The sequence below is a fragment of the Robertmurraya kyonggiensis genome, from assembly GCF_005116465.1.
In the GTDB taxonomy this organism is placed as follows: domain Bacteria; phylum Bacillota; class Bacilli; order Bacillales; family Cytobacillaceae; genus Robertmurraya; species Robertmurraya kyonggiensis.
The window spans coordinates 403,700-444,980 of sequence record NZ_SWBM01000003.1 but is presented as its reverse complement, the minus strand read 5'-3'; the positions used below and the strand labels follow the sequence as shown (position 1 = coordinate 444,980).

General features: G+C 38.3%; 38 protein-coding genes (1 of these 38 only partly in view). 34 read left to right on the top strand and 4 right to left on the bottom strand.

Annotated elements, in window-relative coordinates:
• Positions 1-463 precede the first annotated feature (463 nt).
• The 14 genes from FA727_RS15920 (at position 464) to FA727_RS24090 (ending at position 17,245) form a co-directional block, all read left to right on the top strand.
• The gene (locus tag FA727_RS15920; protein WP_136832476.1) at positions 464-1,468 is read left to right on the top strand and encodes an ABC transporter substrate-binding protein; all 1,005 of its coding nucleotides are present in this window, start codon (positions 464-466) and stop codon (positions 1,466-1,468) included.
• Between the two features lie 61 nt (positions 1,469-1,529).
• Positions 1,530-2,882 carry an MFS transporter gene (locus tag FA727_RS15915; protein WP_136832474.1) on the top strand — a complete coding sequence of 451 codons (1,353 nt, stop codon included), beginning with the start codon at positions 1,530-1,532 and terminating at the stop codon, positions 2,880-2,882.
• A gap of 193 nt (positions 2,883-3,075) precedes the next feature.
• The gene (locus tag FA727_RS15910; protein WP_306461676.1) at positions 3,076-4,014 is read left to right on the top strand and encodes an ArsR/SmtB family transcription factor; all 939 of its coding nucleotides are present in this window, start codon (positions 3,076-3,078) and stop codon (positions 4,012-4,014) included.
• 267 nt (positions 4,015-4,281) lie between these two features.
• The gene (locus FA727_RS15905; RefSeq protein WP_136832470.1) at positions 4,282-6,045 is read left to right on the top strand and encodes a glycoside hydrolase family 2 protein; all 1,764 of its coding nucleotides are present in this window, start codon (positions 4,282-4,284) and stop codon (positions 6,043-6,045) included.
• Between the two features lie 192 nt (positions 6,046-6,237).
• Positions 6,238-7,500, top strand: coding sequence for an ABC transporter substrate-binding protein (locus tag FA727_RS15900; RefSeq protein WP_136832468.1), 1,263 nt, complete (start codon positions 6,238-6,240; stop codon positions 7,498-7,500).
• Between the two features lie 113 nt (positions 7,501-7,613).
• On the top strand, positions 7,614-8,546 hold the full coding sequence (locus FA727_RS15895; RefSeq protein WP_246041921.1) for a carbohydrate ABC transporter permease: 933 nt from the start codon (positions 7,614-7,616) through the stop codon (positions 8,544-8,546).
• A gap of 12 nt (positions 8,547-8,558) precedes the next feature.
• On the top strand, positions 8,559-9,395 hold the full coding sequence (locus FA727_RS15890) for a carbohydrate ABC transporter permease (RefSeq protein ID WP_136832466.1): 837 nt from the start codon (positions 8,559-8,561) through the stop codon (positions 9,393-9,395).
• 35 nt (positions 9,396-9,430) lie between these two features.
• Entirely contained in the window at positions 9,431-9,850 is a 420-nt protein-coding gene (locus FA727_RS15885) for a hypothetical protein (RefSeq protein ID WP_136832464.1), read from the top strand.
• A 129-nt stretch (positions 9,851-9,979) separates the two neighbouring features.
• Positions 9,980-10,930 carry a glycoside hydrolase family 43 protein gene (locus FA727_RS15880; RefSeq protein WP_136832462.1) on the top strand — a complete coding sequence of 317 codons (951 nt, stop codon included), beginning with the start codon at positions 9,980-9,982 and terminating at the stop codon, positions 10,928-10,930.
• Positions 10,931-11,100: 170 nt separating this feature from the next.
• A complete protein-coding gene (locus tag FA727_RS15875; RefSeq protein WP_136832460.1) occupies positions 11,101-11,718 on the top strand; it encodes a YesL family protein in 618 nt (205 codons plus the stop codon).
• A gap of 33 nt (positions 11,719-11,751) precedes the next feature.
• The gene (locus FA727_RS15870; RefSeq protein WP_136832458.1) at positions 11,752-13,548 is read left to right on the top strand and encodes a glycoside hydrolase family 2 protein; all 1,797 of its coding nucleotides are present in this window, start codon (positions 11,752-11,754) and stop codon (positions 13,546-13,548) included.
• 682 nt (positions 13,549-14,230) lie between these two features.
• Positions 14,231-15,238, top strand: a complete 1,008-nt coding sequence (locus FA727_RS15865) for a LacI family DNA-binding transcriptional regulator (RefSeq protein WP_136832456.1) — start codon at positions 14,231-14,233, stop codon at positions 15,236-15,238.
• A gap of 90 nt (positions 15,239-15,328) precedes the next feature.
• Positions 15,329-17,014 (top strand): glycoside hydrolase family 13 protein, encoded by a 1,686-nt coding sequence (locus FA727_RS15860; RefSeq protein WP_136832454.1) that lies wholly within the window; start codon positions 15,329-15,331, stop codon positions 17,012-17,014.
• 54 nt (positions 17,015-17,068) lie between these two features.
• Positions 17,069-17,245: a glycosyl hydrolase family 65 domain-containing protein gene (locus FA727_RS24090; RefSeq protein ID WP_281280904.1), complete on the top strand. Its 177-nt coding sequence runs from the start codon at positions 17,069-17,071 to the stop codon at positions 17,243-17,245.
• A 410-nt stretch (positions 17,246-17,655) separates the two neighbouring features.
• Here FA727_RS24090 and FA727_RS15850 read toward each other — a convergent pair whose 3' ends face one another.
• Complete coding sequence (locus FA727_RS15850; RefSeq protein WP_136832450.1) at positions 17,656-18,984, bottom strand: radical SAM/SPASM domain-containing protein; 1,329 nt, start codon at positions 18,982-18,984, stop codon at positions 17,656-17,658.
• A 196-nt stretch (positions 18,985-19,180) separates the two neighbouring features.
• Between FA727_RS15850 and FA727_RS15845 the strand changes: the two genes are divergently transcribed.
• The 13 genes from FA727_RS15845 to FA727_RS15790 all read left to right on the top strand — a co-directional run bounded on the left by FA727_RS15845 (position 19,181) and on the right by FA727_RS15790 (position 30,554).
• On the top strand, positions 19,181-20,443 hold the full coding sequence (locus FA727_RS15845) for a hypothetical protein (RefSeq protein WP_136832448.1): 1,263 nt from the start codon (positions 19,181-19,183) through the stop codon (positions 20,441-20,443).
• Positions 20,444-20,465: 22 nt separating this feature from the next.
• Positions 20,466-20,747, top strand: a complete 282-nt coding sequence (locus FA727_RS15840) for a YciI family protein (RefSeq protein ID WP_136832446.1) — start codon at positions 20,466-20,468, stop codon at positions 20,745-20,747.
• A gap of 156 nt (positions 20,748-20,903) precedes the next feature.
• Entirely contained in the window at positions 20,904-21,335 is a 432-nt protein-coding gene (locus tag FA727_RS24505) for a helix-turn-helix domain-containing protein (protein WP_194138540.1), read from the top strand.
• Positions 21,336-22,070, top strand: a complete 735-nt coding sequence (locus FA727_RS24500) for an ABC transporter ATP-binding protein (protein WP_194138539.1) — start codon at positions 21,336-21,338, stop codon at positions 22,068-22,070.
• Positions 22,067-22,798 (top strand): ABC transporter permease, encoded by a 732-nt coding sequence (locus FA727_RS15830; RefSeq protein WP_136832444.1) that lies wholly within the window; start codon positions 22,067-22,069, stop codon positions 22,796-22,798. Before FA727_RS24500 ends, FA727_RS15830 begins: the two co-directional genes overlap by 4 nt.
• 160 nt (positions 22,799-22,958) lie before the next feature.
• The gene (locus FA727_RS15825; RefSeq protein ID WP_438646630.1) at positions 22,959-24,128 is read left to right on the top strand and encodes an amino acid deaminase/aldolase; all 1,170 of its coding nucleotides are present in this window, start codon (positions 22,959-22,961) and stop codon (positions 24,126-24,128) included.
• Positions 24,128-25,435 carry a D-arabinono-1,4-lactone oxidase gene (locus tag FA727_RS15820; protein ID WP_194138544.1) on the top strand — a complete coding sequence of 436 codons (1,308 nt, stop codon included), beginning with the start codon at positions 24,128-24,130 and terminating at the stop codon, positions 25,433-25,435. Before FA727_RS15825 ends, FA727_RS15820 begins: the two co-directional genes overlap by 1 nt.
• A 189-nt stretch (positions 25,436-25,624) precedes the next feature.
• Positions 25,625-26,116, top strand: a complete 492-nt coding sequence (locus FA727_RS15815) for a YehS family protein (protein WP_136832438.1) — start codon at positions 25,625-25,627, stop codon at positions 26,114-26,116.
• A gap of 18 nt (positions 26,117-26,134) precedes the next feature.
• Positions 26,135-26,848, top strand: a complete 714-nt coding sequence (locus tag FA727_RS15810) for a M48 family metallopeptidase (RefSeq protein ID WP_136832436.1) — start codon at positions 26,135-26,137, stop codon at positions 26,846-26,848.
• 78 nt (positions 26,849-26,926) lie between these two features.
• The gene (locus FA727_RS15805) at positions 26,927-27,769 is read left to right on the top strand and encodes an aldo/keto reductase (protein WP_136832434.1); all 843 of its coding nucleotides are present in this window, start codon (positions 26,927-26,929) and stop codon (positions 27,767-27,769) included.
• A gap of 413 nt (positions 27,770-28,182) precedes the next feature.
• Complete coding sequence (locus FA727_RS15800; protein WP_136832432.1) at positions 28,183-28,950, top strand: alpha/beta hydrolase; 768 nt, start codon at positions 28,183-28,185, stop codon at positions 28,948-28,950.
• 149 nt (positions 28,951-29,099) lie between these two features.
• On the top strand, positions 29,100-29,747 hold the full coding sequence (locus FA727_RS15795; RefSeq protein ID WP_136832430.1) for an alpha/beta hydrolase: 648 nt from the start codon (positions 29,100-29,102) through the stop codon (positions 29,745-29,747).
• Positions 29,748-29,783: 36 nt separating this feature from the next.
• Positions 29,784-30,554 (top strand): citryl-CoA lyase, encoded by a 771-nt coding sequence (locus FA727_RS15790; protein WP_136832428.1) that lies wholly within the window; start codon positions 29,784-29,786, stop codon positions 30,552-30,554.
• Between the two features lie 43 nt (positions 30,555-30,597).
• On the opposite strand, the gene FA727_RS15785 is transcribed toward FA727_RS15790, so the two are convergent.
• The 3 genes from FA727_RS15785 to FA727_RS15775 form a co-directional block, all read right to left on the bottom strand.
• Positions 30,598-31,263 carry a 3-oxoacid CoA-transferase subunit B gene (locus tag FA727_RS15785; protein WP_136832426.1) on the bottom strand — a complete coding sequence of 222 codons (666 nt, stop codon included), beginning with the start codon at positions 31,261-31,263 and terminating at the stop codon, positions 30,598-30,600.
• Positions 31,263-31,931 (bottom strand): 3-oxoacid CoA-transferase subunit A, encoded by a 669-nt coding sequence (locus tag FA727_RS15780; RefSeq protein WP_136832424.1) that lies wholly within the window; start codon positions 31,929-31,931, stop codon positions 31,263-31,265. The genes FA727_RS15785 and FA727_RS15780 overlap by 1 nt, the downstream gene beginning before the upstream one ends.
• A 116-nt stretch (positions 31,932-32,047) precedes the next feature.
• Entirely contained in the window at positions 32,048-34,873 is a 2,826-nt protein-coding gene (locus FA727_RS15775) for a tetratricopeptide repeat protein (protein ID WP_158318888.1), read from the bottom strand.
• Positions 34,874-35,393: 520 nt separating this feature from the next.
• On the opposite strand from FA727_RS15775, the gene FA727_RS15770 reads away from it, so the two are divergent.
• The 7 genes from FA727_RS15770 to FA727_RS15740 all read left to right on the top strand — a co-directional run.
• Positions 35,394-36,377, top strand: a complete 984-nt coding sequence (locus FA727_RS15770) for a VOC family protein (RefSeq protein WP_136832420.1) — start codon at positions 35,394-35,396, stop codon at positions 36,375-36,377.
• A gap of 117 nt (positions 36,378-36,494) precedes the next feature.
• Positions 36,495-37,736, top strand: coding sequence for an LLM class flavin-dependent oxidoreductase (locus tag FA727_RS15765; protein WP_136832418.1), 1,242 nt, complete (start codon positions 36,495-36,497; stop codon positions 37,734-37,736).
• A gap of 31 nt (positions 37,737-37,767) precedes the next feature.
• Positions 37,768-38,577, top strand: coding sequence for an alpha/beta fold hydrolase (locus tag FA727_RS15760; RefSeq protein WP_136832416.1), 810 nt, complete (start codon positions 37,768-37,770; stop codon positions 38,575-38,577).
• Positions 38,578-38,733: 156 nt separating this feature from the next.
• Positions 38,734-39,984 carry an MFS transporter gene (locus FA727_RS15755; protein ID WP_136832414.1) on the top strand — a complete coding sequence of 417 codons (1,251 nt, stop codon included), beginning with the start codon at positions 38,734-38,736 and terminating at the stop codon, positions 39,982-39,984.
• Between the two features lie 201 nt (positions 39,985-40,185).
• Positions 40,186-40,737 (top strand): NADPH-dependent FMN reductase, encoded by a 552-nt coding sequence (locus FA727_RS15750; protein WP_136832412.1) that lies wholly within the window; start codon positions 40,186-40,188, stop codon positions 40,735-40,737.
• 67 nt (positions 40,738-40,804) lie between these two features.
• Complete coding sequence (locus tag FA727_RS15745; RefSeq protein ID WP_194138538.1) at positions 40,805-41,116, top strand: hypothetical protein; 312 nt, start codon at positions 40,805-40,807, stop codon at positions 41,114-41,116.
• 87 nt (positions 41,117-41,203) lie between these two features.
• On the top strand, positions 41,204-41,281 hold the 5' portion of the coding sequence (locus FA727_RS15740; protein WP_136832410.1) for a DoxX family protein. The gene runs 327 nt beyond the window's last position; 78 of the gene's 405 nt are visible here — the first part of the coding sequence; the start codon lies at positions 41,204-41,206; its stop codon lies off the right edge, out of view.

Sequence of the window (41,281 nt, the reverse complement as noted above, 5' to 3'; positions counted from 1 at the left end):
TTGAGAATTTCTAATGAATAGTGACCGCATGGGAGCTTCATGAAGACACTATTTGAGAATTTCTGGTGAAAAATGTCCGCATGGGAGCTCCATGAAGACACTATTTGAGAGTTTCTAATGAATAGTGACCGCATGGGAGCTTCATGAAGACACTATTTGAGAATTTCTGGTGAAAAATGTCCGCATGGGAGCTCCATGAAGACACTATTTGAGAGTTTCTAATGAAGAATGTCCGCAGGAGAGCTTCATGAAGACACTGTATGAATTTCTAATGAATAGTGTCCGCATGGGCGTTCTATAAAGACACTATTTCAAGATTTCTGGAGAATTATGTCTTCATGCCGAGCCCGCGCTTTAACCACCAGGCACCGATCAAAATAACAAAGACAAGACCTCCCAAACAGGTATCTAAATGCATTTGGGATTAACCATGATCTCACATAGTCGAGAGGAGAAAAAATACATGCGTCATGCTTTCATAAAAAAAATCTCAGGTATTGGAATCATCGTTTTCCTTATTCTTATCATTTTTCTTCAAGGGTGTTCCAAGGGGAATGACACTTCGGTAAAAACGACATCGGGTGAAAACAAAGTACCAGAGGTGTTGAACCTTGGATATATCGGCATCAACAAATTGAATCTTCCAAGTGGGGCAGAAGGCTGGGGCCTACATAAGGGAATTATCCAAGAAAAACTGAAGAAACATGGAATTAAGGAAATTAATCTAACGGCCTTCCCGAATGGACCTGATTTAAACGAATCTCTAATTAGTGGACGATTGAATGTGGGGAATCTGGGAGACACACCTGCGATTCTAGCAAAATCAACAGGAGCGGATACTCGATTAGTATCACAGCCTCACAAGAATCTAATTGGTTATATTATTGGGAAGAAGGATGGTCCAAAAACGATTAAAGATTTAGAAGGAAAGACGATTGCCATTCAAAAAGGTTCTTTTATGCACCGTTACATTGTTGGATTGCTAAAAAGTGAAGGAGTCAAGAACTATAACTTAGTGCATATGCTCCGTCCAGATGGGGAAGCTGCACTTGCACGAGGAGAAGTCGATGCGATGACCAACAATGGGGAATTCGCGCTTAAGTTAATTGAACAAGGATTTCCACATATCGATGATGCGAGCCAAAGTCCTGAACTACTAGGTTCTAGAGTAACAGTTGTATCGGGAGAATACCTGAAACAATTCCCAGACTTCCCGAAAGTCTGGAATGAAGCCGTAAAAAAATCGTTAGAAGACTTAAAACAGCATGAAGATGAATATTATGAATTAATCGCTGAAATTGGTGAAACAACACCTGACATCATCAAGATTACCGATCCGATCGAATGGCAGGAAGAGGAGCCGTTTACGGATGAAGGATTAGAGCTATTGAATGGGACGAAGGATTTTCTTGTAGAAGAAAAATTGGCTCAAAAAGATTTTGATATCAATGAGTGGATTGTAAAGTAAGGAGATAGGAGTGTAACGGCATTTCATAGCTGTTGCACTTCTTCATTTTAAAGATAGGGATGTGGCGGAGATCAAGATAAAACTTATGATTGCTGTTGCCTTCGGGGTGATGCTAAATCCTTTAAATACGACGATGATTTCAGTGGCTCTATCACGTATGCAGGACGATCTTCAGCTTTCTTTTACGGACGTTTCCTGGTTAATAGCAACCTACTATATCGGAAGTGCCATCGGCCAGCCGATTATGGGAAGTCTCAGTGATCGATTTGGTAGAAAGAGATTTTTCTTGATGGGGTTATTCTTGGTGGCTCTTGCCTCTTTTTTAGCACCGTTATCCCCTAATCTAGGTTGTTTAATTGTCTTTCGATTAATCCAGGCAATTGGTAGTTCGATGTTGTATCCGGCAGGAATGGCGACGCTTCGACACGTCATTACGGAAAGGCAAGCGAAGTATTTCGGCATCTTAAGTATTTTCTCCTCTACTTCAGCAGCTTTGGGACCATCGATCGGGGGTCTCTTAATTAGTGTTTGGGATTGGGAAGCACTCTTTTTCATCAACTTCCCGTTTGTGATTACGTCTTTCATTCTCACATTCAAGTATTTTCCGAAGGATAGCAAAAACACTGATAGGGGTTATAAATTTGATGTCGGGGGAATCATCCTTTTTATTCTTGCGATTACGAGTCTATTAATTGTTCTTTCGTTGAAAGAGAATTTCCATTTGGTATGGTTGCTCGTACCAGTCGTACTTATTTTTGCCTTTTATTCTTATGAAAAAAAGCAGCCGAATGCGATTATTGATGTTCGTTCTCTTGTAGAAAAAACTGAGGTAACTGTCGTCTATATTCAATATATGCTGGTGAATATGTTGTTCTATTCCTTGCTATTTGGCATCCCGACCTATTTGCAAAATGTTCATCACTTTCAAGCGGGGGTAACGGGTTTAGTAATGTTGTCGATATCTGGGTTTGGCATTATTATTTCGCCATTAGCGGGTATGTGGATTGACCGAGCGGATTCTTCTAAACCCGTGGTTCTGGTTGGAGCTATCTTTGCGATCGCCGGTTCTGCCTTACTCTTCACGATTGGAAACGTGACTTCTCCCATTGTGATATTCCTCATCCTATCCATATTGGGATGTAGCAATGGATTGAATAATATTGGACTGCAAACGGCATTATATGCTGTTGTCGAGCCTGCTGAGACAGGTGCCGCATCGGGGTTGTTCATGACCTCAAGGTTCCTAGGAACAATTTTTTCCTCGAGTATTTTAGGAAATGTCTTTGCAAAGCAAGTCACAACAGCTAATTTTCATTACATTGCTCTGGCAGGTGGGATAATTGGAATACTTTGTCTATTACTAGCTTTCCGTATGAAACCCATACAAAAATATCAATATAATTTAAAAGCTTGAATAATATAAGGTGATGAGTCTATGGCCAATTTATGATTTGGAATAGATTCGTCACATTTTTGTTGAAAAGGCATTCATTTCATACAAATATTTAGTATTTAAAATATGGATATTTACAGCTTTTTTGTTTATATTAGAAGAAAGGTATGTAAATATTGAAATAGATTGCTGGGGAACATGTTAATTTGGAGGAATGAACTTGCTTGAACTATCATTGGAAAAGCCAGAAACCTTGCAACGGATCGCTCACGCGCTATCATCAGAAGTGCGATTACAGATAATTAATCTACTAAATAAAGATAATATGAACGTCAATCAATTGGCGGAAAGCTTAGGAATCCCAGTTTCAACTACAGCGTCTCATGTTAAAATCCTTGAAAAGTCAGGATTAATTAATACAGAACTTCGTCCAGGTAGTAGAGGTGCGATGAAGGTTTGTAAACGAAATTTTGATGATATTCATATCCAATTAAATAATGAAGAGAACTTTATGAAAAAGTCTCAGAATCATAGATATTTTGAATTTGAAATGCCGATTGGCCAGTATGTTAATTTTGAAGTGGCTCCTACTTGTGGGATGGCGAATCATGATGGAATGCTGATACCAGCAGATGATCCGGTGCATTTTTATAGTCCGGATCGTTCGAAAGCTCAAATAATCTGGACACGAAAGGGATATTTTGAGTACAAATTTCCATTGCTGATTCCAGTAGGAAAAAACATATCTTCTGTTCAGTTTTCTTTGGAGCTTTGTTCAGAAGCTCCGAACTATGACCATAATTGGCCATCGGATATTACCGTATGGATTAACGAAGTGGAAATCGGAACATGGACAAGTCCTGGGGACTATGGGGACCGTCCGGGAAAATTGAATCCGAAATACTGGAGTGAATTAACAAGCACACAGTATGGTACTTTAAATACGTGGAAAGTAACAGATAAAAATACAACGATTAATGATATATATCTTTCAGAAGTGAAGCTTGATGATATCGGGATCTTTAATCATATGTTTATATCCTTTAAGATTGGTGTTAAGGATAATGCTATTCATAAAGGTGGAATCAACTTATTCGGCCGTGAATTTGGTGACTATCCACAGGATATTAAATTATCAATTGAATACTCATGAGTGAATCTTAAAAATAGGCAAGTGGAGAGATGTATTTTCTCCACTTGTTTTTGTGTTCTCTGAGGAACAATTTATCGAATACAAACAAAAAATATGAATTAAAACAAAAATATATTAAAAATTATAAAAAATACCAGTAATTTTATTGACAAAAGAAAAATGAAAGCGTTTAATTATTGATAAGTGGTATTAATACATATTTTTTGTACGAATTGGATTGATTTTTTCCAAAGACGAAAAACAAACAACAGAGGGAGAGTATTTAAGATGACGACGACTGTAACGACATATCAAAGAACTGAATATCCGAGACCACAATTTCAGCGTCAATCCTGGATCAACTTAAATGGGAGTTGGAAATTCGCATTCGATGACCAAAATATTGGTGAAAAAGGATTGTGGTTTGAGAAGTCTTCTTTTACAACAGAGATACAAGTGCCTTTTACATATGAAACAAAAGCTAGCGGGATTGGGGAACAGAAGTTTCATCCATATATTTGGTATCAAAGAACGTTTGAAATTCCAAAAGATGAAATAGGTAAAAAAACCATACTTAGATTTCAAGCCTCTGACTACATCACAAAGGTATGGGTGAATGGAATCTATATTGGCGATCATACTGGAGGCTATGCAGCATTTTCTTTTGATATTAGCCATGCTATCGATCACACAAAAGAAAATGAAATCGTTGTAAAAGTAGAGGATAGCCAAAGTTGTTATCAGCCAAGAGGAAAGCAGCGTTGGAGAGAAGAGAATTTTGGTTGCTGGTATGTGCAAAATACAGGAATCTGGCAAACTGTTTGGCTGGAATTTTTAAATCAAGAAAGCATTGAAAAGATAAAAATCAGCCCAAATATCGATACGAATTCTGTTGTCTTTGATTATAAATTGAATGGAGATATGCCCAAAGATTCGAAACTAGAAACTACGATTCTATTTGCAGGTAAAAAAATAAAGCAATTTTCTATTATGCCGGATCGTCTAAATTTTAGTTTTGAAGTTAATATTGCGTCCGATTTGTTTGAATGGAAGATAATGCACTGGGCTCCGCAACATCCGAATTTGTACGATGTTCAATTCCGATTATATGTAGGAAGCGAACTTGTGGATGAAGTAGATTCGTATTTTGGGATGAGAAAAATTTCGATCAAGGACGGACAGGTGCTTTTAAACAATGTTCCGATATATCAAAGGCTTCTTTTAGACCAAGGATATTGGACTGATACAATGCTAACTCCTCCATCCGATGGGGCGATGATTGAAGACATCGAGAAAACAATTGAGATGGGCTTTAATGGGGTACGAAAACATCAAAAGATTGAAGATGAACGATTTTTATATTGGTGTGATAAGAAGGGGTTACTAGTTTGGTCCGAAATGGCAGCGACGTACGAGTTCTCAGATGAGGCAGTCAAGAACTTTACGAAGGAATGGTTGGAAATTATGCAACAACATTATAATCATCCTTCTATTATTACTTGGGTTCCATTTAATGAATCTTGGGGTATCCCGAATGTTCTTGTTGATAAGAAGCAGCAGAAATTCACCGAGGCAATCTATCATTTATCAAAAACAATCGACACAGAACGACCAGTAATCGTCAATGATGGTTGGGAGCACACTGTCTCGGATATTATTGCGTTACATGATTATGAAGAATTAGGTGAAGTGTTCTATGAGCGCTATAAAGACAAGGATCGCATTCTGAACAATGAGATTACCCATAACCATCACAAGTATGCATTTGCAAAAGGCTATGCTTATCAAGGACAGCCGGTCATGCTAACTGAATATGGTGGCATTGCTTTTAATGAAGGGAAAGGCTGGGGCTATGGTAATCAAGTAAAGAGTGAAGATGAATTTCTGCATCGATATGAATCTATTACGCAGGCTATCAAAAATACGCCATATATTTGTGGATTTTGTTATACGCAAATTACCGATGTGCAGCAAGAGGTAAACGGTTTGTTAACTGAAAATCGAGTACCAAAGGTAGCGTTAGAGAAAATTAAGGAAATTAACCTTAAATAATTTCTAGATGGAAAAGAAGTTAGTATAAACTCCTCTTGCTGAGTTATATAAAATTCAGCAAAAGGAATTTATATATAGTAAAATATTTTTTATTATTTATTCCTGAAATTTCTAAAAATGAATTTAATTAGGAGGAGGCGAGTTTTTAGCTTTAGGGTATCTGTTAGATAAAACAAATCAGGGGGAAAACCAATGAGGAAAATATCTTTATTAATATTCTCTATGCTTTTTGTAGTTACGCTAGTTTTGTCAGGTTGCAGTTCATCTAGTTCAGGCTCTCAATCTTCATCTAAAAACGAAATCGTCTTTTGGAATCCGTTCACAGGTCCAGATGGTGAAAATATGAAACAAATTGTAGAGGCTTATAACAAGACAAATCCAGAATTTAAAGTCAAAAATGTGTCAATGGTTGAAGCTGATATGTATACAAAGATTCCAACTGTAGTGAACTCAGGAAAAGGAATTCCGAATCTAACGATTGTACATGCTGAGAGAATTAAACAGTTTGTTGACAATGGAATGCTAACAAAGTTTGATGATCTGTTGGCTGATTATCCAGAACTTAAGGCTGAAAACTATGTACCGGCAGGATGGAATATTGGAGAAATTGATGGTAGTAGATATAGCCTGCCGTTAGATGTACATAGCTTTGTTATGTACTACAATAAAGATTTATTAGAAAAATATGCACCAAATGCACTCGATGATAATGTTATAACTTTTGATGAAATAAGAGAAGCTGGAGAAAAATCCAAAAAGGACAAGATTGCGGGTATTGGTATAACTTGGACTCGACCAATCTTCCTATCAATCTACAATCAACTTGGTGGAGATATTACTAGTGATGGTGAAACTCCAACACTTGAAACTCCAGAAGCCAAGGAAGCGCTTCAATTATTAAAAGGATTAGTAGATGATAAGATTACGAACAAGGATGGAGAAGACCCAGGTCAATTATTCAAATCAGGTAAAGCTATTTTTTATCCAGAAGGTATTTGGATGCAAAATAGCGTAAAAGAAGCAAAAAATTTAAACTGGGGTCTAACAAGCTTCCCTCAGGTTTCACCTGATAAAATTGTAAACTGGACGTCCTCTCATCAATTCGTTATGTTTAACGACGAAAATCGCTCAGAAGAGAATACTAAGGGGATCATGGCTTTCCTTGATTTTGTTAGAGAAAATTCACTTCCATGGGCTAAAGCTGGTCAGAATCCAGCAGCATTAGAAACTTTAGAAAATCCTGAATATAAAGAACTGCCACAGGCTTTCTTAATTGAAAATCCTGAAATGCAGCAAACTCTTAAAATCTTTGATTATAAGTACAATGGCTTTGTGGTGGAAGAGGTTGATAAATTAGTCGGTGATGCTATATTTGGAAAATTAGATATCGACAAAGGGCTTAAGGCCGCTCAAAAAGCAGTTGAGGATAAAATTAAAACCAATAATAAGAAATAAGATTGCTAGATATTAGTTTGTTAATTGGTGTTAGCAGAATTATAGAGAAATCCTTATAAGTTCATAAGGATTTCTCTCTCTATTCGATTACTTAAGAATAGGAGCTAAAATTTATGATCAATACTGGAGTGAACAAAGAATTTAATATGTCTGCTGGTATAGAAAAGAATCCTAGTAAAAAAAGTTTTAAACTTTCCCCATATCTATACATTGGACCACATCTAATATTATTTACGATCTTTTTTCTTTTTCCCACTTTATATGGTATATATATTTCATTTACCAACTGGGATCTAATAGGGGCTCCTGAATTTGTAGGTTTCGCTAATTATCAGGAAATATTGTTTAATCAAGATTCTACATTTTATGATCAATTACGTACTGGATTGGGTAATACCTTCAAATTTGTGTTGTTTACGGTTCCGGCTTGTATTATTGTTCCTTTGCTGTTAGCTGCAGGTCTTAACGCGAAACCGAAGGGATTGAAATTTTTTCAGGCACTATTTTATATGCCGACGTTATTTTCAGTTTCTGCCGTCATGATTATTTTTTCAATGCTTTTTAGTGTTTCTTTTGGCCCTATCAATCATTATCTAAGTGTTGATACGAACTGGTTAGCGACACAACCATACTCTTGGATTGCATTAGTTACTGTTACTGTCTGGTGGACAATCGGTGCAAATATGATTATTTATCAGGCTGCACTAAACGGAATTTCAAAAGATTTATATGAGGCAGCTTCAATAGATGGAGCAAATAGTTTTCAAAGATTTTTTAGAATTACTCTACCTAGTATTAGAGCGCAAATATTATATACTGTCGTCATTACAACTATTTCGCAATTTAATGTATATGGGCAGCCGCTCATGTTAACAAAAGGTGGGCCGACAAGCTCGACTACCGTTTTATTAATGTACATTCAAGAGAACGCATTTGGTACTGGAATTTCAATAGCTGGTATTGGAGCGGCTATGGCTGTTATTCTGGGTCTGTGTATTATGGTTGTTTCTGCGATCCAATTTATCTTTTTAAGACAACGGGATTAGGAGGTGCTTACCATGAAGAAAACAGGGATTTCAAAAATTGTTGCTTTCATCTTTTTGTTATTAATGGCTTTTATATGGATTGTCCCGGTCCTGTATACAAGTATCACCTCCTTTAAAAGTGAGGCGGATATTCAAACCAATGCTTTTACGATTTTACCGATCAATTGGGTTATTGGTAATTACCAGGATGTCCTTTTTGATAACACAAGTGCTCCAGTAGCGAAATGGTTTATGAACTCGCTCATTATATCGGTATCACAAACGATATTAGTACTAGTAATCGTTTCTTTAGCCGCTTATGCATATTCCAGAATGAAATTTAAGGGACGAGATGCTATCTTTGTCTTTTTGATGGCAACGATGATGTTTCCGGCAGTCGTAAATCTTATCCCGCTCTATAATATTGTTGATAAGTTGGGGTGGGTAAATAATTATTTAGCTGCGATTGTTCCGGGGGCAGCGGGAGTGTTTAATATCTTTCTAGTAAGACAGTTTATGAAAGGGATTCCAATGGATTTTGATGAATCAGCGAGAGTGGATGGTGCTTCTGATTTTCAGATATTCCTTAAACTGATTTTGCCACTAATAAAACCTGTACTGACAGTTGTAGCATTGTTCACATTTACAGCCTCTTGGAATGACTTCTTATGGCCATCGATTGTGTTTAATGATGTTGAAAAAATGCCAATTACACCAGGATTACAATTACTTCAAGGAATGTACGCGCTCGATGTGGCGCATGCTTTAACTGGGGCACTGGTAGCGATCGTTCCAACCTTTATCCTTTACTTATTCACACAAAAATACTTCATGGAATCACTCTCTTTATCATCTGGTGTGAAAGGATAATAAAAACATAATCTGCCTGTTAAGGAGGTTTCAGGGTGAATAGAAAGCTAGAGAGAAGACTAGTTATGGTTGGTTCTGTATGGCAGATCGTCTCAGGTCTCCTTACCATTTTTGTTTTTGCCTCTTATATAAAAAATGAAGGTTTGAATTCTAATTATAATACCTTTGCAAAATTGGAGGCTGCGCAATCCATTTTTGGAAGTATGTATATGTTCTCGGTTAGCTTTGGGATGCTATTTGTTATATTGGGGATCGTAAACATTGTTATGGCGAAATCACTGAAGGATGATCAAACAGAAGTTAAAAAACCTATCTGGTTTATCCTAGTGGGGATTGCCTCCTATCTATTAATGGATCTATTAGGCTCTTTGCTGTTTTTATCGGCAGGAGTTTTAGCATTAGCAAAAAATAAACCTATATCAAAGCTAGTAAACTATGAAATTCAAAATCAATAGCTTTGAGGTATTCTTCAAAAGGGATTTTATTGATGCCGATTCTAGTAAACTTTACGTTAACCATTTCCATTTCTTTTTACATTGAAGGAATTACCTTAACGGGAATGAAGGGATAAGAGGTGATTGCACATGCTAAAGGCGAAAACATTTGCGAATCCGATTGTCAGAAATGCAGCTGATCCGTGGGTACTAAAACACAATCACCTATATTATTTTATGGCGACAAAACGTGACCATATAGAGCTGATTCAATCGACAAGTCTGTCAGGTATCGATTCCGGCCATAAGAAAACAATCTGGATTCCCGAACCATCTGGTCAGTATAGCTACAACTTATGGGCTCCGGAAATTCATCGTCTAGATGATAAGTGGTACATCTACTATACCGCGAATGATGGAGGCGGAGATGAATCTAGAAGAGTATGTGTGTTAGAAAATGTTGCGGATGACCCGATGACAGGTGAGTGGGTTTGGAAGGGTGCGCTACCAACTCCGAGCCCGGGGTTGGATGGTACGGTTTTCGAATGGCAAGACCAATATTATTTCTTATACGCAGGGTATGGTCACTTCCCTGACTATGGGTCAGCGATTTATATTATGAAAATGCTAAATCCTTGGACACTAGCTGGAGAACAGGTTATGCTGACGGCTCCAACATTGGATTGGGAGAAGCAAGGTGGCATGGCGATAAATGAGGGGCCAGTTATCTTAAGACGTAATGGATTTGTTTTTCTAGTTTACTCTGCAAGTACCACGTGGTCCGAAGATTATGCTCTGGGGATGCTAACGATGAAGGAAGCATCCGATCCAATGAATCCTTCATCCTGGACGAAGTGCCAACAACCTGTATTTCGTAAGAGTGTTGAGAACAAGGTGTTTGCGACAGGACACAATAGTTTTACAAAGTCACAAGATGATCAGGAAGATTGGATTGTTTATCATGCCCTTTCAGCACCTGGAGAGGACACGATTTTCCGTTCTACTCGTATCCAAAAGTTTGATTGGAATGAAGACGGTACGCCTAACTTCGGAGTTCCTCTTGCTGATGATGCGGAAGTGGAATTGCCGTCGGGGGAATAAATATTCTCAAATAAAAAGCTGTCTACATGTTCTACTTATACGAAATGACCTGACATCCAAATGTATAGGTCATTTTTCCATCTTTCTATATCGGATTTTTCCTAATTTTAATATAATTGTTTTGAGCGATAATTTTTATTTTTCGCACCTACATCTAAGGACTGGTGAAAATGAATAATATCCTGAATAACAAGTTTTATTTACTTTGGGAAAAAGCAGCTAACTTTTTTCTTCTGAATCTATTGTGGGTGATTGCATGTATCCCAATTGTCACCATTTTTCCCGCCACAGCAGCCATGTATGGCGTTATTCGAGAATGGAAGATGGATGGAGAGACAAGTGTTTTTAGGCCTTTTTGGAACAACTTTAAGCTTCATTTTAAAAAGAGCTTACTATTCGAAATCATTTGGGTGGTAATCGCTAGTCTTCTATTCTATGATTTTCAAATTGTATTCCAAATGACTTCGGCAGGGTTCATCCCGGTTAAAATCCTTTTAGTCTTAATCACAGCAACCTTTTTATGTATGAGTACGCTTTTATTCCCACTGATTGTTCAATACGATTCGAAACTAAAAGATAGCATCAAAAACATGTTTATTATCTCGTTTGCCTACTTTCCAACAACTTTGTTGATTGTGATTAGCGGAGTGATACTATTCTTAGTTGTGTATATTCTACCAATTACTCTCTTTATTTTGGTCAGCCTTTATGGGTATCTAAATTTCCATTTAAGTCATCAAGTGTTTACAAAAATCGAAAAGTACCGATTATCAGTATCTAACAAGTAAACGTTTACACATATCTTTAGGGGAGGATTCATAATGACATTTCGTACAGAGTACCCGAGACCACAATTTGTGCGTCAGAAATGGTTAAATTTGAATGGGGTTTGGGATTTTACTTTTGATGATGAAAAAAAGGGAACGGAAGAAAAATGGTTTAAAGAGCAGAGTGTGGCCTTTAATCAACAAATTAACGTACCGTTTGCTTATCAAACGAAATTAAGTGGTATTGAAGATTCTACTTTCCATGATGTTGTCTGGTATCGTCGTCAATTTGAAGTTCCTACGAACTGGCAAGGTCAACGTGTTGTACTACACTTTGGAGCGGTGGATTATCGTGCCTGGGTGTATGTGAATGAGCAGTTGGTTGGATTCCATGAAGGTGGGCATGTCGGTTTTCAATTTGATATTACCGACTACTTACAGGGTGGAAAAGAAATGCTTGTTGTTCGAGTCGAGGATCCTTCCACCGATGAAACGATTCCTCGTGGGAAACAATTTTGGGTGGAAAAATCCGATGCGATTTGGTACACACGAACGACTGGAATCTGGCAAACGGTCTGGCTCGAGCCCGTGAGCCAGACTCATATTAAGAAGCTTAAATTCACTCCGAATGTGGATGAAGGGGAAGTCATCGTAGAATGTGAAGTCGATGGAGATTATGACCAGGCTAGGGTAGAGATGGAGATCCTTTTTAAAGGAGAAAAGATCGCAAAAGAACTACTTGAACTGCAAGAGCCATACCACCGTCATTCAATTAATCTTTTTAATCGGAAAATCTTTCGAACAAGCTTCCATAATGATGGATGGGCATGGACTCCGGAGAATCCGAACATTTTCGATGTAAAAGTTTCGCTTCTTCAAGGGGAGTCAGTAGTAGATGAGCTTCAATCATATTTTGGGATGAGAAAGGTTCATTCTGAACACGGAATGGTCTATCTTAATAATCGACCTTATTATCAAAAGCTTGTTCTCGACCAAGGCTATTGGCCAGAGGGTTTGTTAACGGCGCCAACCGATGAAGACTTGAAGAAGGATATTGAGCTCGCGAAGGAAATGGGCTTTAACGGTTGTCGGAAGCATCAAAAAGTAGAAGACCCGCGTTTCCTTTATTGGGCAGATCAGCTAGGATTCTTGGTATGGGGTGAATGTGCGGCTTCACCTTCTTATAGTGAGGACGCTGTGGCACGTCTGACGAAGGAGTGGATTGAAATTGTTGAGCGCGATTATAGCCATCCATCGATTGTGGCATGGGTCCCGATTAATGAAAGTTGGGGCGTACCGCATATTCGTTCGAACCGTCAGCAACAGCACCACTCATTGGCGATGTATCATCTGATTCATTCCCTTGACCCAACTCGTCTCGTCATCTCAAATGATGGCTGGGAGTTAACAAAATCAGATATTTGCGCAGTTCATAATTATAATCACGGGAATAAAGATGAAATTGCAAAATATGAGAAATTTAAAGAAGATCTCGCAACAAAAGATGGAATTCTTCATTCTCAGCCAGCGAGACGTGGCATTTATGCCAATGGATTTGAACATGAAGGGGAGCCGATTTTACTTACGGAATTTGGAGGAATCGGCTTTAAAGTCGATGATGCGAATGGATGGGGATATACTTCAGTTGCGAATGTGGAAGATTATCTAGCTGATTACAAACGAATTATGGAGGCTATCTATAGTTCGAAGATTTTATTTGGCTACTGTTACACTCAATTAACTGACGTTGAACAAGAAATTAACGGAATCCTAACCTATGACCGCAAGCCAAAATGCGACCTGAAAGAGATTAAGCGCATTAATGACATGTGGCATCCGGATACAATCTAACCCGAGGGTGGCGAATAGTGATGGCGCGGAAAAAATGTTGATGTTTCTTTTAGAATATCAATTTTATAAAAAGCTAGAGTTATCAATTGTCTCGAAGTATTCATGCGGACACTATTTGCATGCTTACTTCGAATAGTGTCTTCATGTGAGCTCTTCATGCGGACACTATTTGCATGCTTACTTCGAATAGTGTCTTCATGAGCTCTTCATGCGGACACTATTTGCATGCTTACTTCGAATAGTGTCTTCATGAGCTCTTCATGCGGACACTATTTGCATGCTTACTTCGAATAGTGTCTTCATGAACTCTTCATGCGGACACTATTTGCATGCTTACTTCGAATAGTGTCTCCATGCACTCTTCATGCGGACACTATTTATATGCTTACTTCGAATAGTGTCTTCATGCACTCTTCATGCGGACACTATTTGCATGCTTACTTCGAATAGTGTCTTCATGAGCTCTTCATGCGGACACTATTTATATGCTTACTTCGAATAGTGTCTTCATGAGCTCTTCATGCGGACACTATTTGCATCTTTCTTTCAATAGTTGTCCTCATGATGAACGAATTTAGGAAAAATTCCCTCTAAAAAAATAGATTGAAAGGGTTTTCACTATGTGATATTTTAATTACGTAAACGTTTTCTCTAATATTCAAAAATGCTGAGAAGGTGAGAGATGGCTTATACAATTAAGGATGTTGCCAAGGCGGCGAATGTATCAATAGCAACCGTCTCACGAATTTTAAATGGTCAGACAGGATATTCACTAAAGACGAAAAAGAAGGTCCTGGAGATTATTGAGGAGATGGGTTACCAACCCAATGCTATTGCGAGGGGCTTAATTAATAAAAAGACTCATACCATTGGCGTTTTGTTCCCGTTTTTGTCCGGAGCGCTCGTAACAGAGCTATTAAGGGGGATTGAAAAAGCGGCGAGTGCACATGGCTCAAGTGTCATCGTTTCTCACACCGAATCAGACGAGGAGAAAACGATGAAATATCTTCAACTGTTGAGTGAAAAACGTGTTGATGGAATCATCTTCACCAGTGAAGTAATGACAAAGCAATATTATGAGTTTATCAAGATAATGAATGTTCCCATTGTTTTATTATCAACCAAATCTGAAGTATTCCCGATTCCATACGTGAAGGTAGACGACTTTGAGGCTGCATATTCTGCTACAGAATATCTAATTAAAAAGGGTCATACCGAAATAGGGATGATTAGTGGACCTGATACGGATATGATTGCTGGAAAGCCAAGAATAGAAGGTTTTAAGAAAGCATTGCAGGACCATCAAATCTCATTTGATGATAAGAATATCGTCATAAGGGAAGGATTTATGTTCACTGAAGGTAAATTTGGGATGCTAAGCATGCTCGACCAAAAGCCTGATGTAACCGCTATCTTTGCAGCTAGTGATGAAATGGCAATTGGCGCGATGTTCACAGCTTATCAGTTTGGGATTAATGTACCCGATGATATCTCAATTATCGGCTACGATAATATTAATATAGCAAGCATGTCAATCCCACCATTAACGACTGTTCAACAGCCTTTTATGGAAATGGGTGAGAGTGCTGGCCATATGCTTCTGGAAATGATGGAAACAGACCAACTTTCCGAAAGCCGTATTTTAAAACACAGTATTGTGGAACGAAAGAGTGTAAAGGAAAAGATATAAAACTTTTCTTTTACATAGGCAATAACGTAAACGTTTAACCTACACAAACAATAGTAAAACTGAGTAAATTGCTCAATGGAGGGACTTACTATGGAGAAAACATGGTGGAAAGAAAGTGTTATTTATCAAATTTATCCCCGCAGCTTCAATGATTCGAATGGGGATGGAATCGGTGATCTAAAAGGGATCACGGAAAAACTTCCATATTTAAGTAAATTGGGGATTGATGTTATCTGGTTGTCGCCAGTGTATAAATCTCCAAATGATGATAATGGCTACGATATCTCTGATTACCGCAACATTATGGATGATTTCGGAACGATGGAAGATTTCGATGAAATGCTTGAAGAGGCTCATAAGCACGGCTTGAAAATTATGATGGACCTTGTGGTGAATCATTCGAGTGACGAGCATGAATGGTTCCAGCAATCTAAATCTTCTAAGGATAATCCATACCGTGATTATTATATTTGGAAAAAAGGTGAAAACGGCCAGCCTCCGACTAACTGGGGAGCTGCTTTTGGCGGAAGTGTCTGGGAATATGACGAGACAACCGGCGAATATTTCCTGCATCTTTTTAGTAAAAAACAGCCTGATTTGAACTGGGAAAATCCTGTTCTTAGACAAGAAGTATATGAAATGATGCGTTATTGGCTTGATAAGGGAATCGATGGGTTTCGTATGGACGTTGTCAATTTCATCTCCAAGGATACAAGTTATCCAGAGGGAGAAAAAGCAGAAGGTGCACTTTATGGAAATGGAGGACCACATTTTATGAATGGTCCTAGAATCCATGAATTCCTCCAAGAGATGAATCGTGAGGCATTAAGCAACTACGATACGATCACGGTTGGTGAAATGCCGGGCGTTAATGTGGAACAAGGGAAGCTGTATACAGGGGAAACGAGAAACGAACTGAATATGGTATTCCATTTTGAACATGTTGGTCTTGGTGATGGCAAACATGGGAAGTGGGATCCACAGGAGTGGAAACTAACTGATTTGAAAGAGATTTTTACCAAGTGGCAAAAAGGTCTTGAGAACGAAGGATGGAACAGCTTGTATTGGAGTAACCATGACCAGCCACGCGGGATTTCTCGCTGGGGCAATGACTCGGATGAGTACAGAGTCATTTCTGGAAAAATGATTGCAACTTGCCTTCATATGATGCAGGGAACGCCTTACATCTATCAAGGTGAAGAAATTGGCATGACGAATGTGAAGTTTGAAAGCATTGAGGATTATCGAGACATTGAAACCTTAAATGCTTACCGCGATTTGACGCCAAATTTCCTTTCCTATGATGAAATTTTTAAAGGGATTTATGAGCGCAGTCGTGATAACGCAAGAACGCCAATCCAGTGGGATGCAAGCGAGAATGCAGGCTTTACCGATGGAACGCCTTGGATTAATGTCAACTCGAATTATAAAGAAATCAATGCAGAAGCCGTTCTGGCGGATAAAGATTCGATTTTCTATTACTATCAAAAATTAATCCAGCTGCGTAAGAAAAATGAAGTGATTGTCTATGGTACCTACGATATTCTTCATGAAGATGATGAACAGATTTATGCTTTCACAAGAACGCTTGGGGAAGACAAACTTCTTGTCATCTGCAATTTCAGTGAGGATACGCCTGAATTTGTTTTACCAAAGAACATTGAGTTTTCAGCAAATGAAGTGCTGATATCCAACTATCATGTGGACGAAGCGCAAGCAATCGACAGATTCACCCTGAAGCCTTATGAAGCAAGGGTATATCGTTTAACAAAATAAAGTACTAGGGCTCTGACCTCACGACAGAAGAATCCTTGCAAAGGTTTATCGCCTGTGCTTCCCGCAGAGTGGAACTCACTCACGTTCCATTTGCAATACCTAGGCCGTACGATTCAAATCACGTTAAACAAAGAATCAACAAGCTATCTTCTAGAAGAAGGAGAAGCACTGACGATTCACCATGACGGTCAAGAAATCGCCCTTGAGACGGGGATTGAAGAGACGTTGTGATTGGAATAACAAAAAACTGCGTTTTTTATATAAAAAACGCAGTTTTTTCGTTGATTGAAAAATAACTGGAAAAGTTCCGTTTATATTGGAAAAACCCTATATTTGCATAAAAATAAAGGAGTTTTTTCCGCTTATCGTACCCAAATCATTGGATTTTCACTTATTTTGAGCCGTTAAGCGGAATATCTCCGCTAATATTGGCTTCTTAAGCTCCCTCTCGGTACTTTAACCGGAAATTTTCCGCCTATGAATACTCATTCCGGAATTCACATAACAAAAGGCCGGGTCCACCCATTGGACCCAGCCTTTTGTTGTACATTATTTCAAACTCCCCGGAACAGACTTCATAATCTTGCCAGTGTTTTGAGCGTTCACTGGAGATGTTGCTGGACGTAATACACGCATCGAATTCACCACCTTTCAAGACTGTTTTTCCAGATAAGATTTAAGACTTTTTTAATACTTCGTTTCTCATAAGGGCAAGGCGATTCACCAGTTCTCATGCGATATAACGGACAGTGATTCCCTTGGCAGGCAGGTCGGTAAAAACAGGACTGGCAGCCTTCATCGGTTTCTTCACCTGAGGTGACCCAGCCGGCGATTTTGTCATAGTCCAGGTCGAGTTGGCCGTCTTCGTGCAGGGTTCCAACTTTATTAAACTCTTCATTAAGCGAGAGGGTACATTTGTACAATTGTCCGTCTGACCCGACTACTAATGAGTTGGGCTTTGCTGAATAACAAACTGATGCAGATGGCATCATGGACCCCGATACCATTGAACTCATGTTGACTCCTTCGGTAATCGCCTCATCCGTCAGCTCCCAAATCTTGTTATCAGCCATGGTCCGACTGCAAACGGGGATGTCGTCATCGTTCTTTCCACCCCATTTGCCAACAGGTCGAAAGAGGATGCCGAACCGCTTGTCATCGGCAAAATGCTCTTTTAGGAATCTTGTTAATTCAGATGCCTCCTGCAAGTTATCCTCATCAAAATTGGTTCGAATGGTGATATCAAATGACCCAGATACCTCTTTTATCGCTAAAAGATTTTCGAGGATGGTATCAAAAGTTTTCCCGCCACCTGTTAAGTGTCTGCGACTATCGTGAACCTCGCCAATTCCATCGATGGTAATCATAAATTGATTGATATTCCAAGAGAGCAAGCGCTGAAACACTTCTTTTGTTAAAAGATAGCCATTTGTCACAAGGTCACAGGAATATTGGATATTCTGTTCCTGTGCAACTTCTAAGAATGATTCGGAAAGCTCCTCGATGACATCTAAGGCAATGAGTGGTTCTCCACCAAACCAGCTAATATGTAAATCAGTTAGAGTTGCCGCCTTTTGCTGCACGAACGATTTTAACCCGTTTCTGATTTTCCGATTCATGTTGCCACGTTCAAACGATTCGTAGCAATAGCTGCAACGGAAATTGCAAGCCTCAGTAGGCATAAGGACAAGATGCATCATATCGGTTCGATGTAGAGACTGGTGCAAAAATTGCGCCCTTCTTTTTTCATCGACTGTACTAGAAACGAGAAATCCGTTATTGACCAAGTCTTCTTGGATTTCGTTTTCTAATCGCTCCGTGCCAGCTCTTTTTAAAGAAGAGAGAACCGTTTCCTTTTCTGTATCGGAAAAATGAGCAATGGCACCTGTGTAACTATTAAATAGAACTAGCCCATCATCATCTGTACGAGATAAAGCATTAAATCGAGATGGAACATATGTATTTTTCATTTTTTCACAAACCTTCTTTTTTGATAGACAAAGAACATTATAGGGGTTTGTAGGTGGGGTGGTCAGTGAGGTGTGTCACAAGGGAGAAATAGAAGTGGACAATTTGAGTGAATAAAAAGTAATATATTACCATGTAAAATAAATACACTCGATTTAGGATTCTCAAACGTTTATACAAGAAAGGGGGAATTCTGAAATGAATGCTTTAATTTGTCCAAACTGTAAAGCTGAATTAGTAGAAGATGCGTGGGAAGAGATTATCAATCAAGAGGATGGGGGATTTTTAGTAGATGCCTATCCTGCGTATGTGTGTAAAGAAAGGTGCGGTTATGTGAAGAAGATTGAATTAGAATTGCCTGAAACTCCGAATCTATTTAAGTTTGCCACAAGTGAATTATCACAAGATGCCTTTTTGTGCTGGCTATTTGAACACATTAGATTAAAAACGAATGATGTTGTTTATGATGTAGCCAACGAATTATTAAATTTCATCATAAAAAAGTACATAGAAGTTAATATTGATTTCCAATTTAGAAATATCCATGACTATTCTTTAGAGATTAAGCAACAGTTACATAATATAGATGTATTGTTAAAGTTAACCCCTAAAGATGGTTCGGAAAAAATTTATATCATCATTGAGGATAAAACATACAGTGGTGAGAGTAGAAAAAATCAGCCTGAATCATATGCCGCCAAAATAAAGAAACGAGACTCAAAATCTACCATTATTCAGGTTCTTTTTAAAACAGCATATACCTCAACAGGTGAAAGGAAGAAATTTGAAGATAGAAACATTATTTTCATTGGATATAAAGATATTTATGAGTTATTCTCAGTCTTCCAAAACGATATGCATGAAAATCTTATCTTAAATAGCTGGTGGATGAATTTCATCAAACAATACTATAATCCAATTAAATTTGCGAACTCTTATACAATTACTCCTGCTATGACATTGAAGGATATCACTAAAGATGTTAAGGATAAAGAATTTCCAGAAAAGATTGCTTTTCAAAAAATATCTGATTATTTATTTGATGAAATTGGACAGGAAGTTTTAATAAATACATATAGTGTTCAGGGAAAAGGACATATAGATTGGCATTTTGAGCTAAAAAAGGACAATTGGGTTATCAAGGAGAAAAATATTACTGTTAATTTATATTTTATTTGGAATACTTATGATTTCAATTTGGTTATTAAGACGTCGCTATTAAAATATAAACCAAAGAAGAAGCTTACAGAGAGTGAACAAGAAGCGTATATTAAAGCTCGTGAAATGATAAAGGTAGAGTTGAAAACAGTTCTAAAGAAGAGTGACTGGAAGTTGAGTAACTATTATTTGCAAATTGCTCAAATGAAGGGAATTCAAACTCTTCCACTTGAAATCCTGAAGAAGAAAATAACAGAAGAAGTTCACCTTGTGTCTGACGAACTTGATAAAATAATGGGATAAAAAATAATAAGGAGGCCAAGCCATGATGTACGTTTACTTGATGAACAACGAAAAGCCGGTTGATAGAGAACTTATCAAGAACCATGTTGAGTATTTAAAAGAGTTGAAGAGGCAAGGAAAACTAGTACTTTGTGGACCTTTCGCAGATTATCCAGGGGGCATGGTTGTGTTTGGGGCAGAAGATTTTGATGAGGCAACAGCCATTGCAAAAGCAGACCCGTTCATTAGTTCAGGTTGTAAATCCTTTGAGTTAAGAACGATTGAAGTGGCAAATGAGGAAAATAATTATCTATTTGATGAATAATAAGTAGAGTGCGAAAGGTTCCGTGTTCGCACTCTTATTTTTTTACCAAAATGGTTAATTTCCTCAAATGCTACAAATCATAACATGGGTGTAAACGAGCATTGATAGACGAGCGTTGGTTTCTATTCGATAATAGTATTAGGAGGTATGAAAAGTATGATAAATATGAATTTGAAAATTTTGCGTACACGTCACCAGCTGACACAAGAGGAAGTGGCGGAACGCTTAAACGTATCTCGACAGGTCATTGCAAAATGGGAAAAAGGGGAATCAACTCCTGATATTCAGCATTGTATGGAGCTTGCAAAACTATACAATGTGACTTTAGATAATTTGGTTAATTTTAAAGAAGCAGATGAACAGCTTGGTATTCCACCGAAGGGCAAACATTTCTTTGGAATGGCAACTATTGGAGAACGAGGGCAAATGGTTATTCCGAAACAAGCACGTGAGGTTTTTGGATTAAGTGCAGGGGATAAGTTGATTATTGTTGGTGATGATGAACGTGGACTGGCCCTTGTGCCAGAACGAATGATGAGTAACTTTTTTAATATGGTGAAAACGACTATCGATGAAGAGGGTGAGTAAATGACTACAGCTATTGCAATCAATGCTCTCACAAAAAAATACGGGACGAAGACTGTTGTGGACAACATTTCTTTTACCATCAAAGAAGGAGAATTGTTTGGCCTGCTTGGTGTGAATGGTGCTGGGAAAACGACGCTAATCAAAATGCTTTCAGGCTTAACAATGCCAACAACGGGTGATGCGACTTTGCTAGGAAAAAGTGTTACGCAATCGCCTGAACAAGTGCGTCAAGTGATTGCGGTATCGCCACAGGAAACGGCTATTGCTTCCAACTTAACGGTACGTGAAAATTTGGAGCTGTTGGCTGGGATCCAAGGGTTTAATAAAGAAGAGGGAAAAAGAAAAGCGGATGAAATGATTTCTCAGTTTTCACTCCAACCATTTGAAAAACAACGGGCTAAAACATTATCCGGTGGTTGGCAGCGTAAGCTTAGCATTGCGATTGCTTTGATTAGTGAACCACAAATTTTATTTTTGGACGAGCCAACACTTGGGCTTGATATTTTAGGACGCCGCGAACTATGGGCGCAGATTGAAAAGTTGAAGGAAAAAACAACGATTATTTTAACGACGCATTATTTAGAGGAAGCGGAGGAGCTCTCAGATAGAATTTGCATTATGAAAAATGGACAAATGAAGGCATTAGGAACGGCTCAAGAGTTGATCAAGACTTCTAAAAAAACAAGCTTTGAGGATGCATTCGTTCATTTTGTGACGGAAGGGGATGTACAATGAGAATACTTTTATTTGCGAATCGAACAACAAAGGAAATTGTACGAGATCCGATAGCCATCCTTTTTGGACTAGGATTCCCAATTGTGTTATTACTTCTTTTATCAGCGATTAACAAAAGCATTCCAGTCGATCTCTTTCATATAACGGAACTAACGCCTGGAATTGCAGTGTTTGGACTATCCTTCATGGCTCTTTTTGCCGCACAAGTGATCTCAAAGGATAGAGAAAGTTCGTTCTTAACAAGGCTCTTCACAACGCCGATGACATCAAAAGATTTCATTATCGGCTATAGTTTGCCTTTGCTTGTGATGTCCATCGTACAAGGAATCATCTGTTATGTAATTGCAATTCTTTTAGGATTATCCATTTCGACTCCGATGTTCATAGCCCTTGCACTACTAATTCCGCCTGCATTTATTTTCGTTAGTCTGGGACTCATATGCGGTACATTGTTAAGTGAAAAAGCGGCAACTGGCCTTTCTGGTGCCCTATTAACCAATTTATCAGCTTGGCTTTCAGGCATCTGGTTTGACTTAGATTTAGTAGGGGGCCCATTCAAAACGATTGCGTATGCATTGCCATTTGTACATGCTGTTGATATGGGGAAAGCAGCCATGAGTGGCCAATACAGCGACATTTTCCCTCATTTATGGTGGGTGCTCGGGTACGCAGTCGTCTTAACGGTACTTGCGATTGTTTTATTTAAAATGAAAATGAAGGCCGACTAACACCATTTGGAGTTGTTTGGATTTTCTTTCACAAAACTTATGGATCAAAGAAAGGTGGAATATATGCCTTTCTTTTTTTGATTAGATTTCAGAATTTTTAAAACAATCCTTTTGTTCCTCTTTTTCCTCATTTATTATTAGAAGTGAGGTGATATCATTGATTCCTAAAGAAATCACAAAGGATCTATCTCTTCCAGCTCTACTGCTGGATTTAGATGCTTTTGACCAAAATTGTCAGATTATCGCTAAAAAAGCAAATGGCAAAACCATTCGAATTGCGACCAAGTCTATTCGCTCAATTCCGGTCTTAAAAAGAATTTTTCAAACTAGCCCTGTTTTCAAGGGGTTAATGAGTTATAGCCCCAAGGAAGCTGTCTTTCTTGCAGAACAAGGCTTTGACGATATTCTCTTAGGATATCCGTGCTGGGATTATCAAGAACTTAGCCATATTGCCAAACTGAATGCCTCAGGCAAACAAATTACCTGTATGGTCGATTCAATTGAACAAATTGATCATCTTAACAAGATTGCTAGAAAAGAAAATGGATTTTTTTATCTATGCATGGATATTGATATGAGTACAACCTTCGGAAGTCTTCATTTTGGAGTCAGACGTTCTCCTTTGAAAACAGAAGAAGATGTCATTCAACTAACCCAGCATATAAAAGAATCCTCAACACTAGAATTGATAGGAATGATGGGGTATGAAGCGCAAATTGCAGGAGTAGGCGACAAGGTACCTTCGCAACAGCTTAAAAACCAAGCCGTTAAATTTTTGAAAAAGAAGTCCATCCATGAAATCAAATTGCGACGGGAGTCCATTGTTCAAGTTCTTGAGCGTGAAGGATTTCAACTTGAATTTGTGAATGGAGGGGGCACGGGGAGCCTTGACACGACATCACAAGAAGAGAGTGTCACAGAATTGACGGCGGGTTCAGGCTTCTATGCTCCGTTGCTTTTCGATTATTACCGGAATTTTCGTTTTACGCCTGCTTTATTTTTTGCATTGCCGGTTGTGAGAAAACCGACTTCAAATATATACACTTGTCTTGGTGGAGGGTATATTGCATCCGGACCATATGGGGAGGATAAAGTGCCTCAGCCCGTTTATCCACCTGGAGGAAAATTGCTCTCATTTGAAGGAGCTGGAGAAGTTCAGACACCTGTTTATTATGAAAAAGAAACCTTGGAAATTGGGGATGCTATTATTTTCAGAGCTGCTAAAGCAGGAGAAATTTGCGAGCGTTTTAATGAAATCATCTGTCTTTCAAAGAATCAAGTCGTTGATCGATATCGAACCTATCGGGGGGAAGGAAAATGCTTTCTGTAATCAAAACTTTACAAGGAAAACGATGGAGCAATTGGGCTCGAACATTTGAAAGCAATCCAGAAAAAATCCTTTATCCCTCCACGATTGCTGAGGTTGTTTTAGTTGTTAAAGAAGCATCAAAACAAAAAAGGAAAATTAGAGTAGTAGGGGCAGGACATTCGTTTACGAGATTAGTAAAGTCAAATGATTGGCTGGTATCCCTTGATTTATTAAGTGGAATTGAACAATTTGATGAAGCTTCGAGCACGGTTGTTGTTCTAGCTGGCACAAGGCTATTTCAATTAGGGGAAGAGCTCGGAGAAGCAGGATTTGCTCAGGAGAATTTAGGGGATATCAATGTTCAAAGTATTGCAGGGGCCATTTCTACGGGAACCCATGGCACGGGTTTAGAATTTGGAAATATTTCTACCCAGGTCGTGGAACTAACGCTTGTGACTGCATCGGGAGAGATCCTGACCGTTTCCAAGGAACAAAACACTCGATTCTTCAAGGCTAGTCTTGTATCATTCGGTAGTCTTGGAATTATTGTAAAAGTGAAACTGAAAGTAATTGAGAGTCTTGTCTATGAATATAGAAGCGATAAGATACAATATTCCAATTTTGAACCAAATTTGGAGCGTTACATAAACGATAATCGGCACTTTGAATTTTATATATTCCCTTATTCCGACTTGGTACAAGTAAAGACGATGAATAAGACTGAACGAAAACCGCAGCAATTATTTTTCCATCATCTCAATTCTTTAATACTAGAAAACTATTTATTTCTTGTACTATCGGAGATTTGCCGATGGTTTCCTAGGACCTGCCGTGTTATCAGCCGATTATCGGCGAAGGGGATAAGTAAGACAGTTGTGGTAGCTAAAAGTCATGAACTCTTTGCTACTCCTAGACTAGTCAAATTTAGAGAAATAGAATATAGCATTCCGCTTAAACATTTTAAGCAATCACTTCAAGAGATTCGGGCAAAAATCGAAGAAAAGAAATATAAGGTTCATTTTCCGATAGAATGTAGAGTGGTAAAAGCAGATGATATATGGCTTAGTCCGTCATATCAACGGAAATCAGCCTATATTGCTTTTCATATGTATAAAGGTATGCCTTATGAAGAATATTTTCGAGATATGGAAGCGATCATGCAGAAATACGAAGGACGACCGCATTGGGGAAAAATGCATACTCTTGGAAAAAAGGAATTACTCAATCGCTACCCGAAATTACCGGATTTTCTTGCTATAAGGAAGGAGCTAGATCCGGAAGAAATCTTTTTGAATGACTATCTCAAAAACATGATGGATGAAGAATGAAATCAACCCCCTGAAGATCATTTTCAGGGGGTTAATTTTGGCTCGGATATGGCAATTAAGCTAAAAAAAGATTATAGTAATCAAATGTGCCAATCGTTTTTTTTTTGAAAAGGTCTGAAAAGCGTTCATAATATAATCATGGAACATACAAACTGAAGTTGGGAACTAATTTTTCAAAGGAGGTCCAATATGGATAATAACGATAGATTAATTCGATTACGATATGCAATGGAGCTAAAAAATAGAGAAATGGCGGAGATTTTTAAACTGGGCGGAATGGAAGTAACGGTGCCAGAAGTCACAAAGATTCTCACTAGAACAGATGACTTTGAAGAGGGTAGTGAAGACCATATCGAATGCACGAGCAGTATGTTGGATGCATTTTTGAATGGGTTCATCATTTATAAAAGAGGCGTACAGGAGCCTAAACCAGGACAACCTTCTACACCTGAACCAGCGAAAACTTCACATATGAACAATGTTCTTTTGAAAAAAGTGAAAATCGCCTTAGCTTTAACGACGGATGACATTCTTGATATTTTTGAAGAAGCGGGTATCTACGTTTCAAAAGGTGAGCTCGGGGCTTTATTGAGAAAAGAAGGGCAAAAAAATTATAAAGTTTGTGGAGATAAATTTGCACGAAATTTCTTAAAAGGGCTGGCTTTCAAATACAGGGGATAAAAAAGCTAGGTGATTCTTATGATTCAAACACATACCTACTTGGGTGAGACGATTCGAGTTGAAATCAAGTACAAAAATCGCACATCTTTCGCCATGAGGATTGATAGTTATGGAAATGTGGAAGTGCAGGCTCCAAAAGGGACGCCTGATGCGAAGGTCCATCAGTTACTCGAGAAAAATTGGAATCTTATTCAGCAAAAACTAACCGAAATGAATGAGCGACTACAGGGACCTGAGAAAAAGGTATATGAGTATGGGGAGAGCTTTCTTTATTTAGGGAAAACCTTCCCTATCCAGATAAATGTTGATGTGAATACCATGCAGGACCATGTCGTCTTTGAGGATGAGAAGCTACAAATCTACGTCAAGCAGCATGACGCTGAAAAAATACAACAGGCTTTAAAACGTTTCTATTATAAAGAGTGCAAGGCTCTAGTGGAAAAAAGTATATCAGTCTATCAATACAATTTTAAGACGAAACCGAGTTCCATTAAAATTAACGATAGTAAAACAACATGGGGTACCTGTGATACAAATCGGCGGTTAACCTTCAATTGGAGACTGGCGATGGCACCCCAAGAGGTCATCGATTATGTAGTCGTTCACGAGATGTGTCATATGGTCCATCTCAACCATGACCGCTCCTTCTGGCGTCTTGTTGGAAAAATCATGCCTGATTATAGGGAGAAGGAAGACTGGTTAAAGTTCTCCAGCTGGAAAATGACCGTTTAGTGGCTCGAGGCACAAGTCATGAACTTTTTCCATTATTATGCTATTTTAAAAGTATTCTGATGAAGGAAGTGAAAGGCTATGAGTAATTCAATTCCAGAAATAACGTTGAATGATGGTCTGACTTTGCCGGTAATTGGTCTTGGGACGTACAAGCTAAAGGGAAATGAAGGGGCTAGTTCAATTCAGAATGCCCTTGAAATTGGGTATCGACTTCTTGATTCTGCCTATAATTATGAGAATGAAGGAACAGTTGGAGAGGCGATTAGACGTAGTTCTGTACCAAGATCAGATCTACGAATCACATCCAAATTGCCAGGTCGCTATCAAGAATATGATAAGGCGGTCACGGCGATTCAAGAATCGTTATACCGAGCCAATTTGGACTACTATGATTTGTACCTCATCCATTGGCCAAATCCGAAGCAGGAAAAATATGTGGAGGCATGGCAAGCATTGATTGATGCGAAAAAATGGGGGCTAATCCGTTCAATTGGGGTATGCAATTTCTTACCTGAGCATCTAGAACGTTTGGAAAAAGAGACTGGCGTTCTTCCAAGCATCAATCAAATCGAATTGCATCCGTTTTTCAACCAAGCTGAACAAAGAAAATACCATGAAGAGAAAAACATTGCCACACAATCTTGGAGTCCGTTTACTCGAGGATTTAAAGACTTGCAAATTGATACGCTTCAAACGATTGCTGCCCATCATAACAAGACGATCCCGCAGGTTGTTTTACGATGGCATTATCAGTTAGGAGCCGTTTCGATTCCAAAGTCTGAATCACCGAAAAGACAGCTTGAAAACATCTCAATTTTTGATTTCGAACTAGATGAAGCAGAAATGACGATGATTTCACAATTGTCTCGTCCCAATGGTAGAATTGCGAATCAAGATCCGGCTGTTTATGAGGAATTTTAATAGTACCTAATTAAATACAAGTTGACAGGTCGGAATAATATGATTTATAATTCAGATAAACATATTACCTAGCTGATCGGACGAACGAAGGCATGCCTATCACATTAGGTCATGTCTTTTTTATATAAGCTCTGTTTAAGGTGGAGTTGAGTTTATTACATTGAAAAATAGACGGAAAAATTCCGGCTATATCAAGACATTCACCTACTTCCCTATAAATAAGTGGAATTTTTCCGGTTAAGCTATACATTTTTCATGATTTTAAGATTTATTAAGTCATTTAACGGAAAATCTCCGCCTATTTCACCTAATATCCATTAATTATTCAAAATAAACGGAATTACTCCGGTTAAGTGATTACACTTGTTGAAATTCAAGGAATCCACAATTTAAAAAACTAAGGGGGAATAGCCATGCAGGAAAGATATCCAGTTATAGCGGGAGCAGAATCATTTTTTCTAAAAGGAAACAGGATTGGCTTGTTGCTTTCACACGGATTTATGGGGACTCCTCAAAGTGTTGAATATTTAGGTAAGGAATTTTCGGATTTGGGGTATACGGTTTATGCGCCAAGACTTGCAGGTCATGGTACGGATTATCGAGATTTGGAGAATGCTACATATGAAGATTGGTTCGCAGAGCTTGAAAAAGGATATAAACTTTTAAAAGAGAACTGCTCAACCATCTTTGTGATGGGGCAATCGATGGGTGGTACATTGGCCTTGTGGTTGGGAAGTAAGTATAAGGATATCAAGGGGATTGTTCTGATCAATCCTGCACTAACACTACCAAGCTATGAAAAATGGATTGGTGTTTCAAATCCAAGATATCTCGATGAATCAGCACCAGATATCAAGGCAGAAAACGTTCATGAAATCACGTATAGCAAGGTCCCAATTCAATCAATTCATCAACTGCAGGCGTTAATGGGAAGAACACCTGAGCTATTGCCGTTAATTAACCATCCGTTATTATGCTTTAAATCAGCAGTCGATCATGTGGTTCCGCCTGAAAATACGGTTTATATCTTTGACCATGTCACCTCTGTTGAAAAAGAAATTGTGACACTACAAAATTCCTACCATGTTGCGTCATTAGATAACGACCGCGATCAAATCATCCTACACACACACCGTTACATTCAAGAAGAGCTGAATGAGCGAGTGAAAAAAACATCCTAGTTAAAGAGCAGCCAATTGGTTGCTCTTTTTGCTTCTGGTCAGCTTTTCATTCTTGTGCTTCTAAAAACAATTCCCTGTGTAAGAAATCTGTTAGTTCCATCTAGTAAAGTGAAATTAAATTCCATATGTAAGCTTTGGAGGTGATATTGATGAATGTACACTTGCAAGAGGAAATAACCTATTATGGGGCAGCTTTTTCAGAAGCGAAGGCTTTTGTTCTTTCCCTTCATGGGAGAAGCCAATCTCCAGAAACGATTCTTGAAATCGCGGAACGTATTGGATTGGAGGGGATATATTACGCAGCTCCCAAGGCGTATCAAAACAGTTGGTATCCAGAAAAATTTATGGCACCATTAGAAAAAAATGAACCATTTTTAACGTATTCGTTGGAAGTATGTAGCTCAATTGTAAATCGATGGATTGAAAAAGGTGTTCCCGCAGAAAAAATCGTCCTATTGGGCTTTTCACAGGGGGCATGTCTGGCAGCGGAATACTCAATAAGAACCCCAAAAAGGTATGGTGGAGTTTTGCTTTTTACTGGTGGATTGATTGGTCCAGAGGGGACAAACTGGCCGATAAAAGGGAATTTTGATGGCACACCTGTTTTTTTAGGTACGAGTGATGTGGATGAATGGGTACCGGTTGAGCGTGTCGATGAGTCGGAAGCGATGTTCGCCAAGATGGGAGCAAAAACAGTTAAACTTGTGTTTAAAGGAATGGAGCACCTTGTGAATGATGAAGAAATTGAGGCAGCCCGGTCCATTATAAGAATGATTTTGGAGGATGAAAGGAACTAGCTACATAACTCAAAAATAAGATAGGGGGAAATGAAGATGGAATTCCAAACGAAAATTGGGAGATCAACAGCAGATACAATTCAAGTGCATGGTTATGATTTGGCTGAGGATTTGATTGGGAAAATTACCCTTGCTGACATGGCTTTTCTTGGTGCAAAGCATCGTATACCGACTGAGCAAGAATCTAAGATGCTGAATGCTATACTAGTGGCGATATGTGAGCATGGCTTTACCCCAAGCTCTATTTCTACACGGTTAACCTATCTAGGAGCACCTGAAGCTGTTCAAGCAGCAGTGGCGGCAGGCTTGTTAGGCGCAGGTACGGTCTATTTAGGGGCGATGGAATACGTAGCAGAAATGCTCCAAAAAGCCTTTGCTCAGTTTGGTGATGACAAAAATATAGAAGAGCTGGCGACAGTTGTCATCAAAGATAGAAAAGAAAAGGGGCTTCAATTTCCTGGATTTGGCCATCATATTCATAAAGTTGTAGACCCGAGAACAGGCAAACTATTTGAGATTGCTGAGGAAACAGGATTTCTCGGCAAACATTCACTATTATTATTAGAGATTCATAGACAATTTTGCGAGGAGAAAGGAAAAAAAATTACGCTGAACGCGGTAGGTGCGATTGGCGCGATTATGTCCGATATGGAGATTGACTACCGCGTTGTGAAGTCCTTTGCTGTAGCTTCACGAGCAGTGGGTTTGGTAGCCCATTTAGTGGAAGAGATCGATAAGGGGCGAAAGGATAGTATTGCTCAACAATTATTTGAGTATGTGGAAGATAACACTGATTATCGCGGTTAAAAAATGAGGTCGTTCACCGTCACAGGTGAGCGACCATATATATTTAAACTTCTATTACCTTTAAATCTTCAGCTTTGATCAATTTAGGCTCTGTGACTTCTTGAACTTCTTCAATCGTGAAGCCAGGGGCAATCTCTTTTAATATTAGTCCGTCTCGGGTAACATCAATCACCGCCAAATCCGTATAAATGCGGTTCACGCAGTGTAGTGCTGTGACAGGGTAGTCGAGTTGATTAACAATTTTAATTTCTCCACTTTTACTCGTATGTGTCATGGCGATGAAAATCTTCTTCGCTCCAATGGCAATGTCCATGGCTCCTCCAATGCTTCCAAGCTTAACACCTTTTACTTTCCAGTTGGCAAGGTCGCCTTTTTCGGAAACCTGCATGCCACCTAAAATGGCCACGTCGATATGCTTTCCTCTTGCCATAGCAAAAGAATCAGCGGAGTGGGAGTAACTGCCACCGGGAACAAGGGTAACAGGTTCTTTTGAGGCATTAACTAAGTCCGGATCTTCTTCCCCAGGTTTCGCTTTTTTACCCATCCCCAATACACCTTGCTCACTGTGATAGATGATTTCAGCATCAGACGCCACATAGTTGCTGACTAACACTGGAATACCAATGCCTATGTTGACGATATCTCCAGTTTGAAGATCTCGTGCAATACGTTGGGCAATTTGTTCTCTTGTCAATTTACGCTTCTCCATTATAATCCGCTCCTTTTTACAATACGCTGAACAAAAATTCCAGGAGTAACGATTGTTTCTGGATCTAATTCGCCGATTTCGACAATTTCATCGACTTCCGCGATCGTAATTTTCCCAGCCATGGCCATGACTGGATTAAAATTACGTCCAGACTTGTTATAGACTAGATTTCCCCAACGGTCTGCCTTCTTCGCTTTTACGAATGCATAGTCCCCGCGGATTGCTTTTTCTAAAATACAGGTTACTCCGTTGATTTCCCGTTCTTCTTTGCCAATCGCCACTTCCGTTCCAACGCCAGTAGGAGTGAAGAAGGCTTCAATTCCTGCTCCGCCTGCTCTAATTCGTTCTGCAAAGGTTCCTTGTGGGATTAATTCCAAATCAATTTTGCCTTGATTATATTTTTCTATAAAAACATAACTTTGTTTGTTATTAGGAAATGAGCACATGAGTTTTGACAGGCGGTCATGTAAAATTAACTTTGCAATCCCTTCATGCTCATAACCAGGATTGTTGCTCACACCAATAATATTTTTTGCTCCTTGTCTGTATAGAGCCAAAATCGACTCATAAGCAACACCTGCTCCTCCGAAACCACCGAATAAAATCGTACTGCCATCGGCTATGTCAGCTACTGCATCATCGATCGAATCAAAAGTTTTATTAATCAATCGAATTCTCCTCCATTCATAGATTGTTTGTTACCATATTAATGAACAAATCTTACACAATACTTACAAATAGAGAAAATAGAAAGGTAGGGAGCCTCGAGTGAGGGTGCCCTACCTTATTTAGAGGAATGCGTATATTTTCGAAAGAGTCCCTGAACTTTTTCATCAACGGGAATTCCAAGTTCATTTTCTATATAATTTTTGTATTGCTCAAATACCTTTTTTGCCTGTAAAAAGAAGTTTCTTTTTAGTAGACGTTCTATATAGTCAACATAGATGGTCTCGTTGTATGGTTCCTTTTTAATAATCTTTTCGTAATACTCGATACCTGCCTTATAGTCCTCGATCTCCCAATAATAATCAGCGAGCTCTTGCAGGGTAGTTAAATAAAGTAATCGCAGATTTTCTCTTTCTTCTTCTAAAAATTCATGATAGGGATATCCTTCAAAAAAATCCCCTCGATACAATTTTTCAGCTTCTTTAAGCTGCTTTATGCGCTCGACTTTTGAAACATATTTTTGTTTCGTTAGCTGGATAAATTCATCCACGTCTAAATAAATGTGATCAAGGCAAAAAGAATAATGTTCCATATCTCGTCTAATGAATGAAGAATCTTTCCTCGATTTGAGATCGGGCTCAATTGATTTTCTTAAATCAGATAAAGATACATAGAATTGATTTTTCACAGATTCAAATGTACCCTCAGGAAAAACTTGATCAATCAGGCTGTCTTTATTTATTTTTTTGTGGCGATTAGCAATCAAGAATTGTAGAATCTGTAAGCTTGATTTTCTTTTTAAAGAAATGGGTTTGTCCTCATATTTTATTTCAAAATTTCCGAGTGTATGAAGATAGAGTTTGTAATCCTTATCCCTCTTAATTTCGGTAGCGCTTACAATTAGCTGTTCTTGCATTAACCAGAAATAATTTTTCTCTTCCATAGTATGTTTGAGCTGGTTTTGCAGCTCTTTGGCAAGAGTTAGATTCCCTAATGCTTGGTACACTTTAATCTGCGCTATTTTCACGGTACAAGTTAAATAATCTGCGTGAGTAAGGTATGATCGAGATTTGGATAAACACAATTCTGCTTCAACAAAATCTTTTAACTTCATATGTGTCAGAGAGAGCTGGAAATAGATCCAGCCAAGGTCGTATTCAATATTAAACTCAAGGGCGAGGGCTTCAGCTTTTTTCATCCATTCCAAAGATTCTTTGTAGTTTCCTTTGATACGGTAATACTTTCCCATCGAACAATATGGATAGATGATGGAGCAGTCATGGCGCTGACCGGAAAGCTTAAATGTTTCAGTTAATAAATGTTCTCCTTTGGACAACTCGTTTTGTTCTAAATATACTTCAGAGAGAATCCATGTTGCCATATGGTGGGGATGAAAGTTGCTGTTCTTGTCAGGGTACGATAGAGCTTGCTTTGAGAACTGAATGGCTTTATCAAATTGCCCTTTGTACAAAGAGATTAGAGCTCTAAGGGAAAGATTAATAGAAATCAACTCGTGATCCTTATTTTTTATTGCATGTAAAAGTGAATCACTACAAAGCTGTTCGGACTTTTCAATGTCTCCAGTATAAAAATATAATCCTCCTAGTAGATGCTGAAGGTCTGCTAGCAATAATGAATTTGTCTTCTTCGTATCCTCAATTTTCTTTTCCAAAGGTTTGATTAAATCTTTATTAATTTCTAAAGGCATGCACCTGACTAAATATAAGATAATACTTGCGGTAGAAGAGCCTTCTGGTGAGATTTCTTCTAATAATCCATCCATCAGGGTTAAAAACTGAGAAGATTCATATTGTCTTCTCATATTGGTCATTAACTTAGCTCCAAGCAAATAATCCATACCTGCAATGGAGTGAACAAAGGCAAGAAAATATTCTCTTTTTTGCTCGTAAATATAGGAAATTCTTCTATGGAAAGTATCTATATCTGACTTTAAAAAATATTCAGATAATTTTTTATATAAAAATGAACGAAAAATTGAATGATATTTGATTGAACCCAATTCATTCTTATAAATAAAGAGATGGTTTTCTAACAAATGTTTTAAGATTTGTTCTGCATTTGTAATCTCAAGAAATTGATTTATTGTATCTGCATTCAGTTCAGTAAATAGACATGTTTTATAGAGAAATGACTTGATTTCCTCCGTTTGAGAAGCAAGAATTTCTGACCCTAAATAATCGTAAATGTCTGGAGTTCCTCTAAATTTAATCCAGAATAAAGGGCGATCTGAAATCTCCATATCTTTAATTAAATCTTGTAAAAGCTGAAGACTTGCAGCCCAACCTTTCGTCTTATGATAAATAAGATCGATTTCATCACTTTGCAAATCAATATTATGCAAGTGAACAAAAAAACGCTTGATTTCCTCTTTTGTGAATGACAATTGATGTGTTCCTAACTCTACTAAACGATTTTGTAGTTTTAAATGTACGAGATTTAGATTTGGTCTGACTCGGCTTGTGATGATAAAGGTGACATTTGGAGATGCATGCCTGATAAGTGTGGCTAACATGGACTCGATTTCATCACATTCATTAATTGATTGATAGTTATCTAATACAATAATTAACTTGTTTGGCCATGTTGAGAGAATAGTAGAGATACGATTTAGTTCCACTTCTAAATCCTCAATTGAAATGTCATATACGTTGTAATCCCCTGAAATATGTCTTAAGATGGCTGTTTTGAAGTAAGAAAGAAAGGTCTGAGGAGCACTGTCTAAATGAGATAGTTGATACCAAATGGCAGGAAGATCATTTTCTTTGATAAAACTGGATATTAAGGTTGTTTTGCCATAGCCACCATCACTAGTTACACATATTAGTGAACGCTCTAAATTCTTCTCAATTAGGGAAAATAGTCGTTCTCTATTTAGGTAGGGTGTGTAGTAAGGAACTCTTAGTTTGGATTCGAAAAATTCCACATTCATTCCTCCCTCTTATTGTAAGTTTTCACTTTTTCTTCGAGGTGATTTTCATTCCGTTGCATCATAGAGATTGTTTTAGAACTTGGGATAATGACTTGAAGTTTGGTATTAAAAGTTGAGGAGAGATGTTATATCGGTAGCAATTAATATGTAGAGGATTGGAGCTACCAAACATAACTATTTGTATGCGCTTACATTAATTTGTAAGTAAAAAGGTTTAATTACACGATTCCTTATTTAATTAATCGCTTATGTCACTATAAATACTATAAGCAAGTTAGTAAGATGTCAACAAAAATGGATAAGACTTACAAACAAGATTTGAGCCTCTCGCTTATGTTGTTGCATTTTCAGTTAGAATAAAGGGTTTATTACTTAAAAATTCAATGATTAAAAATTTCTGCTCCTTGTAAGTGATGTGTAATTTTTCAGTTAGTTATGTGTTTTATAGTGTTTTCAATGGATATTGGACACGGTTCTAAATCCAGTAAAAACATAAATTTCTAGGAGGAGAAAAATGGAAAATCTAAGTGGGATTATTCGAGGCATCCATCACGTAACTGCTGGAGTGGAAGGAGCACAAGAAGACGTAGATTTCTTTACTACCATTGTTGGACAGCGCTTGGTCAAGCAGACAGTATTAATGGACGGTGATTTACCAATCTATCATTTTTATTATGGGAACCGCAAGGCTGAAATCGGCACAATTATGACATCGTTTCCATTTAAGCAATCCGGAGTTTATGGACGAAGAGGGTCAGGGCAAATCAGTGTAACCGGTTTTACAGTTCCTGAAGGATCGTTAGATTTTTGGAAGAATCGATTCGAGCAAAAAAATGTAGAACACGGTGAAGTGGAAGAAAGGTTTGGACAAAAGCGACTTTCCTTTTTCCACCCATGTGGATTAGGATTTGAACTTGTAGAAGATCCGAATGACAACCGTGAACCATGTGTTTCCGAAGACATTTCAGAAGAATATGCTGTCAAAGGATTCCACAGCGTTACCATGTCTATTCGTGAAGTAGAAGAGCAATTGCGCTTCTTTACAGGACCTCTAGGCTTTAGATTAACAGGGCAGGACGGTCCATATTATCAGTTAGAAATTAATGAAGGTGGAGCTGCAAAAACAGTGAACTTCAAACACGAGCCAGATCTTCCACAAGGAAGCTGGATTAATGGAGCTGGAATTGTTCATCACGTTGCCTTTGCAGTAGCAGATGATGAAGAAATGAATAAGGTTCGACACTTTATTGAAGGTCTTGGGTATACCGATATCTCTGAAATTAAAGATCGTCATTACTTCCACTCCTGCTATGTAAGATCTCCTGGCGGTGTTTTATGTGAGTTCTCAACTTCAGATATTGGTTTAGGAATCGATGAATCAATCGAAGATTTAGGATCTACTTTATTGCTACCACCTTGGAAACTAGATGAGAAGGAAGAAATTTTCAATTATCTTGAGCCAGTAGTAAACCCTCAAGTTCAAAAGATTAATAAGTAGGTACGATGGTGAATGAAACCACCATAGAATGATGAATTGTGGCATACTACATCGCTCTTTCATCTGTGTTTTATAGTGGCTATTAAAATCAAATGAAAAGCTGAGGAGGGAAATTCAGTGAAATTTATCTTTATGAACCTTATGCCATACCGAGATCTACCTGAGAATTTCGAAAAAGATTATGAAAGCGTTTATATTTCCATCCCAAGAACATTATATGATCCTGTAAAGGGCCATGAAATGTATAACGATTATATTGATCAATATGAACTTGCCATCGATTTAGGATTTGATGCGGTTGGAGTAAATGAGCATCATAGTAATGGATATGGGTTAATGCCATCACCAAATATCATTGCAGGAACTCTTGCCAGAAAGGTTAAGGATTCTGAAAAGACATGTCTTCTCATATTGGGAAATAGTTTGGCGCTTTATAATCCACCAATCCGTGTGGCAGAAGAATTCGGGATGTTAGATGTTATTACTGGAGGACGCTTAATTGCAGGTTTTCCTGTAGGAACATCCATGGATACGAACTACGCCTATGGCGTGTCACCGGCAGAATTGAGACCGCGTTATTATGAAGCGCATGATTTAATCAAAAAGGCATGGACAGAAGATGAGGTATTCCATTTCAATGGGAAGTTCAATCAACTTCGTTATGTAAATGTTTGGCCTCGTACACATCAAAGTCCACATCCTCAAATTTGGATCCCAGGTGGCGGTGCGAGTCTTGAGACTTGGGATTGGGTGGCAGAAAATGATTATAACTATTCTTATCTAAGCTTCTATGGCCATAAGTTCGCCCAAGACAAATTTGATAAATTCTGGGCAAGACGTTTAGAAAAAGGGTATGATATGAACCCTTATAAGGCTTCTTTCGTTCAATTAATTTGTATTTCTGAGACAGATGCGAAGGCTCAGGAAGAATATGAAGAGCACATCAATTATTTCTTTGAAAAATCGTTCCATGTATCGCCAAGATATGCAGAGGCTCCAGGTTATCGCTCTCCGCGAAGCGTTGCAGCTGGTATGAGGAGTCAGTATGGGTCAGAAGGTGCGGGAGCACAGTTGAGAAAAGGACTAAATTGGCAACAGCTAATTGATCAAGGCTTTATTATTGCAGGTTCACCAGAGAGTGTACGTGAGCAACTGAGAGAGGCTTCTAAGAAACTCCATGTTGGGAATATTATTGCTCTATTGAATCATGGTTCGATGCCACATCATTTAGCATGCAAAAATATTGAACTAATGGCAAAAGAAGTTATGCCTCATTTACGTGATATGTGGGATGATCAATGGCCTGTGACAAACTGGCCCGAAGTTCAGCTGAAAGCGAATAAAGAAAGTGTTAAATAAAATTTCTGCTTAACGAAGGAGGAGTGAAACGATGTCTTCACCAAAAATAGAGACAGTCAAAGTAAGAGATAACATAACAGCCAAAGTCCTTATTAAGGGCGAAGGGCAACCAGTTGTATTTCTTCATGGGGCCGGCGGAAATGTGTGGGATCCGTATTTAGAAGAGCTATCAAAGCAATACAAAGTATATGCGCCGTTTATTCCTGGACATGGGGGATCCACAGGGAATACTGAGCTTCAAGGCTGGTGGGATTTAGTTCTCTATTATTATGAGCTATTTGACGCGCTTGGACTAGAAACGGTTGATGTTATTGGACACTCCTTCGGAGGAATGCTGGCTGCGGAGCTCGCTTCAACCGATCCGAAACGAGTGAAAAACTTAATTCTTATTGCTGCAGTAGGTTTGTGGATTGATGAAACACCTGTAACTGACGTGTTTTCATACGTAAATACGCCAGATGTACTGTTAGAGAAAATGTTTGTGGATTTAGATTGCGATGCAGCTAAAGCGTTTTCAACTCTACCAGAGAATGAAGAACAACGGATTGAAGCGATCGTAGAGAATTTAATTGCTCTAGCAGAAGCAGGGAGATATATGTGGCCAATTCCGGATAAAGGGCTAGACCGCAGAATTCATCGCCTTACTGCGAACACATGCATTATTTGGGGGGACAAAGACGCGCTTGTACCTGTTGATTACGCTTATGAGTTTTATAAAAAAATCCCTGGTTCCAAAGTAGAAATCATTGAAAACACATCACATTACCCTCAAGCAGAAAAGCTAGAAGATGTCGTAAACAAAACGGTCGAATTCCTTTCTACATCACCTGTAGCAAAATAATTGGATATTTTGGGAAGAAGGAGGGTTCCTTCACGTTGTACATAAATGGGTCTGACTTCTTCCTAAGTCCTAACTACCAACCTAAGACATTTATATTTATTTTTTTTACCTTAATTATTCAGAATATTTAGAATTATAATCAAATGAGGTGCATTTATGGAAACGAAAAAGTTTTGGACATACGAGAATAAATTGTTAATCCTGCTCTTTTTTGTTTGGGGTTTTGTTTTTGTTGATCGCTTGGCACTTAACTTCCTATTTCCTTTTATGACGGAAGAACTTGGGTTATCGAACACCCATATTGGGATTATTGTTTCAGCTTTTTCCTTAACATGGGCTATAGCAGGGTGGTTCGGAGGTTTTTTCTCAGATAAAACAGGAAAAAAGAAAAATATTTTAATGATCTCCGTTCTGTTGTTTTCATTCTGCTCTCTTTTAACAGGATTGGCAAATGGATTTGTTATGTTGATTTTATTCCGTATGTTAATGGGGATCACAGAAGGGCCAGTTTTTCCGGTTGCTCAATCGTTGTTATCTGTTGCATCCTCGCCACACCGTCGTGGATTTAACATGGGTTTCTTCCAAAGCTCTTCTACTGCATTATTGGCAAGTTTTCTAGGACCAATTGTGATTGTAGCTTTAGCGAATGAATTTGGGTGGAGACCAACATTTTTTCTAACGATCGTTCCAGGCTTAATTCTATTATTCTTCATTTGGAAAGTCGTGCAAGAACCTAAGGAATTAACGTTTGAAGCTGAAAAACCAGCGGAAAAAGTTCCGTTGTCATTAGTGTTGAAAAATAAGAATGTACTCGTTTCTGTTTTCGTAGCAATTTTTGCTGTAACTTGGTACCTCAATATTAATACATTTACGCCTCTATTCTTAGTAGATAAAGGCATTTCGGCAAGTAATATGAGTTACATTATGGCTGCATTTGGTTTGGGAGGGGTCTTATGGGGCTTTGGGATACCGGCAATTTCAGATAAAATCGGTCGGAAGCCTACGATGATTATCTTCTCTTTTATTACTGCAATTGCCCCATTAGCCTTTATTTTCTTGGGCAGTAATCAAATGGTCTTGTTAATGATTGCTGCATTTATTGGGAATGTTGGCGTAGGAACAATGGTATTATCGATGTCTAATATGCCTTCTGAATCGGTACCGGCTAAATATGTCGCAACAGCAGTTGGTTTCATTATGGCGATTGGGGAATTGGTTGGCGGTGTGGCATTCACAACAATTGCAGGTATTGCAGCTGATATGTATGGTCTAGCTGCTCCAATGTGGATTGCCATAGGTAGTACGGTCTTATGTGGATTGTTGGCAATCCTTTATTATGAAACAGCTCCAATCAAGGTAGGGAAATCAACTGGTCCATCTGCGCCAATCGGAACTGAATTGACTTAGGTTGCTTAGTTCAGCCGAAATTAAATGTCTTGAAATTCCGGGTCCGATTTTGTACCCGGAATTTTTACAAAGTAAGTGTTTTGAAAAAGAAACTACTTGTAAGTCGAGTGTAATTAATGAGTTAGTTAAGTATTTTATAGTGTTTTTACCAGATGAAGAAGGGTTAAGTCAAACTTAATGAACATATTGGAGTGATTGTAAATGAAATTACTTGGCATTTCGGGAACGATAACTGGTTCAAAAACACGGACTGTCGTAAAAAGAGCTTTGGATGAAATTCAGAAATACTATCCAGAAATTGATGTAGAGCTTTTGGATATGAAGGAATTTGACGTACAATTCTGTGATGGTCGAAACCCTACTACTTATACTGGTGATACCAAAAAGGTTATTGACAAAATTAAATCAGCTGATTTTTACATTATCGGGACACCGATTTTCCAAGGCTCGATTACAGGTGTTTTGAAAAATCTATTTGATTTAGTGGAACCACAAGTTTTTCGTCATAAGGTAATGGGATTTATTGCCACAGGTGGAACCTATCAGCATTATTTAGTGATTGAAAACCAATTAAAACCGATCGCAGGCTATTTACGTGCATATACAGCTCCGAGCTATGTTTATGCACATAAAGACCATTTCTTTGAAAATGATTTGGTGGATGAGGAAGTGTTAGAGCGTGTAACAAAGCTAGCCAAAGAAGTTGCATTTATGCAGAAGTCTTTAAGGAAAGTGTCTAAAAGCAGTAGGTGACCCAAAAATAAACAATATTGATTGAGACAAGAGTCATTAACAAACGTTTTTTGTTGGGGGGATTAAAATGGCTGCACTCACAGATGACATGATTCATTTGGCTGATTTTTCATTCATTCAACTATGCATTAAGAAATATGGGGTAAATAGAGGGATTTATAACACGATTGATATGTGGTTTTACAAAAATGGCATCGACAATATTTTAGAGCGTCGTAAAAATATATTATCTTTTCTTGAGTCTCTGAATAAAAAAGAGGAAGTAAAAACAACGCGACCGAAGTTTGGAAGTGGAGGTTTAACGATAAAACTACAAGAATATTTTTCTACCTTAGACTCAAAGGTGGATTCGAATATGAGGGAAGTATCTAGCTCCTAAAGTGGAATCCCTTATCCGTGCGTGAGTACGATCAAAAAACGTTCCGGGTTCTTGTGCCTTGAACGAGATGAAAGGAATGAACTGTAAGTGGTAGATATCGGGCTATTATTAATTCGGTTAGTAATTGGCATTTTATTCATTGGGCATGGAGCGCAAAAATTATTC

Excerpts from the sequence above, each read along its gene's own strand:
- FA727_RS15920 (WP_136832476.1), top strand. The coding sequence starts at position 464 with ATGCGTCATGCTTTCATAAAAAAAATCTCAGGTATTGGAATCATCGTT.
- FA727_RS15910 (WP_306461676.1), top strand. The coding sequence starts at position 3,076 with ATGAACTTGCTTGAACTATCATTGGAAAAGCCAGAAACCTTGCAACGG.
- FA727_RS15905 (WP_136832470.1), top strand. The coding sequence starts at position 4,282 with ATGACGACGACTGTAACGACATATCAAAGAACTGAATATCCGAGACCA.
- FA727_RS15900 (WP_136832468.1), top strand. The coding sequence starts at position 6,238 with ATGAGGAAAATATCTTTATTAATATTCTCTATGCTTTTTGTAGTTACG.
- FA727_RS15895 (WP_246041921.1), top strand. The coding sequence starts at position 7,614 with ATGATCAATACTGGAGTGAACAAAGAATTTAATATGTCTGCTGGTATA.
- FA727_RS15890 (WP_136832466.1), top strand. The coding sequence starts at position 8,559 with ATGAAGAAAACAGGGATTTCAAAAATTGTTGCTTTCATCTTTTTGTTA.
- FA727_RS15880 (WP_136832462.1), top strand. The coding sequence starts at position 9,980 with ATGCTAAAGGCGAAAACATTTGCGAATCCGATTGTCAGAAATGCAGCT.
- FA727_RS15875 (WP_136832460.1), top strand. The coding sequence starts at position 11,101 with ATGAATAATATCCTGAATAACAAGTTTTATTTACTTTGGGAAAAAGCA.
- FA727_RS15870 (WP_136832458.1), top strand. The coding sequence starts at position 11,752 with ATGACATTTCGTACAGAGTACCCGAGACCACAATTTGTGCGTCAGAAA.
- FA727_RS15865 (WP_136832456.1), top strand. The coding sequence starts at position 14,231 with ATGGCTTATACAATTAAGGATGTTGCCAAGGCGGCGAATGTATCAATA.
- FA727_RS15860 (WP_136832454.1), top strand. The coding sequence starts at position 15,329 with ATGGAGAAAACATGGTGGAAAGAAAGTGTTATTTATCAAATTTATCCC.
- FA727_RS15850 (WP_136832450.1), bottom strand. The coding sequence starts at position 18,984 with ATGAAAAATACATATGTTCCATCTCGATTTAATGCTTTATCTCGTACA.
- FA727_RS15845 (WP_136832448.1), top strand. The coding sequence starts at position 19,181 with ATGAATGCTTTAATTTGTCCAAACTGTAAAGCTGAATTAGTAGAAGAT.
- FA727_RS15840 (WP_136832446.1), top strand. The coding sequence starts at position 20,466 with ATGATGTACGTTTACTTGATGAACAACGAAAAGCCGGTTGATAGAGAA.
- FA727_RS24505 (WP_194138540.1), top strand. The coding sequence starts at position 20,904 with ATGATAAATATGAATTTGAAAATTTTGCGTACACGTCACCAGCTGACA.
- FA727_RS24500 (WP_194138539.1), top strand. The coding sequence starts at position 21,336 with ATGACTACAGCTATTGCAATCAATGCTCTCACAAAAAAATACGGGACG.
- FA727_RS15830 (WP_136832444.1), top strand. The coding sequence starts at position 22,067 with ATGAGAATACTTTTATTTGCGAATCGAACAACAAAGGAAATTGTACGA.
- FA727_RS15815 (WP_136832438.1), top strand. The coding sequence starts at position 25,625 with ATGGATAATAACGATAGATTAATTCGATTACGATATGCAATGGAGCTA.
- FA727_RS15810 (WP_136832436.1), top strand. The coding sequence starts at position 26,135 with ATGATTCAAACACATACCTACTTGGGTGAGACGATTCGAGTTGAAATC.
- FA727_RS15805 (WP_136832434.1), top strand. The coding sequence starts at position 26,927 with ATGAGTAATTCAATTCCAGAAATAACGTTGAATGATGGTCTGACTTTG.
- FA727_RS15800 (WP_136832432.1), top strand. The coding sequence starts at position 28,183 with ATGCAGGAAAGATATCCAGTTATAGCGGGAGCAGAATCATTTTTTCTA.
- FA727_RS15795 (WP_136832430.1), top strand. The coding sequence starts at position 29,100 with ATGAATGTACACTTGCAAGAGGAAATAACCTATTATGGGGCAGCTTTT.
- FA727_RS15790 (WP_136832428.1), top strand. The coding sequence starts at position 29,784 with ATGGAATTCCAAACGAAAATTGGGAGATCAACAGCAGATACAATTCAA.
- FA727_RS15785 (WP_136832426.1), bottom strand. The coding sequence starts at position 31,263 with ATGGAGAAGCGTAAATTGACAAGAGAACAAATTGCCCAACGTATTGCA.
- FA727_RS15770 (WP_136832420.1), top strand. The coding sequence starts at position 35,394 with ATGGAAAATCTAAGTGGGATTATTCGAGGCATCCATCACGTAACTGCT.
- FA727_RS15760 (WP_136832416.1), top strand. The coding sequence starts at position 37,768 with ATGTCTTCACCAAAAATAGAGACAGTCAAAGTAAGAGATAACATAACA.
- FA727_RS15755 (WP_136832414.1), top strand. The coding sequence starts at position 38,734 with ATGGAAACGAAAAAGTTTTGGACATACGAGAATAAATTGTTAATCCTG.
- FA727_RS15750 (WP_136832412.1), top strand. The coding sequence starts at position 40,186 with ATGAAATTACTTGGCATTTCGGGAACGATAACTGGTTCAAAAACACGG.
- FA727_RS15745 (WP_194138538.1), top strand. The coding sequence starts at position 40,805 with ATGGCTGCACTCACAGATGACATGATTCATTTGGCTGATTTTTCATTC.